The following is a 48270-nucleotide window of genomic DNA, read 5'->3' as shown; positions in this document are numbered from 1 at the left end:
AAAGACTACTTGGGAAATCAAGATTGCTTCTGATGGTACGGTAACCATTGATGGAAAAACAGTCACTACTTCCGATGATACGATCCAGTTGACCATTGAAAATCCTTTTGTTGAAATTCCTATAGCAGTACGTAAGTATACGATGCAAAGGACGGGCAAAGAGATGAATCTTAAAGGTGCAGCTTTTTCCCTACAGAAAAAAGAAGCAAACGGTGCTTATCAGCCAATGGACAGCCAAACAACGAATGAAAAAGGCCTTGCCATTTTTGATTCACTCACACCTGGAGAATACCGAGTCGTTGAAACAGCTGGTCCTGTCGGATATGATACTTCGCCGGGAAATTATGAATTCCAAATCGACAAATATGGAAAGATTATTTACACGGGGAAAAACACCGAGACAACGAATGGCATGTGGACGCTCACTCATCAAAATCGATTAAAAGCGTTTGACCTGACAGTACACAAAAAGGAAGACAACGGACAGGCATTAAAAGGAGCCAAATTCAGACTGCAAGGACCAGAAATGGACTTAGAATTGCCAAAAGATGGACAAGAAACGGACACCTTTCTATTCGAAAATTTAAAACCTGGAACTTATAAGCTGACCGAAACCTTTACACCAGAAGGATACCAAGGACTAAAAGATCCAGTTACTATCATCATAAAAGAAGATGGATCGATTCAAGTGGATGGACAAGAGTATGAGTCTGTTCTTTCACCAGGAGCCAAAAACAACCAGATTTCTTTAGACATCACGAATCAGGCAAAAGTACCATTACCTGATACGGGAGGAATTGGCCGCTTAGGAATCTATCTAGTAGGGATGATTGGTTGTACATTTTCTATTTGGTATCTTTTTTTCAAAAAAGAAAGAGGGGGCAGCTAATATGAAAAAACTTGGTTGGCTTAGTATGTGTCTCTTCTTATTACTGTTTAAACCTGCTTTTACTCAGGCAGTAACAGCAACAGAACCAGATATGGTCCAGATCACTTTGCACAAATTACTGTTTCCAAATGGCCAACTACCGGAAAACCAGCCAAGTGACGGACAAGAAAAAGAGTTATTGCAAACGTATCGGGGATTGAATGGAGTCACATTTCAAGTTTACGATGTCACAGAATCTTTTTACCATTTACGAGAAAAGGGGAAAACAGTAGAGGAAGCACAAACAGAGATTGCAAAAAACGGTAAGTCTTCTGGCACGTTTATCGCAGAAGCAACAACCGCAACTCTGAACAACGAAGATGGTATTGCTTCTTTTTCTCTACCTGCCAAAGATCATAAAAAAAGAGAGAAAGCGTATCTTTTTATTGAATCCAAAGCACCAGAAGTCGTCAAAGAAAAAGCAGAGAACATGGTAGTTGTTCTACCTGTATATGGACAAAACGATCAAGAACTTTCATCTATCCATTTGTATCCTAAAAATGAAGAAAATAACTACCCTGATCCTCCTTTTGAAAAGGTATTAGAAGAAACGAGGAATAATTTTACGATTGGTGACAAAGTCACTTATTCCTTGCACACGACGATCCCTATGAATATCTTAGACTATCAAAAATTCGTATTATCAGATAGTGCGGATGGAGCATTAACGTTTTTACCTAATAGTCTAACGATGTCATCGAATGGACAAAAGCTATCCGAAGGATTTGTCATACACACGAAACCACACGGATTTGAAATTGCATTTTCGATTCCTTCGCTAGAAAAATATGCTGGAAAAAACCTGACCATTTCTTATCAGATGCAGCTAAACAGTACAGCTCAGGCGAACAAGGAAATCAATAACAACGGAACACTAGATTTTGGTTTTGGTATCAGCACAAAGAAAGTCTCTGTATATACAGGGAGTAAGCAATTTGTCAAAATCGAGACAAATAAACCAAACAAACGATTAGCTGGCGCAGTATTCCTTATTAAAAACAAAGCAGGAAATTATCTCCAGCGAACAGCCAACGGATACAAGTGGACAAGTAATGAATCAGATGCGCTTCACCTGACCTCCGATAAAAATGGCGCTTTTTCAATTATCGGGTTGAAAACAGGAGATTACTGGTTAAAAGAGATCAAAGCACCATCTGGTTATATTTTAAGTGAAACAGAAATTCCGTTTACCATTTCAACTAGCCTCTCTGAGGAGAAAGAGACTGTCGGTAGATTGAAAGTAGTCAACAAAAAAGAAAATAGTCGTCCATTTCTTCCTAAAACAAACGAAACGAAAAACATCCTTCTAGTCGTTGTTGGCATGGTGTTCGCAAGCCTTGCAATATGGTTGTTTATTAAAAAAAGAACAGGAGTGACAAAATGAAAAATCATAAAAAAATAAGCATTATATTAGGTGCACTTTTTCTTATTTTACCATTAATCACAAGTAGCTTCGGCGCAAAAAGAGTGTTTGCGGAGGAGACAGCAGCTCAAGTCATCCTTCATAAAAAGAAAATGACTGATTTACCCGATCCTTTAATCCAAAACAGCAGGAAAGAAATGAGCGAATTCGATCAATACCAAGGATTAGCCGATATTTCATTTTCCGTTTATAACGTCACTACAGAATTTTATGCGCAACGGAAGAAAGGAGCGTCGGTGGATGCAGCAAAACAAGCAGTCCAATCTTTGACTCCTGGTACACCAATTGCATCAGGAACGACAGATGCGGATGGAAATGTGACTTTATCTTTACCTAAAAAAACAAAATGGGAAAGATGCAGTCTACACAATCAAAGAGGAACCAAAAGACGGAGTGACAGCTGCCACAAACATGGTGCTCGCTTTTCCTGTATACGAGATGATCAAACAAGCAGATGGCTCTTATAAATACGGGACAGAAGAATTGGACACTATCCATCTCTATCCTAAAAATATAGTTGGTAATGATGGAACATTGAAAGTGACCAAAGTCGGTACTGCCGAAAACGAAGCACTAAACGGTGCAGCATTCATTATTTCTAAAGAAGAAGGAACACCAAGCGTCAAAAAATACATCCAAAGTGTCACAGATGGATTGTACACTTGGACAACTGATCAAACCAAAGCCAAACATTTCATTACTGGTCATTCTTATGACATCGGCAACAATGACTTTGCCGAGGCAACGATTGAAAAAGGCCAGTTGATCGTCAATCATTTAGAGGTTGGAAAATATAATTTAGAAGAAGTAAAAGCTCCTGATAATGCAGAAATGATTGACAATCAAACAAACACGCCGTTTGAGATCTTGGCAAATAGTCAAACTCCTGTAGAAAAGACAATCAAAAATGATACGTCCAAAGTTGATAAGACAACTCCACAATTGAATGGAAAAGATGTCGCAATCGGAGAAAAAATCCAATATGAGATCTCTGTCAATATTCCTTTAGGTATCGCTGATAAAGAAGGAACACAAAACAAGTACACGACATTCAAACTCATTGATACTCATGACGCTGCTTTGACATTTGATCATGAAACTTCAGGAACGTATGCGTATGTCTTGTATGATGGGGATAAAGAAATCGATCCAACAAATTATTCTGTCACTGAACAAACAAACGGATTCACGGTTTCAGTTGACTCGAATTATATTCCTTCACTCACTCCTGGTGGTACGCTGAAATTTGTTTACTATATGCATTTGAACGAAAAAGCAGATCCAACAAAAGGGTTTTCTAACCAAGCAAATGTCGATAACGGACATACAAATGATCAAACGCCACCGTCAGTCGATGTCGTTACTGGCGGCAAACGATTTGTCAAAGTAGATGGTGATGTTGCATCAGATCAAACACTTGCTGGAGCAGAATTCGTCGTTCGTGATCAAGAGAGTGACACAGCCAACTATTTGTCGATCGACCCATCTACAAAAGCCGTCAACTGGGTTTCGACGAAAGAATCAGCAACAGTTTTTACAACCACAAACAACGGTTTAGTTGATGTGACAGGTCTCAAATACGGCACGTACTATCTGGAAGAAACGAAAGCACCAGAAAATTATGTTCCATTAACAAACCGTGTAGCATTTACTGTCGATGAACAATCTTACGCAACAGCAGGACAGTTGATTTCTCCTGAAAAAATACCAAATAAACACAAAGGTACACTTCCTTCAACAGGTGGTAAGGGAATCTATCTTTATATTGGTGCAGGTGTGATCCTTCTATTGATTGCTGGATTGTACTTTGCTAGACGCAAGCATAGTCAGATTTAATCTTTGTACATGAATTGGAAAGAGGAGCAGCGGATTACGCAAATGCTCCTTTTTCTTTTATTATCAAACAGTCATCACAAGGAGAACACAAATGAAACCAAAGAAAGGGAAACTTCTAGATCTGCTGATGCTTTTCTTGCTTCTCTCAGGAATAGGGATACTAGCTTATCCATTTGTTAGCGACGCGCTGAATAATTATCTGGATCAGCAGATCATCTCTCATTATCAGCAACAAGCGGTCAAAGAAAATGAAGCAGTCATGGCCAAAATCCAAAAAGACATGACAAAGAAAAACCAGCAATTAGCAAAAAAAGGAGGAAATCCCGGTGTTGATCCCTTTACTAAGAAAAAGGAACCAGTGAAAACAGACAAAACCTATTTTGAAAAACATACGATCGGCGTTCTGACGATTCCTGAAATCAATGTCCATTTACCGATTTTTGACGAAACAAATACCGTGCTGCTAGAAAAAGGCGCTTCGTTATTGGAAGGGACATCTTATCCTACTGGGGGAGAAAGTACGCATGCCGTTATTTCCAGTCATCGGGGACTGCCTCAAGCAAAGTTGTTCACTGACTTGCCAAAACTGACTTTAGGTGATTCTTTCTATATCGAGATCAACGGACAGACACTTGCTTATCAAGTCGATCAGATAAAGACGGTAGAACCAACTGATACAAAAGACCTGAGAATCGAAAAAGGGAAGGATTTCGTGACACTACTGACTTGTACACCTTATATGATCAACAGTCATCGCTTACTTGTCAGAGGGCATCGCGTTCCTTATCATGCAAAAAAAGTACAGAAAGAAGTACAGAAAGTATCTGAGAACAAACGTTTCTTCCTGTATGGATTGATAGCTATAAGTATACTGATTTTTCTGTTTCTTATTTATCTTTTTCGGCAAACATTTAAAATAAGAAACAGAAGGTAACTGTGTCTCTTTTCTATGATAGATGTATTCAAAGCAATGCGTAAACAAATAAACTGGCTGAAGTTTGAAAAAGAAAACTTCAGCCAGTCTATATTTATAACGATATCAAAGAAAGCTTGTCTCAATTTTTCCGATATTCTTTAAGAAGGCCTTTTTGCATCAATTCTTGTTTGTTTTTCAAATTGCGGATATTCTCTTCAAAATTTTGAGAATATATCACTGAGAATAACGTATTTAATACGTAATCGAAGGCAATTTGAGAGGAGAAAGTCGCTACTTTAGCAAAATCATATTCCTCCTGCGATATAACAAGACACATATCAGCCTGTTTGGCCATTTCTGAATGCTGATTTCCGGTAATCAATAATGTTGGAGCTCCTACATGCTTTAGATAGGTCATTATCCGTTCATAATGATGGATACGACCGCTGTAGCTAATAAAAACTGCGCAATCTTCGCTAGTCAAATTGGCTGCATTCCAAGAAGAATCGCTATATTCTTCGGCCAAGATCAAAAATTTATTCAACTTGACCATTTTATTCTGGAACTTCCTTGCCGTGATTTGGGAATCGCCTTTTGCAAAAAGAAAAATTCGCTGTGCGTTGTTCAATACTTTACTGATGTGATCCAAATCTTGATGCTCGATCTGCAATTGCGCTTTTTTTATTGACTGGATTGACAAATCTGCCATTTTCTTTGCAATTTGCTGTGTGTTATCTTCACTTGAAAAAGGAAAATTAGGATCGACCGTTTGATTAAACTGGGCAATCAATTGATGAACTTCCCGTCCTAGTTCGAAACGAAATTCTTTAAATCCGCTGAAGCCCATTTTTTTGCATAAACGAATGATAGCTGAATGGGAAGTATACGTAGCTTTTGCTAATTCTTCAATCGTCATGTAGACTGCGGCTTCGATATTCCTCCGAATATAATCAGCGATCCGTTTCTCTGTCGTGGTAAACAACTCTTGTTTGGTTAATTTTTCTTCAATAAGCATGATCTGACCTCCAAATTCTATCTTACTGATAAATGCTTGGTTCCGCCACTCTCTTTTTGATTTTTTACCTTACTTTGAACATAAATTTCACCAAACCAAATGATAACAAATGTTTTTCTGAACTTTTTTGCCAGAATGGCTATTATAGACACTTTCTATATTTTTCTAAGATATACTGAAAACAACAATAAAAGGAGGCACAAATCATGCTTACAATCGCTTATCTCGGCAATGGAAAGAGTACAAATCGCTATCATTTGCCATTTTCAAGAAAACTTACGGACAAAATCAATATCAAAAAAATTTTTTCCCCATCTAAACCAGTGTGGGAAACATTTGAAGACATCGAATATACCGATCAGCTGTCTGATCTTTGGAATGATCCTGAGATCCAATTAGTTGTCATTACTACGCCAAGTCAATTTCATTATGAATATGGAAAAATGGCACTCGAACATGGAAAGAATGTATTGGTAGAAAAACCTTTTGCAGAAACGTCAAAGGAAGCAGAAGAGTTATTTGCATTAGCAAAAGAAAAAGGGCTATTTATCCAATGTTACCAAAACAGACGGTTCGATTCTGACTTCTTGACAGTCCAAAAAGTAATCGAAAGCGGAAAATTAGGGGATATTTTAGAAGTAGAAATGCATTACGATTATTTCAGACCGGAAGTACCAGAAAATACGCATGAATTTTCTACTGCAAACAGCTATTTATATGGACATGCTTGTCATACAGTAGACCAAGTTCTTTCTTATTTCGGCGAACCAGATGATATCCGTTATGATGTTCGTCAACTATTAGGGAAAGGACGAATGAATGATTACTTCGATTTGGACTTTTTCTACGGAAACATGAAAATTTCGATAAAATCCAGCTATTTCCGTATCAAAGAACGTCCAAGTTTCGTCGTTTATGGAAAAAAAGGGATGTTCGTGAAACAAACGAAAGATCGGCAAGAAGAACATCTTAAAATGTTTTATATGCCTGATCATGAAGACTTTGGGATCGACTTGCCCGAACACTACGGTGTATTGACTTATATAGATGAACAAGGGGATTATCATGAAGAAAAAGTGATTTCCGAGGTCGGTGATTATAGTCGCGTCTACAAAGGCATTTACGAGACATTAGTCAATGGCGCTGAAAAAGTCATTAAAGATGAAGAAACAATCTTACAGATGAAAATTTTGGAAGAAGGAATCAAAGGCATTCAAGAATCAGAAAATAAAAGATGAAAACATGACATATTTGTAAGAATCGGGTTTGTTTTTTGACGCACAAACTGTCTTATTGTACGATGAAAAAGTATAGAATTACTAGGAGGAACCAATATGACAAATTATGATGGTGAAAAACACAAACGATTAAGAGGTTCAATGGCCCCTAAAACGGAAGATGAAGTAGCTTTAGCAGGTACTAATTCTGGTGAAACAGAAGATAAAGAAGAATCATTAGCTGGTACAAACTCCGGTGAAACAGAAAACAAAGAAACAGCTTTATCCGGTTCAAATTCTGTAGAAGAAGAATCAGAGCCTAACGAACCTAATCACTTTGAAAAAGATATCGAAAAAGCGGTTGAAGAGGTCAAAGAAAAATTTGAAGAACTGACTTCAAAAAAGAAACACGATCATCATTAATTCATAAAAGCAGGGAGCCATTTGGTCACCTGCTTTTTTTATGTATCCCGATAGAGGTCGTTTGGTACAGTCGTAAAAAAATCTAACTGTAAGTTGTACCAAACAACTCTCGATTTAAAAGCGGTATCATACTAGAATACAAATAGGAGGTGAACAGCGCTGTGAACTACAAAATTAGTTATCTCCTGAAAACACCCAGAGAAATCAGTCTAGAAAGAGCAGCCGAGATCATCGAAGTAAATATAGACGAGGCAATCAACCAACTAACTCCCTTTGCCGAATATATGGATGAGACCCATATCCATCTGAAAAAATTTCGAGCGATCGACTGGGCAGAAAAATACGTGAATATCACTCGCTTTGAAGCGGTGTACACCGAACAAGAGCGTAGAGATCTTCTTTATTTGATGGTCTATTCGAATAGCATACCTATTTCTGTATTTCATTTTCAAGATTTTCTTCAGGTTTCTAAAGGAACAGTCCTATCGGATATCAAAAAAGTAAGAAAGGAATTAGAAGGGGAAGAATGTCAGCTGACATATACTAGAAAAGCAGGCTTTAGGCTACTGGGGGCAGAAGTAATATTGAGAAAGGAAGCAAAAAATCGCACCGCTCGTTTAATGCAATCGCTCGCTGGAAGATTTGGTCTCACGTATTTAACCGCAATGCTTTCTCTTGATTGTTATGCAAAAGCTAGAGATTTGTTAGATAACACAATCTCTCTATCAGATCTACGCTTTGCACCCAATCGAATGGATGAGTTAGCGTATTATTTAAGTTTGACCACTAATCGAATGGGGAAAATATCTGTAGAAAAGGTAAAAGATGCTGAACTTTTAGCTTCTCTTGCGATCAATGACATCAGCCGACAAATATTGACTGGCTTAGGCTATTCCGAACATCTAGAGTCAGAGATTCTATTTCTCTCTCTTTGCTTAGCCTCCATTGTTGAAGGAGATATCCAGGAGCCTGCACTTGATTTTTTGCTGGAATGTTCTTCAGAAGTCATCCATCGCATGGAATTCCTGATGGCCGTAGAATTTGATTCATTTCGTGAATTATTGATGAATGTCTTTTATCACTTGGTACCTGCCTATTTTCGTATCTCTTATTCTTTTTACTTGCCAAATGTGATGATTGATCAAATCAAACATCAATATGCTTCCATCTATGAAATGACAAGAAAAGCATTGCGTCCGTTAGAAAAACGGATAGGGAAGAGCATCCCTGAAGAAGAGGTTGGTTTTTTCACTATACTATTCGGCGGAGAAATAAGAAAAGTAGATGAAGAAGAAAGAAACAGAAAAATAAGAGCCGTGATCGTCTGTCCAAGTGGCATTAGCTCTTCATTGATCTTGAAAAGCGAACTTCAGCAATTATTCCCGATGATCCTTTTTACAGAGACCAATTCAGCTGATCGCTTGCACGAGGTTGATGAAACTTCTTACGATATCGTTTTTTCTACTGTGCCTCTCACGCTTACGAATAAGAAAAAGTCGCTGTATGTCCTACAACCAATCATGACTGACTTGGAAAAAAACCAGCTGATCAATCAAGTACAAAGAGATTGGCTGATACCAGGATTCTCCATGCCTTCTGCTCAAGAATTGCTAGCTGCGCTACTTCCATATATCGAATTAAAAGAAGGTGTAGATGAAGAAAAGCTCTATCAAGTCTTAAATCGTAAAATGAACAAACTTTTAGAAAAGAAGGAGGATCAACGTCCTATGCTATCTGAATTATTAACAGAAGAAATGATCCAATTATCCGATCAACCAAAAAACTGGCAAGAAGCAATCACACTTGCCGCACAACCACTATTATTAAAGAATAAAATAGAGGAGAGTTATATCAAAGCGATGATTGAACGTGTGGAGCAGTATGGTGCGTTTATCCACATCGGCGACCACATCGCACTGCCGCATGCTCGTCCGGAAGACGGTGTAAACGAAGTAGGGATGTCTTTGCTGAAACTTCAACAACCAGTTGATCTAATCGATGATCCTGCTCATCCCATCAGCTTATTTATCTGTTTAGCCGCTATCGATAACGAGGCACATCTTCGGGCGTTGGCAAATTTAACCAAGCTACTTTCTAATAAACAAAATCTTCAAGAACTATTACAAGCCTCAACAAAAGAAGAAATACTAGCAATCATAAAAAAGGGAGACGAATAACATGAAAATTTTTGCAGTGTGTCAAAGTGGATTAGGAACAAGTTTTATGGTAGAGATGAACATCAAACAAGCTCTTGCAGATCTTGGAGCAGATGTGGACGATTTCGAAGTAAGTCATACGGATGTTGGGAGTGTATCTAGCGATATGGCGGATTATTTCTTCATTGAACATTCTTTGAAAGATACACTTACTTCTATACCGGATGAAAAACTCGTGCCGTTGCAATCGATCATCGATAGTGATGAAGTAAAAGAAAAAGTAGGACAGATCTTGTCAAAAGAATAAAAATGATTCAAGGGAGGAAATATCAATGGATAAATTGTTGAATTTGTTTGTTTCAATCGTCAGTCAGCCCTCCATCCTCGTTTCTCTGATTGCACTGCTTGGGCTTGTTCTGCAAAAAAAGAAATTTTCAGAAGTGATCCAAGGAACCATCAAAACATTTGTCGGATTCTTAGTATTGATTGGCGGCGCTGGACTGATCAGTAATTCATTAACCCCTTTCGCTTCGATGTTCCAAACGGCTCTGCATACCCAAGGTGTAGTTCCAAGTAATGAAGCAGTAGTGGCGATTGCTTTACAACAATTCGGGACACCTACTGCCTTGATCATGCTAGTAGGGATGATCGTGAATATTCTACTTGCTCGATTCACAAGATATAAATTTATTTTTCTTACAGGTCAAGCGATGCTTTATGTTTCTTGTCTGACAGCAGTCATTTTAGTAAGCGCTGGATTTACTGCAAACGTGTGGATGATCTTATTAGGAGGGATTTTTGAAGGAACACTATTAACTATTACGCCCGCTCTTTGTCAACCATTCATGAAGAACATTACTGGGAACAACCAAGTTGCGCTGGGGCATACCGGCAATATCGGTTATGCGTCTAGCGGGTGGATCGGTAAGTTCTTTGGAAATAAAGACCGCTCTACAGAGGACATAAAGATTCCTAAAAGTTTCAGTTTTTTGCGAGATTCTACTGTATCGATCATGCTCTTGATGTCAATCGTATATGTCGCACTTGCCTTATTAGCAGGTCCTGGATTTGTTGAAAGAGAATTAAGCAATGGAGATAATGCTGTAATCTTTGCATTGATCCAAGCTGGAACATTTACAGCAGGGTTTGTTATCGTCCTTCAAGGGGTTCGGATGGTGTTGGCAGAAATCGTTCCAGCATTCCAAGGAATCGCTAAAAAGCTTGTACCTGATTCTAAACCAGCGTTAGATGTCCCTATCGTTTTTCCATATGCACCTAATGCTGTATTGATTGGCTTTTTTGTCAGCTTCTTTGTAGGAACGCTATCGATGTTTGCCATGATAGGCTTGCAGACTACAGTCATCATCCCTGGAGTAGTTGGCCATTTCTTTTGCGGAGCTGCTTCTGGTGTTTTCGGCAACTCGACTGGCGGTAGAAGAGGGGCGGTATTAGGTTCTGCTTTCAATAGCTTATTGATTAGTTGGTTGCCATTATTTATCCTTCCGGTATTAGGAGATCTTAAAATCGCTTCTTCTACATTTGCCGATACTGATTATCTAGTACCAGGACTTGTACTTGGGAAACTAGGAGAATACGGTCAAATGGCATTGACAGTCGGAATCATCGCTTTCTTTTTACTTGTCGTATTATCTAGCTTTCTTTTTGCCGGAAAAAGAACAAACATTGTTTCTAAAGAACAGAATTAAGCAAGCTTCAAAATAAAAACTGCTTGGACAATATCAGAAGACGATCGAATGTTTTCTGATAGGTCGCAAGCAGTTTTTTGTTTTATGCATTTATTTTTGAATGGCTTGTTAAGGCAAGTGGCTGTTTTGCTAGAAGAGGATAACTTTTACCATTCATTTTCACTGTTCCGCCTGTTCTATCAGAAGTAATCACGATCTTATCTTCTTTTTTTTCCAGCGAAATCATTCCATCTTTGATAGGTAGCGTACAATTCAGTGTTTCAAATGAATCTAGATTAGGTTGTATCATAAATTCCTCATAACCTGGCTTTGTTGGATACAAACCGATAAAATAGCGTCCTAAAAGATAGATTGGGCTTGCTCCCCATGCATGGCATAAGCTTTTTCCATAAGGATCTCCATACATACTGTACTTTTCATTTCCTGTTTGAGTAGGGTCGTATTCTTCCCAGAAAGTTACCGCATCATGTGATAACATCCCTCCCCAATAATCAAGAATCGTTTGGTAGACGATTTCCGTCTGTCCTAGTTTGCATAAGGCATCTTGTTCATAGAATTTAAAATAGGGGGTAGTGATCTGTGTGATCGAGTCATTCAACAAGACATTCTTTAAAATCGATTGCTGTTGTTCTTTGTTAGCAAAATCGAATAAAACAGCGAAAATATTCGCATGACGCGTCACATTTCTTCTCCCAGATTCATAGCAATCGATAAAAGCGCCAAGTTCTTCATCCCAAAAGTAGTCAAATAGGTTTTGTTTCAATACCTGATATTTTTCTTGATAGAGATCAGTAGGATAAATTTCAGCCTCTCCATATGTTTCAGCTAAGATATTTCCGCAAGTGATCATAGAGTGGTAGGCTTTCAGTAATAGGACTTGTTCTGCAGCAAGCGTTCCTTCTTTATCCATTTCAGACCAATCAATAAAGATCCAATCTTTTGCTCTTCCATAAATAAACCCTAATTCATTCGTTTGTTCCATCAAGTACCTCATCAATGATTGCATCTTAGGATAGACAATACGTAAAAATTCGCAGTCTTTCGTCATCATATAGTGGTTTTCGATGCCAATCAGCCATAAGATCGAATAGTCGACAATCGTATTCATATGTTGCTTGATTTCATTTTGTCCTCTTAATGCGAATATCGTTCGCTTATTGATTTCCTCGTCAAAGAAAAGATATTGATTGATCATAAATGATTGATACGCATCTCCAGACCAAATCCAGCGGTCTCGTTTGATACCGTCGATAAAAAACAAATCACTACATAACTTGAAAGTTTCTTCTGATACTAACCAGATCTGATTCAATAAAGAAGAATCGCTTAAAAAAGTAGCTTGTTTCGAAAGAGATAAAAATTCATGAAAAACTTGAAGTTGAACCATTCCAGTAGAAACCTCCGGTATAAACAAATAGCGAAAAGCGCGTTTACGAGCTTTCATTTTTCTTGTCATTCCAATTTGTTTATAGTAACAATACTCGATATCCATAGCTTCTACATCGGACTCTCCATAACATAGAGTGATGGATTCGATAGGATCGTCCAGAGATATTAGTTCTACACAGCCATTCACTGCTCGTCCAAAATCGAATAAGACTCCTCCATTAACCTCCGTTTCAGTAACTGGATGGACACATTCTTTTTGATAATAGATTTGATTTGGATCTTTAGCGATATCGACATAGAGTGGACTCCAGCCAGCTGGGTATTCTTCAATAAAGTTGCTTGCTGTCCAGCCGATATCTGATTTTATTTCATCTCCCTCGATAAACATCGCTGGTAGCCCAGATGTATGTCCAACGAAGATCCGGATTTTTACTTTACCAGCCGGACAAGTCAGCCATTTTCCACATGGATGCTTTTGCCCATTAATTTCTACGTACCCAACTCCTTGGATCGTCACTTTGAACATGGAAGGATGATCAAGAAAGTAATATCTCTTAAACTTGACATTCCGATGACAATCATCCATGTACCAGTACGCCGGCCAGTCGAAACCTCGTTCTTCTCGTTGGAAATTTTGTAGCAGTCCATGGCGGATCTCAAAGTCTCCAGGATACCAAAGCCATCTATTTTGTGATTTTTCATTTGTCATTTTGCGCGACCTCCATCAAAATTATTTTGTTGTCAATTGTTCTTTTATTTCTTCATCTACTCTTATCACTGTCTTTCTATTCGTCCTGTATACCACTAGAACGCTAACAAGCGCGCTAATCAACAGCAAGATACTGCCATTAACGAAAACAGCAAGTGTCTTACTTCCAAGAGAAACAAAAGAGAGAAAAAGCAAACCATATGGTGCAATGAAAGTGCCTAAATTAGCGCCAACTAGTAAGATCGAAGTATTGAAACTCTCCGCATGCTTAGGCGCTTGGATGCTCACTTGGTTGAATAAATAAGGAATGAATAACGAAAAAGAAATCCCAGTTAAAATCGCGCCAAATCCAATCACATACAGATTCATGGCACTGGCAATCAATACAAAGCCAATACCCATCAGTAGTAAAGAAAGAGTAAGCATATAACGATGTGCTTTTGCCTGAAGCCAGCCAAAACAAACTCCGGCGGCCATACTTGCCAACTGCATGATGGTCAAGATATTCGCTGCATTGGTTTCGTCTCCTAGAGAATAGGTCGTCAAGACTGTGGCTAATTTGATTGAGACAGCATTATATACCACGATGATCAGTAAGAGAAAAATACCATAATTAATCATTTTGGGATTTGTTTTGATTACTTGTCTTGCTGAAGCTGTGCCTTGTACTTGAATCTCAGTTGTTTCAGGTCTAGGAACAAACAAAACAAACAAGATTAAAATAGGCAAGCTGATGGCGTAGACTAAAAAAGTATATTGCCAGCCGAACTGTACTAGTTGTCCTGCAACAAATGTCATTAGAGCTGCACCAAATCCCTGAAATGCACTTTGAAAACCAATCATAGATGCACGTTCATCTCCGTGATAAAAGGCAGCAATCATGCTGACTGCCAAAGAATTGATCAATCCGAAGCCAATGCCTAGCCCAGCTCGTGAAGCTAAGACGATACTGTAACTTTGCGAGAAGAGGGGGAGACACCACAAATCGATGCAATCACTAACCCGATGATCACAGTCTGTTTTTGTCCGATTCTCCTAGCAATAAAACTACTAAACAAAACGAAAATAGTGACCATAAAAGATGGAGCAGTCGTTAATAATTCAACAGCAGATAAAGAACGCGAGGCATAAGTAGCTGACATACTGGGAATCGCTGATGTGACCGCACCAGCAGAAGTCAAAATAAGAGAGACTGACAGTAGAGAAAATTTCATCATTTTTTTATTCATACACATATTCCTTTCACTTTTTTGTAAGCGCTTATCAAAAATATAGTATGAAGTAGCTCTTCACTCAATAGCGGAACCACAGGAAATTCATGTCCCAACCATAGAAAGTCTTTGTGAAAACCAAAATAGCTTTGCATATAATTGCAGTACAGCGTAAACTAATAAGCGAAAGAAACTGCTTACAAGAAGGAGGAAGTCAATTGGAACTAGCTGAATTAGACACTTTTTTGCGTAATGAAGAATCAATCGAAACTCTGCAGCGTGAACAAGGAAAGAATGTCAATGACTTAAACTTAGCTTATCATCTTCAGACACCACCAAAAATCCACCGAGGAGATTTATTTCAAAACGGAAATATTCATATCAGTAAACACCGTCGATATGCGGAAGTTCCTGAGCATACACATGATTTTGTTGAAATCAATTATATGTATAGCGGAAGATGTTCACAGGTCATCAATGGAGAAAGAGTGGATATGGAAGAAAGTGACGTGGTAATCATTGATAAAGAAGCTACTCAAAGAATTGAATACACAGGTCAAGAGGATATTTTAATCAACATCTTATTAAAGGAAGAGACCTTATCTACAGAAATATTGAACCATTTGGCAAGCACCAATAATCTGCTTTCTTCTTTTTTAATCAATGCGGCAAAAGAAAAGGGAGAACATACGCAATTCATTCATTTTCATGGCGGAAAAGCGAGTCGTTTGACGCATTTGATTGAAAATATGCTGTTGATTTATTTTGATACACACAGTCATAAAATCCGTTCACTAAACCTATATATATCACTACTACTAATCGAATTGACTCATTTATTAGAACAGCAAACCTTTTCGTCAGCAGATGGATACGCAGAAAACGAGATGCTTGGTATATTGGATTATATCGATAAGCATTTTACTTCTTGTACGTTAAAAGAAACAGCGGCTCATTTTGGCTACAATCCGGTCTACCTTAGTAATAAATTGAAAATGTATTTTGATGCTTCTTTTCAAGAATTGGTTCTACAAAAAAAATTTGACTTTGCATTGGAATTGATTCAAGAAACGAGTTTTTCGTTGGAAGAGATTGCTAATCGCATCGGATATAAACAAACCACTTCTTTATTCAAATTATTCAAAAAGTATTCAACATGTACACCCAATGAATGGAGAAACACCCGATAAGAAGAACAGTCTGACATGCAAAAAACAGGTAAGACTATTCAAAGTCTTAACCGCGTATTAACTAAACTCAATCAAGAGAAGAAGGAAAAAGTTGATGGCACCATATAGGAGATAAGTTGCTATAAATAGATGTTTTAGTAGTGGCTGTTTCCACTTTTGCCTTCTCTTCATTTGATAAATACTCACTAGTAAGCATACAGTGATGATAGATACGCTGATCTTTCTAACTTGGAAGATTAGCGTCCATAGATGGGAATCCATTGTTAATTGGACACGTGGCAGAAAAAAATAGAGGACACTCAAAAAGACATACTTTATCTAAGATGAACCATTGGACTTATTCTTCATAATATTCACTCATTTCAATAGGTTAGTCAGACAGATAGACTTTTGTTTGGTACATATCTTAAGGTATATCCGATACTAGTGTACTCATTTCTTATCTTCCAATAAACATATAGAAGGAACAGTTTTTTCATAAACAAGAAAAAGCAGTTCCTTTTTTAAACTTCTTTTATTGTATCCTTTAGATAATGTGATTGAAGAAGGGAGGAGGAGATGAAAATGGTAAAGGCTTGGTTAAGTGGTTTAGCTGCTTACAGCGTTGTTGGACAAACTGATTTATTTTCTGCGTTCGCTATGTACTTGTCTAAGTATCGTTTTGTGTTATTAGGTGCTCTTTTTTTCGTGATTCTATTAACTGTTCTGTTGAGCAAAAAGATGTCCGCAAGTTCAAGTACGAAGAGTAACGCACCTGGTAATAAGGGTTTTCAGAAGCAGCAGCAATATAAAAACTATCGTAAGTGATGTTTTCTATCTCTTTAAAGAAATCAAAGGATGATACGGCAACTATTTACTATTTACAATGAGGTGAAGCATGGGAAATTTTGCATTTATCATAACTTTTTTAAGCGAATTTGCTGTCTTAGCACAAAATGAAGGAACTGGTATTTTTGCCACCTTCGTTGCTATGTATCTCATCCGATACGGATTGTCCCCGTTTTTTGCCGTCTATCTGTTCATTTTTATCGTCAAACAGTTCTATGAATATCTAAAAGGCACCAGTATACGAAAAAACAAACGCCGATTTAAAAGACAGTTAGCTGCATCCTATAAAATACAAAAGAAAACGATCCAAGAAAATTACGAAAAAGGATTGACTGATACGGACAAAGTAAAGAAAAACGTTTATAACAAAACAAAACTTTAGATGGGACAATGAGGGAGCAGAGCAAATGGATATAGGAATTTCAATCGTAAATGAAGGGATATTGATTTTAGGTGCGATTGGCTTTTTATTATGGTTAATTATTTTTGGCTTGGTTTTATTTTCAGTTCTAAAGCGTACAAGGAAAAAGTATAGCTTTGATGAAGGTGGAGCTAAAGTAGCTCCATTAGTGATAGCGTTAGTACTTTTAGTTGTGTTGGCAGGGTACATGGGTGTAATCGTTTATCAGTTATCTGTTGTACGTATTTAGGAATTCGTTTCCATCAAAAATTATAATAACAGCTATTATAATTAACATATTGATAAAATGAATAAACAAGACTATAATTTCCATGAAAGTAACAAATAGTTATGAAAAAGGAGCTGTTTATTCATGAAAAAAACAAGTCGTAAAGTAGTAATCGTCGGTACAGGTTTTGTTGGAACAAGTATCGCTTATGCAATGATCAACCAAGGAATCTCTAATGAATTAGTCTTGATCGATGTGAACCAAGAAAAAGCAGAAGGGGAAGCACTGGATCTTTTAGATGGTATGGCTTGGGGCGATGAAAACGTTGCTGTATGGTCAGGCGGTTATGAAGAATGTAAAGATTCAGATATCGTTGTTATCACAGCTGGTATCAACCAAAAACCTGGCCAATCTCGTTTAGATTTAGTTAAGACAAATGCGTCAATCATGCGCCAAATCGTCAAAGAAATCATGGGATCAGGATTCGACGGAATTATCGTTGTTGCTTCAAATCCAGTGGATATTTTGACATATATCGCTTGGAACGAGTCAGGCCTGCCAACATCACGTGTTATCGGTACTGGTACAACATTGGATACAACTCGTTTCCGTAAAGAAATCGCATTGAAATTAAAAGTAGACCCACGTAGCGTTCACGGCTATATCTTAGGTGAACATGGTGATTCAGAAGTTGCTGCATGGTCACATACAACTGTTGGTGGTAAACCAGTTTTTGAAATTGTAGAAAAAGATCATCGTATCGCAAAAGACGAATTAGATGTAATTGCTGATAAAGTTCGTAATGCTGCTTATGAGATCATTGATCGTAAAAAAGCAACTTATTATGGTATTGGTATGAGTACTGCACGTATCGTAAAAGCTATCTTGAATAACGAACAAGCTGTATTGCCTGTATCTGCTTACTTAACTGGTGAATACAACGAAAAAGATATCTTTACAGGTGTGCCATCAATCGTTGACGAAAATGGTGTTCGTGAAGTTGTTGAATTGTCCATCAACGAAGAAGAAAAAGCAATGTTCAGCAAATCAACAAGTGCTTTAAGAGAAGTATTGAACACTGTATTATAAGAAATAATGAGTAAGAACTAAAAAATCAAAACCTGCTTAACAGCTGAAATATCTGTTAAGCAGGTTTTTTATTGATATCTATAGGTAAGCAAATAAACGGAATGATTATAATCGATTCGGTCGAAAATGATCCATACGTATGAAATGTAATTTGCTGATTAAATAATCGAATCGATATCAATGACAACTAAAACTTAAGTAAATGATTTATCTATGTGATTAAAAATCCTTCAGTGATGGCAAACATAAATACAGTGAGTCGTAATCTGATTAACTGTATAAAGAAAATGGTTTTTATCATTTAATTAAACGCTGAAAAAGTAAGAAAAACTGCAAAATTTTTTTATAATTTTGCACAAGTAGATTTTGATGGAAAAATGACGATTTTTGATAAAAAACCGTTCGAGAGAGGCTTATTATTTTTTAAATCTACTTTGTATAATATATATTATGTAAACTAAAATATATAAAAAATCAATCCACTAGTTCTAAACCACTATTTCCTACTATTCACTCTTTTGTATTCCTTTTAAATCAATTATTTCAAAATTAATCCATATATTTATGAAAAAACTTTTTTGTATGAACAACCATACAAAAAATCAGCATATTTTTTAATGACATGCTGATCTAATTGAGAAATAAAGTTTTTAATTTGTTCATTTTATTGCGGTTTGTCGTAAATAATTGGTTATCTTGGACTTCAGTGAATCGAAATCCAACGAACTAGTGGTAATCATTATGATAAAATCAACAGCTTCTTGACGAGAAAAAGCAACTGAACAATTATTCAATTGAAGAAACAACAGCATGGCAACAAGAGCAGTTCGTTTATTACCATTATGAAAAGGATGTTTTTTAGCTAAATTAATTGCTAGAATTGCCGCTTTTTCATAGACTTCGGGATAGAGTTCTTGATTAAATACTGCTTGTGAAGGCTGTTTAACAGCCATATCTAATGCATTGGCATCTTTTACACCAATCATTTCGCCTGGTGAGTAACGTAAAATAACTTTTGCGTTGATTTTGATAATTTCTTTAGTCGAAAGATACCTCATAAATCAACCAAATCTTTTAACGCGTCTTCATATTGATTCATGATCGAATCAACTAATGAATCAATATCAGGTTCTTCTTGTGCTTTGATCATTCGTACAGAACCATCAGATTGAAAAACATAACTGATTGCGTCACCTGTCTGCACACCCATGAATTCTTTTACTTCTGGTGGGATAGTTGTTACATCGCTATTGCCGGATTTTCTAATTTTATACTTTTTCATTTTTTTCATATTTCGCCACCCTCTATACCATTCTATAGTAAGTACATTATATCTAAGTATATACATTTAATCAATGTATATACTATTGATTTGCTTTTTCTTACGAAAAAACGACAAAGAAAAAGTAAAAAAAGTTTGTGACATGACTTTTGTCACAAACTCTCGTATTCTTAACCAAAATATTGATGGAATACTTGCGTAATAACTGGTAGGAAATAAATAATGATCATAGCCCCTACCACCATCAATAATTGTTTACGCTGTTTCTTTCGCTTCAGCATGCTTGTCGTTTTATGAAAAAAATAAGTAGCGCTTTTAGCTCCTGCAGTCAAAGTCGATAAAATCAACGTTGGTGAATATGCTGTTTGATTGTGCGTCAATGACAACAACTTCGTCCCGTAATCAGGATACTTTAGAAATGCTTGGTACACAGCCACAATCGTGATTGCTCCCATAAGATAATTTAAAAATGAATGCACTTTTTTCAAATAAAAAAACTCCTTGCTATCTATATAAAATCAGCCTACCCCAACATTTTTGCTTGATTGACTGATATTTTTTGGTTTTATTGGTATTTATATTCTCACTTTTCGGAATAAATATTCTGCTATTTCATTGTTTTCATTTACTCTACTTCGTTTTCATTATTTTTTCTTGATGTTTCTTTGTTTCCATCAACTGCTTTTGTTCCGCTGTTTTCGATCCATGGAAAAGAAAAACCGATCGTCATATCTTCTTTTAATACTAAAACTGCATCGAATTTCCCTTTTTTACCAGTAAAACCTTTGACAACTTTACTTGTCTTTCCTTTTGAAAGCAAATCTCTGAGATTTGTTTTAGTCAGCTTCTTTTTAGCTACTGTTGGCCACAATTTGAAGTCACATTCTGGGTTCAAGCATGTAGCGATTTTAGGATAAAGCATGACTATCCCTTTTTTACATTTTGGACATCTTCCTAATTGATCGTTTTTCTTCTCCATCGCTTTTATCTGGCGTGTTCCGCTGATCTCATCTGAGAAATCTACCTTATCGATTTGATTAGGTACTTCTGCCAATAAATGTAAGATGAATTTTTTGATGTTTTCTAAAAAAACAGATGGCGTCCCTTCTTGGTTACCAATTTTTCTCAAGTATCCTTCCCAGCGTGCAGTCATTTCTGCACTTGTCAGCAATGGTTCATTAGCTACTGCCTTACAAAGAGTGATTCCTTTTGGCGTAACGATTATTTCGTTTTTATTGACTTCGATGTAATGTTTCTGCTTAAGATTTTCAATGATATTGGCCCGCGTAGCTTCGGTCCCTATTCCTTCTACTTCTTTGAGGATTTCTTGCGCTTCATCATTATCCAGCGTTTTTCCCGCAGTTTTCATTGCTGTGATTAAGGTTCCTTCGGTATAGGGTTTCGGAGGTTGTGTTTCTTTCTCCATACTTTTCAGCTCTACTTCTGCTTCTTCATTTTCTACGATAGGAGGAAGAGTCTGAGCTTCTTTCTTTTTTGACTTGATGCGCAAGATTTCCTGCCACCCTTGTTGTAATGGGATCTTTCCGATACTTTTTAGCTTTAATTGCTGTACACCGGTCATTACAGTCGTCTCTTCATAAATATAATCTGCGGCAAACATAGCCACAGTGGTACGTAAGACTTGCAAATAGATTGCTTGCTGTAATTTAGATAGCTTCGCAAAGCGTGCAGGAGTCGGAATCGTCTTTGTCGGAATGATTGCGTGATGTTCTTGAACTTTTTTCGCATCGACATACCGTTTCTTTGCTCTGATCTCAGTTGTCTGTACTTCTTCTATTCCTAAAAACTTTTTATAGTTTTGCAGATGTTTAACCAGATACTGATGCTCGTTTTCTGTGATGTAAAAGGAATCCGTTCTTGGATAGCTTAGAAATTTGCTTTCATACAATCCTTGAGCAGCATCAAGTGTGGCTTTAGCACTTGCTTTCATTAGCTGATTCATCTTTGTCTGCAAACTAGATAGCGAAAATAAACGTGGGCTATGCAACCTCTTTTCCTTTTTCGTAACTTCAAGAATCCTTCCGTTTTGCTTACCTAAATGTGCTCCGAATTTCTCTATTTCCTTCGTTAACTCTTCTTGTGTTTTAAATGCTTTTTTTGGTACGATTTTTCCTGAAAACTGTCCTTTGTTTGTCGTAATTAAACCTTCTCCTTCAAAGTACGTTTCTTTTTTGAAGTGTTTGATTTCTTCTTGCAGCTGATAAATCATGTAGAGTGTCGGCGTTTGTACACGACCAAGAGAAAAACTGCCATCAATCCCTTTTCGTTGAAGCAGTAAGCTATATAATGGGCTTCCGTTCATTCCAATCAGCCAATCAGCATTCTGCCTTGCTTGCGCTTCTTTATATTTTGGAAAATAGTTCTTTCCAGGTTGGAGATTCTTAAAACCTTCATATATTGCTTCTTTTTCAAGAGAATTGATCCATAAACGTAAATAGTTCTTTTCCTTAGAAAATGCGTTTGCTTGTCGAATAATCGACCACGCGATGGCTTCACCTTCTCGATCACCATCTGTTGCAATAATAATGGTATCGGCTGACTGTAACTCTCGCTTTACGATCGAAAATTGCGCACGTTTGTCCCTTGGAACTTCGTAACGGAAGGTTTCTGGGAAAATAGGCAAATTTTCTAACGACCATTTTGCCCAACGCTCTTCATAAGCTCCTGGAGCAACCATATCTACCAAATGTCCAAAACCATAAGTGATGGTTACTTCACCAGCAAACAATGGATCGCTGATTTCATAATACCCTTCATGCCGCTTTCGCTGTTGGAAGGTTTCGGCATAGGCTTTTGCTTGTGAAGTTTTTTCAGCTAGTATCACCGTCTTCATCTTCTGACCTCCGTTACTTGATTTTTTGCGGACTTCTCTATTATGGAACATATTTTCGCATCTGGCAATAAAAAAAAGATACCGTATAGTCGAAACAGGCACAAAAAACATCAAGCAAACAAACGATGTTCCGTTTGCTGCTTGATGTTTCTAGAAAATATTCATCTTTAGCTGTCACTCTTGGTTAATCTGCCAGTTGATGCCAAATCGATCAGTTACCATCCCATACAATTGAGCCCACGGAACACTATCCAGCGGCATCTCAATCTTACCACCCTCAGCTAAGCTTTCAAATAGACGCTTCGTTTCTTCTTCATTTCTTGTTTGGATGACTAAAGAAACATTATTTCCAACAATCAATTCAGGACCGATTCCTTCTGGCGTATCTGCAAACATAACTAATGTATCATAAATGTTCAACCGTGCATTCGTGATTAGATTTTTTGCTTCTTCTGGCAAGTTCATTTGTTCTATTCCAGGCATTTCACCGTATGTGGTGATACCTGATGCTTCAGTCTCAAAAACTTTTTCATAAAAAGCGATGGCTTCACGAGACTCATTTTTGAAGTTCAGATAGATATCCAATGAAAACAGCTCCTTTCTTGGTTATAATCTACCATAAGAAAGCGTTTTTTACGAGTGAATCGTTTGATTGATTCATGACAAAAGCCTTGTCTTCTTGATCTTTTTTATGATCATTTATTCAAAAAATCTGTAATAGCAGCTTGATTCATTTGATTATCAATTTCAAGAATACTGCCAGCATAATCACTTTGCCCATAATTCCACGAACCGTCTACTGGCACACTTATTCGATCAATGCCACCAGCTCCTCGTGCAATCGAAAAGAGATTTTTCGTCAAGAACCAAGCAGTGACATCTGTGGATGTATACCCTAAAGCTTTACCAGCTGCATAAGGTGCACGGATCAGATTCAATGGATTCTTCAATTGGCTGAAAATAGCGTTCATTACTTGCTGTTGGCGTCTGACACGGCCAAAGTCTCCTTCTTCATCCATTCGGAAACGTGCATATTGCAAAAGAACATGTCCATCCATCTTCTGGACCCCTTTTTTAATATCTACACCATCCAGATTCAGATCTTTTTCTGCATCGATCTTCACTCCGTTCATGAACAAGGCATCGATCACTTTTTCAAACGACTTGAAATCGACTTTCGCATAGTATTGACAATTGATTCCAAAATTTTCTACTAAAGTCTGACGCACTAAATCGGCTCCTCCGTATGCATAAGCTGAATTGATCTTATTTTGTCCTACCCCTGGGATCGTAACGAAGCTGTCGCGCATAAAAGAAATCAGTTTCGGCTTATGGGAAGGACCATCCAACTGTAAGACCATGATCGTATCGGCTCGCCCGGCATCTTCTCCGCGTGTATCACTCCCAAGGATCAAAATATTATGCGCACCATTCGTCGCTTTTTGCCCATGAAAGGTTTCTGAAGTCGCTGCCTCTAAGCTTGTGTCATGTTCAGCTACATATTTACCAATAAAAAATGAGATACCTGAATAAAGGATCAAAACAAGCAAAATCGATAGAATGATTTTTTTCCACGATCGCTTTCTTCGAGGTTTCAACGGTTTGTTCTTCTTTTGCCGATTGAAAAATTTTTTAATTTTTTGTTGTTCTTCTGCTCTTGGTACATCTATATATATCTGTTGTTCGTGTTGGTTCAAATCTTCAAATGAATGCTGCTCTCTTTCATAAATACGGGTAGCATCTTCCTCATTTTCCACACGCGTTCGTTTTCGTTCTCTTCTAGCAAAAATACTCCCCGTATCCCGCTTCAGAGGTTTCGCCTTCTTATGGATGTCCTTATAGCGATCCATCCGACTCATTGTGGTTCCTCCTCGTTTCTTACTGATAAATAAAGGATACGATAACCAATCGACAAAAGCCTATCATTTTTTGATAATTTAATAAAAAATAACGAAATAAATGCTTCGATACATAAAGAATTACTTTTCTTGAGACCGTTTATGCGAGAATAAAAAATCTTTATCTATTATCCTTTTTTAATCAAACAGCTTTTCAATCACATGGATCGGTATCTTTTCCTTTGTCCATAATTCAAATGCGATTGCTCCTTGGTAGATCAACATGCCAAGTCCATTGTATCCTTTTGCTCCTACTTTTTTTGCTTCTTTTAATAAACGTGTTTCTCTAGGTGCATAAATCAAATCAAAAACCGCTAGATTCTCATGCATCATGCTTATATCTAAGAGCGGTGACTGATCGATTTTCTTGCCCATCCCGATATCTGTTGCATTGACTAGAAGGCAGCTTTCTTTCAAGTCTTTTCTTAATTGATCTGTATCGGCAAAATCACGAACTTTTATCTCACAAGAAGTTCGATAGCTGAGTTGTTCGAATGTTTCTTTTACTTGAGCGAATGTTTGGTTGTTTCGTTTATAAACTACGATTTCCTTAGCGCCGTCTAACGCCGCTTGAACAGTGACTGCCTTTGCTGCACCTCCAGCGCCCAGTAGAGTCATTTTTTTCTTTTTGACCGAAATCCCAGCTTCTTGCACAGATTGCATGAAGCCCGCACCATCAGTATTATAGCCAATCAAACGACCCTTTTCGTGCACGATCGTATTTACTGCTCCGATCAATTGTGCTTCCTGGCTTACCTCATCCAGATAAGGAATAACCGCTGTTTTATTCGGCATTGAAAGGTTTACACCTAACATATCAAAAGTTCGAATACTTTCGACTGCTTGCTTTAAATTCATTGGGTTTACTTTGAAAGCTAAATATACCGCATCGATGTTGTTTGCTTCAAAAGCAGTATTGTGCATCAATGGAGATAAACTGTGAGAAGCCGGATCAGCAAAGAGCCCAGCTAATTTGGTTTTTCCAGAAATCATCTTATTCCTCCTTTGTTCTTGCTTCAATAAAAAAAGCCACTTAGCGTTTGATACGAAAAAGTACGAAACGTCTAGGTGGAAAGTAGCAAATTCTTTTCTCATCGTTTACTTGTCAGAGCAAAGAATATTCTATTTAATTGTTAAAATCATTGACTACGTGATCCTACAAAACACCCAAATATGTTCAATTGCTTATTGTTTTAAGTATAGGATGAATCAAAGGAAGATGTCAATGAGTTTTCAAGTTCTTCTACTGAAAGGGATTTTTCTGTCGAGATCAATCCACTACTTCTTCAAAGAATTGCAAAAGGTCGCCCATTGTCAAATGTTGCTTTTCTTTTTCAGAAAGATCCTGAACGATTTTTCCTTTTTGGAGTACGATCAGACGATTTCCGTATTTCAAGGCGTCTTCCATTCGATGCGTGATCATGAGACAAGTCAATTTTTGTTCATTGATCCGCTGATTTGTTAACTGCATTAATGCTTTAGCTGTTTTAGGATCTAAAGCGGCAGTATGTTCATCTAATAACAGTAGTTCAGGAGCCGTGATCGTCGCCATCAGCAAACTTAATGCTTGCCGTTGACCGCCAGATAATTCCCCTGCTGGAGTATCCAAATGTTGTTCTAGGCCATTACCGACTTCTTGACATAGTCTGAAAAAATCTTCTTTTTGATTTTTCAAGTTACGTAAACGGAATTTCCGCTTTTGTCCTCTTTTTTGTGCAAGCAGCAGATTTTCTGCTACAGTCATTCGGGGAGCCGTTCCCATCTTAGGGTCTTGGAAAACCCGAGAAAGAAATCGTGCTCTTTTTTCTTCTGAATCTTTTGTGATCAGCTGATCTTTAAAAGAGATCGATCCTTGACTGAGTTGAAGCGTACCAGCAATCGTATTGAACAATGTGCTTTTTCCAGCACCATTCCCTCCAAGGACAGTGATGAAGTCCCCTTCTCTGATTGTAAGGTTGATTTCATCCAATAGCACTTTCTCTTCATTCATTCCATTGTTTACGACTTTTCTGCCGTTTTTGATTGTCAATATATCTGTCATTACTAGGCCTCCTTCTCAAAACCCGTTTTTAAGTTCAGTGCTTTCTTCAATTGCGGGATCATCAGACAAATAGCTAAGATGATAGCGGAGAACAACTTCAGATAAGTCGTGTCAAACCCTAGTTTGATTACTACTAAGATCAATAGCTGATAAATGATACTGCCGACAACAATAGCAATCAATCTTTCTGCTAGCGTCAATTCTTGGAAAATCACTTCACCGATGATGATGGAAGCAAGACCGATGACGATCACGCCAATCCCTTTATTTACATCTGCATATCCGTCATTCTGGGCAATCAGCGCACCGGATAACGCAATGACACCGTTAGACAAAGTCAAACCTAAAATTTTCATACGATCGGTTTTTATCCCTAACGACCGAGCCATCGTTTCGTTGTCTCCTGTCGCAATATAGCCTTGACCTAAATCTGTATTGAAGAAGAATAGCAGTACAGCAATCAAGATGCCCAAAGAGATGAAGCCAAGAAGGACTGTGTCAAAGTAATCCGGTAACCCAAAGCGATGGAAGCTGTCTTGTAGAATCGGATGATTCAATAAAGAAAGATTTGGTGTTCGCATCACAAACAAAATAACTGAGTTCAATCCTGACATCACTAAAATCCCTGCTAGAATAACCGGTATCTTTCCTTTTGTATAAAGTAACCCTGTAATGAGTCCTGCTACCATACCAGCGCCTACGCCCAATAACGTAGCTAAAATCGGCGCTACCCCATGAGTAATAGCTGTCACACAGACAGCAGCACCTAATGGGAAGGACCCTTCTGTCGTCATATCAGGAAAATCTAAGATCCGATAGGTCATGAAAATCCCTAATCCTAATATTGCCCAAAGCATGCCCTGTGAAATAGCTGATACGATCATTTGTCATCCTCCTTAGATGTTTCTTGTTGCGAGTCATCTGTAATGATTTTGGCTTTTTCTTTCATCGATTGGGGAATCGTGATTCCTAAGCGATCAGCCTGAGATTGATTGATCACTGTATCCCCTTGATCAAACGTATAAACAGGCGTCGTTTCCGGTTTTTCTTTTCCGCTCGCAAGTTCTGCCGCCATCTTACCGCTTTGAAGCCCTAATTGATATTGATTGATCCCGATTGTTGCTAGTCCGCCTTGTTCTACCATTGTATCAACAGAAGGAATGACGGGGATATTTGCTTTATTCGCTTCTTTCACCACTGTCTGCATAGCATTGGCAATCGTATTGTCTAATGGAACATAGATAAAATCGACTTGTCGGCTCATCACTTGAACCGTTTGTGCAATCTCATTAGTGGAAGGCACCGCATATTTTACTGCTTCTAACCCTTCTTTTTTTGCAGCTTCTTCCGCTTGTGCTACTTGGTACTTTGAATTATCTTCCGAAGAAGCATACAAGATTCCGGCTTTTTTTGCATTTGGCAGCAAATCAGAAGCAAGCTTGATTTGTGAAGCAACAGGCGGCTGATCAGAAACACCTGTCACATTTCCACCAGGTTTCTCTAAAGAAGCAACTAATCCAGCCCCCACAGGATCCGTTACAGCACCTAATACAACGGGGATGGACGAAGTCGTGTTTGCTAATGATTGAGCAGCAGGCGTTGCGATTCCGATCAAAACATCAGGATCGGATTGTACTAGTTGTTGACTCATTGTGGCTAGCTTGCTCTGATCGGCTTGTCCATTTTGAAATTTGATTTCAAGATTTTCTCCTTCTTTTAATCCTTCTTCTTTCAGGCCATCTTTGATCCCTCGATAAATCTCATCTAATGCCGGATGGCTCACATATTGCAATACCCCGACAACTGTTGTTTTTTTTGTCTGGTTCGTCGAAGTACTTTCTTTTTCGCCTGAGGCTTTTCCATAAATAAATGCGCCTGCTAAATAAACTAAAATAATTACTACAACTGTTATTAAACGTTTGTTTTTCATTTTTTTCCTCCTGCAAAGTCAATCTTTTTATTTATTATAATCAGGCAAGTATCCAGTCTACAAAAAAAGACAATGGCCAAAACGGTCATTGTCTTTACACAAAAAACCGCATAGATAGGATCTATGCGGCAGTCAATGTTCATGTCTAGCATAGATACAAGCTTTAGAAATGCACTCTAAAAAGTTGTATCTATGGGAAAGTTTCACCATTAATACAACTTATCTACGCCAGCTGCGCCAATTTTTTTTGTTCTCTGCTGAAATACGTTTTGATAAGTTCATTACAGGTCACCCTTTCCTTAAGAATTGATTTAAGTCTAATCGAATTTTTGAATTTCGTCAACTATATTTTTCATTTTTTTCATTTGTTATTTTGAAGATCAAACATCACTTGTTCTGATAATTAAAAATAGCACTATATAGAGCCACCATTTCATCACGCTAACGACTCAATTAGCAGTCTCGGCATTTGGGGAAGCTGTTCCTGTTCTATCCATTTCTTCTTCTAATTGTTTGATATTGGCTAACGGTAGTCGATTCAGCTCAGGGATCAACTCCTTATCAAAATCAGTTATTCCTCCCTTACCCGCAGTTATCCGATTTGCTTCTTTTCCTCCATCAAAGAAAATAAATGTCACTTCATCCGTTCGTATGTTATATTTTTGTTCCAGTTCATGTACATCATAAACGATCGGATAATAAAAGATCGGTCGATTCAATTCTTCCATAAGCTCAGGATCATTAAAGACATCCAGCACATCCTGATAGGTTTTCCCGTTCGGTTTGCTGAACATCACCGATATCGCTCGGCTTTGTTTGATTTTCTGATCCGCTTGGCTGTAAGCAAAAGGTTTTAATTTACTGGTTGGTATGGATGAATAAACGAGACTATTTACTTGCTCTTCTCGGATTTTTTCCGGCAACAAAAACATCGCAATTGTTAGCAGCAATGATAAGATGAGCAGAAACACAAGACGTCGAAAATACTTACTTGGATTTTCTGCGAATGACACTGAGAAATGATCATTCATTTCTTGTACTCTCGATTTAACTGCTTCCCAAATAACAAACACCTTCTTTTCTACTTTTTCTCCTATTTTTTATTATACCTAAAAATTTGGATTTCAACGATAGAAACACTGTTTTTTATGTAATTAGTCCAAGTTTTTTCTAGACTTTTGCTTCACTATTCGGACAAATTGGTTTTTCTTCTTTTTTTCGTTATAATGAACATACTTATGAAAAGAAATGAGGAATGAGCCATGTCCTTTGATGGTGTATTTACCCATGCGATGGTCAACGAATTGCGTGAAACGTTACTATCTGGTCGGATCTCGAAAATCCATCAGCCTTATGAAAATGAAATCGTGCTGGTGATTCGTTCACGCGGCAAAAACCATCGATTATTATTATCTGCGCACCCTAGTTATGCTCGTGTACAGATTACCCAAATCGATTATCAGAATCCTGATAATCCGCCTAACTTCGTGATGATGCTTCGAAAGTATTTGGATGGTGCTATTTTAGAAAACATCGAACAAATCGAAAACGATCGAGTGATCCATTTTCACTTTGCTAAGCGCAACGAGTTGGGCGATCTACAGAATATCATATTGATCGTTGAATTAATGGGACGTCATAGCACGATCGTCTTAGTTAATCAAGAAACTGGGAAAATATTGGACGCGATCAAACACATCGGAAGCTCTCAAAACACTTATCGTTCTTTGCTTCCCGGCGTAGAATACATTGCTCCGCCAAAACAAGAGGTCTTGAATCCATTTAGCTCCGATAAAGAAAAAATCTTTCAGCGACTTTCTCAAACTGAACTAGAACCAAAAGCAATCCAACATCAGTTTCAGGGAATCGGTTTCGATACTGCTCAAGAGCTGACCAAGAGATTGCTTGAACGTCCTAATGAAAAAATGGTTGTTTGGGAAGAATTTTTCTCGTCGATCATCAATCACCCTATTCCTACTTTTTACGAAACGACAAATAAAGATTTTTTTACGCCGATTGTTTATCAGGTATTTTCCGAACAAGCATCTGCTGTGACAACTTATCCAACACTCAGTCAATTATTAGATAGCTATTATCACGAAAAAGCGGAGAAAGATTGGGCAAAACAACAAGGCGGAGAACTGATCCGAAAAATCGAAAATGAACTAAAACGAAATAAAAATAAATTGAAAAAACGTGAACAAACACTCAAAGAATCCGAAAACGCTGAGAATTACCGTAGAGATGGCGAACTACTTACTACCTTTCTGACACAAGTACCACGTGGCGCAAAAGAAGTTGTTTTACCTAATTATTATGAAGAAGATCGGCCAATCAAAATAGCATTAGATCCGGCGCTGACGCCAAATCAAAATGCACAGAAATATTTCCATCGATACCAAAAGCTGAAGAACGCCGTTAAGTTGATCGGCGAACAAATCCAAGAAGCCAAAGATGAAATCCAATATCTTGAATCTGTCTTATCTCAACTGGAAATTGCCGGTCCGATGGATATCGAAGCAATCAAAGAAGAATTGACTGCTGAGGGCTATTTGAAAAAGAAGACACAGAAAAAACAAAAGAAAAAGAAACCATCTCAGCCTGATCAATACTTTTCTTCTGACGGAACGCTCATTCTTGTCGGTAAAAACAATCTTCAAAATGACCAGCTGACAATGAAAACAGCTAAGAAAACCGACTATTGGCTTCATGCAAAAAATATCCCTGGTTCGCACGTCATCATCAAAAGTGATCAGCCTTCAGATGAAACAATTACCGAAGCTGCCGAGTTAGCTGCCTATTTTTCAAAATACCGATACTCTGCCCAAGTACCAGTTGATCTTGTACAAGTGAAGCATATCCGCAAGCCAAATGGTGCCAAACCTGGTTACGTCATTTATGAAAATCAGAAAACAGTCATCGTGACACCAGAAGAAGAGAAAATTACAGCTATGAAACAAAACGGGTAATGAATGTATTTTCTTAGAATCATATTTTCGTACTTTTTCATAAAAGCAATCAGTTATAGATTGCTTTCTATAAAAAGAGGGGTTGTGACAAAATTCGTGTCACAACCCCTTATTTCGAATAAACTGTTTTGTTTGGCTGTTCTTTCTACTTAATATCAGTCAGATGTTCCGTCTACTTTTCTTAATTCTGTTGGTCCAGTAACCGAGTAAGCTCTTTGATAAATCTTTGAGCGATTTCACTGAGTGGGCGCTTTGCCGAATAAATGATATAAAATTCATTTAGTTCGCCTTCTGCTAAAGGGATTAACCGCAAGTGCTCACGAATTCCTCCAATCACAATACCAGACCCTGAAGCGTACGCATCAGTTTCAAGAACGATATTCATCAAAGTCCCTCGATCACTGGTATAGACCACTGTTTCTTGATCAGGAATCTCGATAAGGTCTTCATAAAAATACGGAAAATTATTTCCATCCTGTGTAAAACGAACTTGAGGATAAGATAACAATTCTTCTTTTGTGATCTCTGCGTGTGTAGCTAGCGGATGTCCATGCCTTAAAAAAATGTGTGTTTTAAATTTTCCAATGCTGCGGCCACTTAGTTCTCCTTGTTGCAAATATCTTCTGATACCAGCTTGATTATGCTCGTTCATATAAATAATGCCGATTTCACTATGCTGCTCTTTGACTTCTTCGATCACTCTCGCCGTCGTCGTCTCCATGATCCGAAATTGTTTGATTTCATCTTTGAATTCCTCGAGTAGCTGTGCGGTCAAAGGACCTAAGAAATCATAATGCTGGGCAGCGATTGAAAAATCGTCTCTCTTTTCACTCGTTAGATAGTGACTTTCTAATGTATCAAGCTGAACCAAGATTTTTTCGGCACGATTTAAGAAGTCTTGTCCTTCTTCTGTTAAATATGCACCTCGATTCGTTCGAGTAAACAGCGTAATTCCTAACTCAGTCTCTAATTCTTTGATACCAGCTGAAAGACTTGGCTGCGAAACAAACATTTTCTTTGCTGCTTCTCTGAAACTACCATTGTTTGCCACAGCGACCACATATTTCATTTGTTGAATATTCATTCCTCAAACTCCTCGAAATAATAAATTTCTCTTCCATTCAAGGGTTGAATTGGTCGGTTGTTCGGCTGTGCATACTGCCCTTTGAAGGGTAGAAGAAACTCTTGGTTCAATTTTCCTACATGATCCATCACAAACCATTGGATTGGCCCGCTGGTAGGTGGAGTTGTCAATGAACCTACATAATGAAAATGGCTTTTTTTCTCTGGAAAGAAGACATCCGGATTTACCCAGTGTTCATGTTTTTCTAAATTCCATCTCTCTCCGTTTTCTTGATCATAAAACCAACCTTCCTGTTCCATTAACTGATACATGACTCCCACGACAAGATTCTCTTTTTTGCTGTTCATATGAACAAAATGAAATTCAATATCTTCCTGGTTCCCGTCGATGATATGTTCAGATGGTAAGTGGAAATGAATATCTGTCAAATAATAGCGTTCTTTCTTGAACTCTACATAACTGAGTTGATCAAAAGGTACTAAATGAATCGTATTTTTGAATTCCTTGTCAGTAAAGCGTTGCTTTTGATAATGAAACGAAAGTGTATCTCCTTTCATTTTTATTTCTTCACCTTTTGTTAAATGAATAGGTGACTGCAACGGAAATTCTGCACCTCTCGCAAACCAATCACATAAATTCGCCCAATTTTCCGGACCTCTGTCTCCAGAATAGCCCCATTCGACATCCATATTCTTTTTCAACTATACTTCCCCCTGCATCTCATATCGTTTTTATTTTTCTTCTTTCTTTACAATCGTTGAGACGGTTTCTAAAAACGCCTCTTTTCCATAAAATTCCTGGTTCAATAGTTCCGGAAATATTTCTTTAAAGAAATACTGAACAGAAGGCCGATGTTCAAAGCTTTTGATAGTAGTCACTGCCTCAATGAACATCTCCTTGTAAACTTTTTCTGGATTATTTTTGATGATTTCATCAAAAGACTCATAAAGAAGGTCAACCTTATCTGAAATGGCTAATAGTTCTCCTTCTACGGTTTCATCTTTTCCTTCGAACAACCGACGGCGATAAACTTCTTGGAACTCAGCTGGAATCTCTTGGTTGATGAATTCGTCCGTCATCTTTTCTTCAACTGTTTGCAGCATCCCTCTTAATTCTTTGCTTGCATATTTCACTGGTGTTTTGATATCACCAATAAAACGTTCTGTGTAGTCATGATTCAGTGATTTTTCATAGAGCAGTTTCCAATCGATTGGCTGCCCATTTGCTTCTTCAATATCTCCCAGAACTTGCGCAATGGACGCGACACGATACGAATGTGCTGCAACTGTATGCTCCGTATATTTAAAAAAACCAGGTGCCCTTGTGATCGTCTCTAAATTGTTCAATCCTAAAATAAATTCATTCAATCCCATAAAAGTTACCTCCCTTTGAGATTTCTTTTTCCGAATATCATATCATTAAATAACTGACATTCGCAACATTTCCGCTCTTTTCCATTTTCGCAACAGCTCGCTTACCAAAAAATAGAGAAAATCTCGATAGAATAGAGTGCAGAGAAGAGATTATTCTCTTCTCTCTGCTAACCAGTCTTAGCAAAATAAATTTTGCAAAAATCAAAAACTGATTACGATAGAAATTTCTTTTCATACCTGATGAAAAGATGCTTCCCGCAATCAGTTTTTGGATTGTTTTTATATCGATTGATAGCCATTTTTTCTCACAATCAATTAATTATATGCTTAAGATTCTTGTTCAAAAATTTCACGAAATTTCGGAGCATTTAAATCTTTTTCGGAGAGTTGAATCAATCTATATCGTAAGTTTCGATTATTTGGATGATATCATTCAACTCATCAATCACGATATCTGCTTGTGCCTGATCAAGGGGCAGATCTTGCTTTAATGCAATCGTATATAAATTAGCTGCTTTTGCTGATGCAATACCAACAGGAGAATCTTCTACTGCGATGCAATGTCTACCATCCAATGCATTTACTGCGATTTGATAAATTTCTGGATGTGGTTTGCTTTTAGATAGCTTTTCCCCTGAAATGACAAAATCGAAGTATGGTGCTAAAGCATTCTGTGTCAGCATTTTGTCGATTTCTCTTTGCGGAGAAGAAGAAGCAAGAGCAATTTTGATACTTTTCTTTTTTAAATAATCCAAGATGTCTTCCGCACCCTTTCGCAATGCTATTTTAAAGTCAATAGGATGTTTTTCCCGGTATGCAAGGTATTCTTTTTTAAGATTAGCTCGTTGGTCTTTTTCTGAGACCAATACTTCCCAAATCCCATTTTCTGTCAGTCCAACGAAATCCAACTTATTCGTCGAACCTGGTAGGATGTTTTTTTCTTTGAAAAATTGCATACGTCGATCAAAATAAAAGTTTTCTGAGTCAATTAAGACACCATCCATATCAAAAATCATGCCTAAATTCACAAACCTTCCTCCTATCCATAAATAATTTCATGAATCAATCGTAACTCCAACGTGGAAATCTTGATAGTATACTCACTCTCTATCTCGAAAAAGGCACGATGAATCTGTTCCATTTCTGCCCCTGCTTGAGTCGTATATTCCTCTATATCTTCTTGTTCATCCACACTTTCTTTCCTTAAAATTCGTTCAATCATACAGCAGCAATGTAGGTATAGTAAAAACAACTTACTATTAGATAGAGTGATCTCTAAGGTTTCCTCAGCTACGGATACAGCACTTTGCACTAAACGCAACAGTTTGGTTGCGTCCAAAATCGTTAAATTCTCGATGATTTTATTAATTGAAAAACTGAACATCAGCTGTTCTTTTAAATCTTTATCACGTATGTCAAAATAATCTTGTAGAATTGAAATGAACTTCTCAACATCTTCACCGTTAATTAAATGATCAAGACCAATATAAGGAACCTGTTCGATTTTGGGATCTTCTGTTCCTACAATCATCAATACTTCATATATCTGGAAAGGATCCTCATACATTTTATTTTTTTGCAATTTTTTGTAATCATACGGAATAATCGTCAATTCTTTGCAATGATTTTCTAAACAAGATTCCAAAATCTCTTGTATTTGAGTAGCTGAACCTATTCCGGTGTAACAGCAAGTTAAGATTGCCTGTGTTTTTTCTTTTTTTGGTAGTATTAGTTGTTTTTTTACTTTGTTTTCTATATCGATTTTTTGGCTGATTTCTGCGATAGACATTTGTCTTTGAATCAACTGCCCAATCTCCAATATAAGAGGCGTAGAGACATAATCGATAATCAGCAGTGGACCACGTATTTTATCTGCTAGCTTTTTTCCGATTTCGTTCAACGACCCCATATCTACTAATAAAATCAACCCGGCGTCCGTTTGATGATCATTGATAAAGCGAATGACTTGTTCTTCGACTTTAGCTAACGTGATATTGATTGGCATATCATAAGCTTGAAAGATATTCTGCTTCAGCATCCGATTGCCTACGTTCGCCATACTGCTAGCAGTAGAATAACCATGAGCTAAAATGATACTCTTGATTTTCTTTTCTCCTAGCGTGATCTGCAGCCCATGAAAATAAAAGGAAATAAAAATCAAATCTTCCTCTTTAAAATCTTGATCTAATTGTCGAGAAATATGTCCTAGTACTTTTTTAGCATACCAATAAGAAGTATCTATGGAACTCGAAACCAATTCTAACAACTTGTCTTTGACACTTTGCCATTCATGGTTTTCTGCAATCATATCTGTGTTGTTTTTATGGTAGAGATACTGTGCCAGGGCAATCACACGATTACCATCTTGTTCCAATCCGTAGTTTTCATGCATCCAATCAAAAGTTTCTCGTATCTGATAGGTTAGTACAGAATAAAATGATTCTTCTTTCGAATAACTATCTTTAAAAATAAACTCGTCCATCAAATGATTGATTCGATTTACCGTATGATCAATAAAATCTTTAATCATTAATTCTTGCTTTTCAACTTTTTGATACATTTGCACTATTTTTTCAAATAACTGCCTGATTTGCCTGACTTCTGAAGATTCTAAAAAGACTTGATTAGCTGTATGCGGCAAATATTGGCGGTCTGGTAAAGCTTTAATCGTTTTTTTCAGCTGCTCTTTTAGCTGCATGGTATTTTCAGTTGGAAGATCCTTCAAACGAACTCGAATAGACAGACTATTTTGATTTTTGGCGTACGCACTACCGCAGACATATTTCACGATGTTCTTTATCTTCCCTACATTGCCTTCTAGGTCACTATTAAGCAAAAAGTCCACTAGTTGATAACTTACATCGATGCGTTTTGACAAAATATTCGCTTCATTAATAAAAAATGTGTCTATCAGTTGCATACGCTCTGATTGCGGACGACGTTCATAATTCGGTAACATGACAATCACTGGCAAACGGCGAATAAATGTCGGCAAAAATGTTTGATAGACATTCTCAGTTGTTGCAAATATCATACGGACGTTTGCTTTATGTCTGATTGCATTGTCCCCCATCGGTGAAATTTCTCCTGTATCCATAAATGTAAAAAGCTTTTCTTGCCCTTCATCACTTAAGCGGTGTACCTCATCCAAAAATAATACGCCATTATCAGCTTTTTCTATCAATCCAATATGTTCTTTTTCCGCTCCAGTAAATGCTCCTTTGACATGTCCAAACAAAGCAGAAGACAAGAGTTCAGGGTTGTTGAAATATTGGGCACAATTATAAGAGATAAACGGAGCATCTTTTGGGATGACCTTTTCTGCTACAGCATATTCATAGATTTTTTCTGCTAAAAATGTTTTCCCTGAACCGCTATTGCCTGATAAAAGAATAGGCAACCCATTCCCAGGATAAAGTACTGCTGTCTTTATTTGATCAACTACTTCTCTTAAGCTGCCATTTGCTCCAATCACCGTTTCTAATGCATTGGCTTTTTCTGCTGCAAATAAGTCTTCCCAAGTTTCATATTCAGATTCTCTGTGGAAAATGCCAAGTTCAGCTAAAGTTTCAACATGTAAAAAAGAGACGGGGTAACTCTTGACCTTGACCAATATTCCTTCTTTCATTCCTTGATTTAAGTAGAAGCTTGTTGTACTTCGATTTAAACCGACATTTTCGCTAATTGATAAAGCTGAAAAATCTTCTGCATGATGCTCACTGTAATTTTTTGTCAGCTCTTTTAAATATTTTTCTACTTTTTTGTTCATGATCAACACCACCCAATTTACTCTTGCTCAATCAATTGTACGAGAATAAGAAACCCTTTTCAATGCATGGGAAGAAAAGCCGAGGCACTTGGCCTCAGCTCTAGTTTAATACTCTAATTTCCACATATAACGACGCTTTGTCAGCGGATGCTGGCGTACTTCAGCTAATTCTTCTGCATAGACGCGGAATACTGCTGTGATGACGAATGGATTGAAGTAATCAAGAACCTCTTTCGCAATGTGGGCAGACAGTCCCCAATCCAGTGCATCTACGATTTCTATTTTTGCATCGAAACGATTCAAAAAGGTCAGTGCTCGGGCATCCATTTGACGCGTACGACCATCATTCATCAATAAGATAAATGGTACGTCTTTGTCCGTGATTTCAAATGGACCATGGAAAAATTCACCAGAATGGAAAGTACCAGAGTGAATCCATTGCATCTCCATCATTAAACAAATAGAAGTGGAATACGCAACTTCATGAGTCGCTCCTGAACTCATAACATATATCACCTTTTCATTTTTGAAACGTTCGGCGAATTTTTTTGCTTGTAGACGTGCTCCCTTTGCACTTTCTTGCGACAAATCATAAATTTTGTCGAAACCATCCATCATCTTATCGTAGTCTTTATACCCTTCGATCTGATTTAGTAGTTCAACTGCAAGTTCTAAGCAGTAACCTGTTTTTTCTAGTTTTGCTGCGTAATCTTCTGTGAAACGATGATAAATCACATAGTCTGCGTCTTTCGTTAACGGAGAATCTACGCTATGTGTTAAACTAACAACTGTGGCACCTTGTTCTTTCGCTACTGCGTTAGCTTGAACAGTTTCAGGAGTCGTACCTCCCAATGAAGCTGAAATAACTACAGTATGATCGTTGATCGAGCGAGGTGTCGCATAATTGAATTCATTTGCCGTAAAGTGGCTGATACGTAATTTGTTTGCGTTTTGTTCTAAAAAATATTTTGCTGGATATAGATCTGCTTTCGATGCACCACAGCCGACAAATACGATGGACTCCACCTCTTTGTTCGCGATGATTTCTTTGACGATATCTTTTGGACTTAATGTTGAATTCATGTTTGAATTCCTCCTCATACTATTTATTTTTAACCTAAATTAGGTTGGTCCCTTAATTAAAAATCCCGCATAAACTTAGTAAAACACCACCAGCGATACAAATAGTGAGCATCAAACCGGTCCGAACTTTCTTTTGCAACAACCAATACATAAAAAATGTCAGCCCTAAAGGAATCAACTGGGGCATGATATTATCTAAAACATCCTGTAAAACAAACGCCTTGCCGAATCTTAGCGGCGTGGTGATTCCAATCATGCTAGCAATCATAGCTCCAATGACCATCAAACCGATAATCGTACAAACATACATCACTTTATCCATCAGCCCTTCTTGATACAGTTTCGCTAAATATTTATTCCCAGTATTATAACCAATTTTTCCGCCATAATATGTAACGAAAAAGGACGGAATGAAGGAGATGATAATGGCCAAGATAGGGCCTAAGATACTACCTTGCTGAGCGAGATTGATTCCAAAGCCAAAGGCTAAAACACGTATGGTTCCTTGGAAGAAAGAGTCTCCGATTCCTGACAAAGGGCCCATAAGCGAAGTCTTCAAAGCACTGATGGTTTCCGGATTAAAATTCTCTTGATCTTCGGCATATTGTTCTTCCATAGATGCCGCTAGTCCTAAAACGAATGAACTTGTTTGCGGCGTACAATTGTAGTAAGCCATGTGCCGCTCATAAGCATCGATTTTCTTTTGTTTGTCTTCTGGCTTGTCATAGATTTTATCAATGATTGGTGCGATCCCATACATAAACCCCATATTCATTTGTCGTTCGTAATTCCATGAAGCTTGTATTGCCCACGAACGCCAGAAAAATTGCCAATACTTCCAACTATTTTGATCTTTCTTAGTCATAAAAAAACTCCTTTCTATAAATCATCTAAAGGATCAGGTTCGCTTACAGCTGTCCTATTATCTTTACCATTGAATTTGACTTGTGCCATCACAAAGGCCACAATGCAAGCAAAAGCTGCGATACCTGTGATGCTTAATCCGGAGTAAGCTGTGATTAGAAAACCAAGTAATAAAAACGGGATCATTTTTTTCGTCAACATCGTTTGTAACAACAAAGCAAAACCATATGCTGGTAAAATTTTGCTTGCTAAAGTCAGACCATTTGTCAACCATACTGGGATACTGCTCACGATATTTTTCACTAAATCTGTTCCAAAGTAAACAGCTAAAAAGATAGGGATAAAATACATCAGTGAATATAAGACCGTACCATAGATTATGTGGATCCGTCGTGCTCTGCTGAACTTTCCTTCATTGATTAAATTATCTGCCCAATGTGTCAGATTTGAGAGTACCGTCCGCATCAATATTCCAAGCATTTGTCCTAACACAGAGATTGGAATGGCAATAGTCAGAGCAGTTTCAGCATTGGAGCCAGATAGAATAGCAAAAGCTGTAGCAATAATGGACGCCATATTCATATCCGGTGGCGCTGCTGCTCCGATATTTACCAGACCAAGCGACATCAATTCCAGAGAAGCACCAACCAATAAACCTTTTTCCAAGTCACCTAATACTAACCCAACTAACGTACTCACGATTAAAGGCCGTTCAAAATTCATCCTCCCTAGTAGTCTAGAGTCCAAGATGCACATGATTCCGACCAGACCTAAGGCAATCGATTGAAACAACATAACGTAAACTCCTTTCTTTTTAAATCATTGTATTCAAATCCTCTTTTTTTGAGGTTGGAACCTGTTGCATGAACTGTTTGATGCCCATTGATTTTAGTACTTTCGCATCTTCTATCTCATTTTCAGTCAAGAAGATAGCATTACTGAATTGTTTTGATCCTTCTTTTTTTATGATGCCTCCGTAATTGATTTCCTTAACGTTTGAGTAACTTTCGCAAAACTGACGAACATCCTTGGTATTTCCAAAGATCATCATGATGTTTTCGCTCAATGTTTCTATTTTAGATATTTTTGTCAATGTATTTTCAACGGTAAATATATTGAGTTTGATTCCTTGAGGTTTTGATAGTTCTAAAGACATTTTTTTAAATTCATCATTGGCTGCTTCATCATTCACCACCAGAATTCGGTTGATTTGCAAAGATTTACTCCAAGAAAACACCACTTGTCCATGCAACAATCGGTGATCGATACGAATGAACTTGATCATAGATCATCTCCTCCTTCGTTTGATTTTTTTAGTAATCGATTGCAATCAATCAATGACTGCCGACTTTCTTCGATAATCAGTTCTAAATCTGCAGCAGCAATTGGGTTAACTTGCGTGGCGATTGAAATCACTAAGGGTAGATTCATTCCTGTGATCAAGCGTATTGCTGGCTCTTTCTTTAACAGTCCTATCATTTCATTATTGACACTTCCTCCTAAGATATCTGTGAGAATAAATAGATTTTCTTTTCCTAATTTTGAAACTATACTTTGTATTTGTTGTTCTATCGGCTCATCTTCATCTCGATAAGCTGATAATGCATAAATATTAGTGGCAGGCCCCAAGATCATTTCAGCTGTTTGTTTTAGACCTTGAGATAATGCGCCGTGACTAGCTAGAATAATCGTATTCATTTTTATTTCCTCCTCGCTGACAGTTTTATATAAAGCAAATATCGTGCCAACTTCTGTTAAGCCTGTAAAATCAATAGTTACAACTATTTCCCAACACTTTTATCATTTACTGATAAGTGTTCAATCGATTTTGTAAAAGTGTTGAACTGCTTTTCTACATATATAAAACAAAAACAGCCCCTCGACTGTGTTTCTATCACACAGTCAAGGGGCTGTTTTTGACTCGTTGAAGTCGTTCATACTTTGTGTAATCAATGCTATTGAAGATAAGGCATATGTATCTTATGGATATATTTCCTCATCCAAATCATCCATGCAGGATTATGAAAAAAAATGAGCGTGAGACAAAAGTAAAGAACACTTTTGTCTCACGCTCTATACACGTATAAACGGCGGAAGCAGAAGCAACTCCTCGAAAATAAGCTGAAATTCACAAAAATTTGAAAAGCAATTTTCCTGAATTCCTTCTTATTTCTTGGAGTTAAACGCTTCTGTCCCAGCCTCTAAAAATATAACGGTGTAGAGAAATGGTAATTTAGAAATATTCAAAATAACATAGCTTTATTTTTTCAATTATCTAAGTGTTTTTGTACTTAAGACTGCCAATTTTCAGGATCTTTTTTCCATTCTTTTAGCAGAGTTAATTCTTGCTCATCGATATAACGATCTTCTAAAGCTGCTTCGATCAATACAGAGTAATTGGTCAACGTCATAAGAGGGATTTCGGCTTTTTCGAAATTTGCTTTTCCTTTTGGCAACTCATACGTAAAGATAGCTGCAACACCAAGGATATCTGCACCTTCTCTTTTCGCTGCTTCAGCTGCTTCCAAGACGCTGCCTCCTGTAGAAATCAGATCCTCGATCACAACCATCTTCTGGCCTTCAACTATACGCCCTTCGATTTGATTGCCTTTCCCATGATCTTTCGCCTTACTTCGAATATAGACCATTGGCAAGTCTAATATTTCCGCTACCCATGCAGCATGAGGGATTCCTGCCGTTGCAGTTCCAGCAATTACTTGTACTTCAGGGAAAGCTTCTTTGATTTTGCTTGCTAAGCCTTTTGCGATCTCTTTTCGGACTTTTGGATAGCTCATCGTGATTCGGTTATCGCAGTAAATGGGGCTTTTGATTCCACTTGCCCAAGTAAAAGGATCACTTGGATTTAAAAATACTGCTTCAATCTCTAATAGATCTTTTGCGATACTTTGTTCTACATTCATTTTAGGTTGACTCCATTCTGTTTGAATCGTTCGGTATGCTTCATAAGGATCAGTTGCTTGTGTGATTGGTCGTCCCACAACGATGAAAGTTGAGCCAATCTCTCTTGCTTGAGAAGGTGTGACTACTCTTGTCTGATCTCCTGCGACTGTTCCTTCTGGTCTTATCCCTGGAGTTAAGCAAACAAATTCATCTCCCGCCGTTTCTTTGATCGCTTCTACTTCCCAAGCAGAAGAAACCACACCATCTAATCCTGCTTTTTTGGCACAGTTAGCGTAATGGATCACACTTTTTTCTAAAGGAACTTCGATTAGTTGATCTGCATGCATCTCCTCTTCACTTGTAGAGGTAAGTTGAGTGATAGCTAGAAGTAGCGGACGTTTCCCACCTTCTGGCGTTCCTTCTTCTAATCCACGCATTGCCGCCTCCATCATGCGAATACCGCCAGCTGCATGAACACATGTGACATCAACACCAAGCTTTGCCAGTCCCCGCATTGCTTTTTCGACCGTATTCGGAATATCGTGAAGTTTCAGATCTAAAAACACATCGTGACCAGCATCTTTTAGATAACGTACGATTTCAGGTCCTTCTTGGTAGAACAATTCCATTCCGATTTTCACAAACAATTTTTCTTCTTCTGGGAAAAAACGAAGAAAGTCTTCTACTTCTTGCCAAGTTGAAAAATCTAATGCAATGATTGGTCGTTGGTTTAGTTGGTTCATCGTTCACGTTCCTCTCTCACTTCTTTGATTAATCTTTCCAGTGACTCAATACCTAGTTCGCTCATTCGCACTGGGAGCTCTTTGATTAGTTTAGGACAGATATAGGGATCGGTGAAATTCGCAGTCCCTATAGCTACAGCGCTTGCTCCAGCCATAAACATCTCAAGAACATCGTCCACTGTCTGCACGCCGCCCATCCCAATGATTGGAAGATTGGATATACTTGCCACTTGATGAATCAAACGGATAGCGACAGGCTTGATTGCTGGTCCGGATAGTCCACCTGTTTGATTGGCTAAAATCGGTTTTCTTGTCTTAAGGTCAATCCGCATACCAAGTAGTGTATTGATCATTGTAAATCCATCTGCCCCTCCAGCTTCGATTGCCTGAGCGATTGGAACGATGTCTGTCACATTGGGGGATAGTTTGACATAGACAGGAACAGAAGCAACTTTCTTTACTGCTTGTGTTAATTGAAAAGCAACATCAGGATCTGTTCCAAAAGCGATACCGCCATGCTTGACATTTGGACAGGAAATATTCAGCTCGATTGCTTTCACATTTGGCGCTTCGCCGATTTTGCTACAAACTTCTACATAGTCTTCTTCGCAAGCACCAGCGACATTTGCGATGATGGGTAACTCATTGTACTCCTCTAATTCTGGAAGAAGTTTATGCATAACAACGTCTAGACCAGGATTTTGTAACCCAATCGCATTCAACATGCCCGATGGTGTTTCCGCCACTCTCGGTGTAGGATTGCCAAAGCGAGCATTTGGAGTCGTTGCCTTGACCATGATCGAACCAAGCTGATTCAAATCATAGTATTTTCCGTATTCTTTGCCAAAACCGAAACAGCCGCTTGCCGGCATGATAGGATTTTTTAATTCTAGGCCAGGAAGTTTGACCGCTAAAGGATTCTCATTCATATAATTACCTCTCCTATTTTAAAAATCGGTCCTTCGTCACAAACTTTCACACTTTTTGTTCCTGTTTCATCTTCCGGCGTATGACAAATGCAAGCATAGCAAGCCCCTATCCCACATGCCATGCGGGATTCTAATGATAACTGGACATTTTGATGCGAAGAAAACAGCTGTTCCACTGTCTTCAATAACCCGTTGGAACCACATGCAAAAACAGCTGTAGGTTTCGTCTTCGTTCCTAACAATAAATTACCGACATTTCCGTGCATACCGTATGTTCCATCGTCAGTAGCGATTCTTGTTTCTCCTAGACGATTAAATTCTTTTTCATAATAAACGACTTCATGTGTGGCAAAACCTAAAAAGTGCGTTGGTTTGATCCCTTTTTTGACTAACTGCTTTGATAACTCATACAGGGGAGGGACACCGATTCCTCCACCGATTATAAATACTTCGTCTCCTGTATGAAGACCAGATAAATCAAAACCATTACCTAAAGGACCCATGACATCTAAATGGTCTCCGGCAGAAAGAGTAGAGAAGACGCTAGTCCCCTCACCTTCCACCCGATAGATAATACGGCAAGTATTTGTCTCGTGATCGATATGATTCAAGCTAATCGGTCGGCGTAGCAGCAAGTCTGCACGCGGCACGAGGATATGCAAGAACTGTCCTGGTTGCTGCATTTCTTTTACTAGATCACCTTTTAATGTCATTTCAAAAATCTTTGGTGCCAGCTGTTTTTGCTGAACGATTTCCATCATTTCTTGTTTCATCTGTCCCCTCCTGTAACGGATTTTCTTCTTTCGGTCTTAACATGTGTACACCGTTAAATAGGGTTGGTTGAAAATGCACGAGATTCCATCACTCGAACGATTGCATCTGCTGTGTCTAAAGAAGTAAACAACGGAATACCATGCTCAACTGCTTCTCTTCGGATAATGAAGCCGTCTTTAGAAGCATTTCCCCGATCTTTATCAATCGTATTGACAACCACTTGTGTTTTACCATCTCGTATCAAGTCAACTACATTTTTTTCTGCTGCTTCCTCAGAAATTTTCGCAACTGTTTCAACGACCAAACCATGTTTTTCGAAATAGGCAGCTGTATGTTTCGTTCCTATCAGACTATAGCCGATTTCTGTAAAACGTTTAGCTAACTCTAGTGCTTCTTCTTTTGTTTCATCCGCAATCGTAAACAATACGGCTCCATATTCAGGCAAGTGTAATCCAGAAGCTTCAAATGCCTTGTACAAAGCTTTGTCTAATTGTCTGTCAGACCCCATTACTTCTCCAGTCGATTTCATTTCAGGCCCTAAGTAAGTATCGACTTTCTGCAATTTAGTAAAAGAAAAGACGGGCGCTTTAACATGGACTTCTTTTGTTTCCTTATAAAGTCCGTTTTCATAACCAAGTGTCTTTAATTTCTCTCCCAAAATAGCTTTCGTCGCAATTTGTGCCATTGGAATTCCTGTCACCTTACTTAAGAATGGAACAGTCCGACTTGCTCGAGGATTGACTTCGATCACATAAACCTCATTTTCATGGATGACGAACTGGATATTCATCATCCCGACACAGTTCAAACCTAATGCTAAACGGATCGTGTAGTCTTCAATCGTTTTCTTGATCGATTCAGATAATGTTTGAGGTGGATACACAGCCATTGAATCCCCTGAATGGACACCGGCACGCTCAATATGCTCCATGATCCCTGGGATGAGTACTGTTTCACCGTCACAAATCGCATCCACTTCGCATTCACCACCAAGCAAATAGCGGTCCACTAGTACTGGATGTTCTGGAGAAGCTTTCACAGCATGCTCCATGTAGTCTTCTAAATCTCGCTGATTTTCAACGATTTCCATCGCACGCCCGCCTAATACATAGCTTGGACGAACAAGAACTGGATAACCAATTCTCGAAGCGATAACCACGGCTTCTTCTTTACTTGTAGCAGTATCCCCTAAAGGTTGAGGAATACCCAACTCTTTCAGCGCTTGCTCGAATAAATCACGATTTTCCGCACGATCCAAGTCTTCGATCGTTGTCCCTAAGATTTTTACACCAGCAGCAGTCAAAGGTTCGGCTAAGTTGATTGCTGTCTGACCACCGAATTGAACGATTACTCCTATCGGCTGTTCTAGCTCGATCACATTCATCACATCTTCGAAGGTCAATGGCTCAAAATATAATTTATCCGAAATAGAAAAGTCAGTAGAAACTGTTTCCGGATTGCTGTTCATGATGATTGCCTCGTATCCTGCCTGCTGGATTGCTTTGACAGAATGCACAGTCGCATAGTCAAATTCAACTCCTTGTCCGATACGGATAGGACCAGATCCCAGTACTAGAACTGAGGGCTTTTCTGATCGTGAACTTTCATTTTCATATTCATAGGAACTATAAAAATAAGGCGTTTTTGATTCGAATTCCGCTGCACAAGTGTCAACCATCTTATATACAGGAATCAAATCATTTTCTTTTCTCATCTGGCGAACGGCTTCTTCGTTTATTTCCCACAGCTCCGCCACTTTTTTGTCTGTAAAACCATTTTGTTTCGCTGTTTTCAATATCCTGTCATCCAACGGCTGCTGTTTCAACTGCTGTTCGATTTCTACGATATGCAACAGTTTATCTAAAAAGAATAAATCGATTTTTGTCAAATCTGCCAATTCTTCTATGGTGTACCCTCTTCTAATAGCTTCAGCTACATAAAACAGGCGATCATCTTGTGCTCGAACCACTTTTTGGATTAGGTCATCGTCCGTGATGTCTGCCAACTCAGGAAGTTCGATATGGTGTGTACCGATTTCTAAAGAACGCACAGCTTTCAATAAAGACTCTTCGATATTTCGACCGATAGCCATCACTTCACCAGTTGCTTTCATCTGTGTGCCTAAAAGCCGTTCTCCGTTTTCAAACTTATCAAATGGCCAGCGAGGAATTTTAGCTACAACATAATCTAATGCAGGTTCAAATTCTGCAAAAGTCGTTCCTGTGACAGGATTTTTCATTTCGTCTAGTGTTAATCCAAGCGCTATTTTAGCAGCTAGCTTAGCGATCGGATAACCAGTCGCCTTACTTGCTAACGCCGATGAACGAGAAACACGCGGATTGACTTCAATCACATAATAATTAAAGCTATGTGGATCAAGAGCAAGTTGGACGTTACAGCCTCCTTCGATCTTAAGTGCTCGAATAATCGAAAGAGAAGCATCACGAAGCATTTGATATTCATGGTCAGACAATGTCTGGCTAGGAGCAAATACGATAGAATCACCTGTATGGATACCCACTGGGTCAAAATTTTCCATATTGCAGACAACGATTGCATTATCAGCCGAATCTCTCATCACTTCATATTCAATTTCTTTAAAACCCGCAATACTTCGTTCAATCAAACATTGGGTAGCTGGGGAAAGACTTAATCCATTTTCTGAGACTGTTCGTAATTCTTCTTCATTTTCACACATGCCTCCACCAGTCCCGCCTAAAGTAAAGGCTGGACGAACGATGACGGGATAGCCGATTTTATTTGCAAACGCTACAGCTTCTTCTACTGTATTGACGATTTCAGATTCGGGGATCGGCTGATTCAATTCTTTCATCAACTGTTTGAATAGATCACGGTCTTCTGCTTGATCGATCGCAGAAAGCTTCGTTCCTAGAAGTTCTATGTTCAATTCTTCTAAAATACCATATGCTGCCAGCTCCATTGCCATATTGAGGCCTGTCTGTCCGCCTAAAGTTGGAAGGAGAGCATCTGGACGCTCTTTTCGAAGAATCCTTGATACAAATTCAAGTGTGATCGGTTCGATATATACTTGATCTGCCACTTCTTTGTCCGTCATGATCGTCGCAGGATTAGAATTTACTAAAACCACTT

At 38.1% G+C, this 48270-nt stretch carries 42 protein-coding genes and 3 pseudogenes (1 of these 45 cut by a window edge); 15 read left to right on the top strand and 30 right to left on the bottom strand.

Translation table 11 applies throughout. The features are described from left to right. The 4 genes and pseudogenes from KFO35_RS07135 to KFO35_RS07120 form a co-directional block, all read left to right on the top strand. The coding region (locus KFO35_RS07135; RefSeq protein ID WP_244653255.1) for an MSCRAMM family protein at window positions 1-889 on the top strand (889 nt) is incomplete at its 5' end. Between the two features lies 1 nt (window position 890). Then, the gene (locus KFO35_RS07130; RefSeq protein WP_025477252.1) at window positions 891-2312 is read left to right on the top strand and encodes a SpaH/EbpB family LPXTG-anchored major pilin; all 1422 of its coding nucleotides are present in this window, start codon (window positions 891-893) and stop codon (window positions 2310-2312) included. Next, window positions 2309-4187, top strand: a pseudogene (locus tag KFO35_RS07125) (SpaH/EbpB family LPXTG-anchored major pilin). The gene KFO35_RS07130 and the pseudogene KFO35_RS07125 overlap by 4 nt, the downstream one beginning before the upstream one ends. 91 nt (window positions 4188-4278) lie before the next feature. Next, the gene (locus KFO35_RS07120; RefSeq protein WP_156271869.1) at window positions 4279-5121 is read left to right on the top strand and encodes a class C sortase; all 843 of its coding nucleotides are present in this window, start codon (window positions 4279-4281) and stop codon (window positions 5119-5121) included. A 121-nt stretch (window positions 5122-5242) separates the two neighbouring features. On the opposite strand, the gene KFO35_RS07115 is transcribed toward KFO35_RS07120, so the two are convergent. After that, on the bottom strand, window positions 5243-6118 hold the full coding sequence (locus KFO35_RS07115) for a MurR/RpiR family transcriptional regulator (protein ID WP_002315027.1): 876 nt from the start codon (window positions 6116-6118) through the stop codon (window positions 5243-5245). A gap of 206 nt (window positions 6119-6324) precedes the next feature. Between KFO35_RS07115 and KFO35_RS07110 the strand changes: the two genes are divergently transcribed. The 5 genes from KFO35_RS07110 (at window position 6325) to ulaA (ending at window position 11620) form a co-directional block, all read left to right on the top strand. Continuing rightward, complete coding sequence (locus KFO35_RS07110; protein WP_002315028.1) at window positions 6325-7356, top strand: Gfo/Idh/MocA family oxidoreductase; 1032 nt, start codon at window positions 6325-6327, stop codon at window positions 7354-7356. A gap of 96 nt (window positions 7357-7452) precedes the next feature. Continuing rightward, complete coding sequence (locus KFO35_RS07105) at window positions 7453-7758, top strand: hypothetical protein (RefSeq protein WP_002329195.1); 306 nt, start codon at window positions 7453-7455, stop codon at window positions 7756-7758. Between the two features lie 161 nt (window positions 7759-7919). Continuing rightward, window positions 7920-9935, top strand: a complete 2016-nt coding sequence (locus KFO35_RS07100) for a BglG family transcription antiterminator (RefSeq protein WP_002315030.1) — start codon at window positions 7920-7922, stop codon at window positions 9933-9935. Window position 9936: 1 nt separating this feature from the next. Then, on the top strand, window positions 9937-10221 hold the full coding sequence (locus KFO35_RS07095) for a PTS sugar transporter subunit IIB (protein ID WP_002315031.1): 285 nt from the start codon (window positions 9937-9939) through the stop codon (window positions 10219-10221). Window positions 10222-10246: 25 nt separating this feature from the next. Then, window positions 10247-11620: a PTS ascorbate transporter subunit IIC gene (ulaA, locus tag KFO35_RS07090; RefSeq protein ID WP_002313768.1), complete on the top strand. Its 1374-nt coding sequence runs from the start codon at window positions 10247-10249 to the stop codon at window positions 11618-11620. A gap of 82 nt (window positions 11621-11702) precedes the next feature. On the opposite strand, the gene KFO35_RS07085 is transcribed toward ulaA, so the two are convergent. Then, window positions 11703-13718, bottom strand: a complete 2016-nt coding sequence (locus KFO35_RS07085) for an alpha-L-rhamnosidase-related protein (RefSeq protein WP_002315032.1) — start codon at window positions 13716-13718, stop codon at window positions 11703-11705. A 21-nt stretch (window positions 13719-13739) separates the two neighbouring features. Further along, window positions 13740-14953, bottom strand: a pseudogene (locus KFO35_RS07080) (MFS transporter). A 221-nt stretch (window positions 14954-15174) separates the two neighbouring features. Between KFO35_RS07080 and KFO35_RS07075 the strand changes: the two are divergent. From KFO35_RS07075 to KFO35_RS07055, 5 genes are all read left to right on the top strand, one after another. Then, a complete protein-coding gene (locus tag KFO35_RS07075; RefSeq protein ID WP_156271906.1) occupies window positions 15175-16119 on the top strand; it encodes an AraC family transcriptional regulator in 945 nt (314 codons plus the stop codon). A 564-nt stretch (window positions 16120-16683) separates the two neighbouring features. Then, window positions 16684-16926, top strand: a complete 243-nt coding sequence (locus KFO35_RS07070) for a hypothetical protein (RefSeq protein ID WP_002339290.1) — start codon at window positions 16684-16686, stop codon at window positions 16924-16926. Between the two features lie 70 nt (window positions 16927-16996). After that, entirely contained in the window at window positions 16997-17329 is a 333-nt protein-coding gene (locus tag KFO35_RS07065; RefSeq protein ID WP_002315036.1) for a hypothetical protein, read from the top strand. 25 nt (window positions 17330-17354) lie between these two features. Continuing rightward, a complete protein-coding gene (locus KFO35_RS07060; RefSeq protein WP_002315037.1) occupies window positions 17355-17597 on the top strand; it encodes a hypothetical protein in 243 nt (80 codons plus the stop codon). Window positions 17598-17720: 123 nt separating this feature from the next. Continuing rightward, complete coding sequence (locus tag KFO35_RS07055) at window positions 17721-18665, top strand: L-lactate dehydrogenase (protein WP_002315038.1); 945 nt, start codon at window positions 17721-17723, stop codon at window positions 18663-18665. A 659-nt stretch (window positions 18666-19324) separates the two neighbouring features. Here the strand turns inward: KFO35_RS07055 and KFO35_RS07050 are convergent. From KFO35_RS07050 to KFO35_RS07000, 11 genes are all read right to left on the bottom strand, one after another. Continuing rightward, window positions 19325-19723, bottom strand: a complete 399-nt coding sequence (locus KFO35_RS07050) for a type II toxin-antitoxin system death-on-curing family toxin (RefSeq protein ID WP_002315039.1) — start codon at window positions 19721-19723, stop codon at window positions 19325-19327. Next, window positions 19720-19956 (bottom strand): AbrB/MazE/SpoVT family DNA-binding domain-containing protein, encoded by a 237-nt coding sequence (locus tag KFO35_RS07045; protein ID WP_002289715.1) that lies wholly within the window; start codon window positions 19954-19956, stop codon window positions 19720-19722. The genes KFO35_RS07050 and KFO35_RS07045 overlap by 4 nt, the downstream gene beginning before the upstream one ends. A 161-nt stretch (window positions 19957-20117) precedes the next feature. Then, complete coding sequence (locus KFO35_RS07040; RefSeq protein WP_002313773.1) at window positions 20118-20402, bottom strand: hypothetical protein; 285 nt, start codon at window positions 20400-20402, stop codon at window positions 20118-20120. Between the two features lie 170 nt (window positions 20403-20572). Further along, a complete protein-coding gene (locus tag KFO35_RS07035; RefSeq protein ID WP_156271867.1) occupies window positions 20573-22801 on the bottom strand; it encodes a type IA DNA topoisomerase in 2229 nt (742 codons plus the stop codon). 174 nt (window positions 22802-22975) lie between these two features. Continuing rightward, window positions 22976-23386 carry a VOC family protein gene (locus tag KFO35_RS07030; protein WP_002315041.1) on the bottom strand — a complete coding sequence of 137 codons (411 nt, stop codon included), beginning with the start codon at window positions 23384-23386 and terminating at the stop codon, window positions 22976-22978. A gap of 110 nt (window positions 23387-23496) precedes the next feature. Further along, on the bottom strand, window positions 23497-24660 hold the full coding sequence (locus KFO35_RS07025; RefSeq protein WP_156271864.1) for an LCP family protein: 1164 nt from the start codon (window positions 24658-24660) through the stop codon (window positions 23497-23499). Between the two features lie 177 nt (window positions 24661-24837). Next, on the bottom strand, window positions 24838-25692 hold the full coding sequence (gene aroE, locus KFO35_RS07020; RefSeq protein ID WP_156271862.1) for a shikimate dehydrogenase: 855 nt from the start codon (window positions 25690-25692) through the stop codon (window positions 24838-24840). Between the two features lie 277 nt (window positions 25693-25969). After that, the gene (locus KFO35_RS07015; RefSeq protein WP_002309294.1) at window positions 25970-26740 is read right to left on the bottom strand and encodes an ABC transporter ATP-binding protein; all 771 of its coding nucleotides are present in this window, start codon (window positions 26738-26740) and stop codon (window positions 25970-25972) included. A gap of 2 nt (window positions 26741-26742) precedes the next feature. Further along, entirely contained in the window at window positions 26743-27624 is an 882-nt protein-coding gene (locus KFO35_RS07010; RefSeq protein WP_002309295.1) for an ABC transporter permease, read from the bottom strand. Continuing rightward, on the bottom strand, window positions 27621-28670 hold the full coding sequence (gene trpX, locus KFO35_RS07005; RefSeq protein WP_156271860.1) for a tryptophan ABC transporter substrate-binding protein: 1050 nt from the start codon (window positions 28668-28670) through the stop codon (window positions 27621-27623). Before trpX ends, KFO35_RS07010 begins: the two co-directional genes overlap by 4 nt. A 449-nt stretch (window positions 28671-29119) precedes the next feature. Next, window positions 29120-29743, bottom strand: a complete 624-nt coding sequence (locus tag KFO35_RS07000; RefSeq protein WP_002315045.1) for a hypothetical protein — start codon at window positions 29741-29743, stop codon at window positions 29120-29122. Between the two features lie 189 nt (window positions 29744-29932). Here KFO35_RS07000 and efbA point away from each other — a divergent pair, with 189 nt between their 5' ends. Beyond that, window positions 29933-31639, top strand: coding sequence for a fibronectin-binding protein EfbA (gene efbA / locus KFO35_RS06995; protein ID WP_002315046.1), 1707 nt, complete (start codon window positions 29933-29935; stop codon window positions 31637-31639). A gap of 181 nt (window positions 31640-31820) precedes the next feature. Here the strand turns inward: efbA and KFO35_RS06990 are convergent, their stop codons facing one another. The 16 genes and pseudogenes from KFO35_RS06990 to carB all read right to left on the bottom strand — a co-directional run. Next, entirely contained in the window at window positions 31821-32723 is a 903-nt protein-coding gene (locus KFO35_RS06990) for a LysR family transcriptional regulator (RefSeq protein ID WP_156271858.1), read from the bottom strand. After that, window positions 32720-33412 carry a carbonic anhydrase family protein gene (locus tag KFO35_RS06985; protein ID WP_029743305.1) on the bottom strand — a complete coding sequence of 231 codons (693 nt, stop codon included), beginning with the start codon at window positions 33410-33412 and terminating at the stop codon, window positions 32720-32722. The genes KFO35_RS06990 and KFO35_RS06985 overlap by 4 nt, the downstream gene beginning before the upstream one ends. 42 nt (window positions 33413-33454) lie before the next feature. After that, entirely contained in the window at window positions 33455-34096 is a 642-nt protein-coding gene (locus tag KFO35_RS06980) for a YfbR-like 5'-deoxynucleotidase (protein ID WP_002288886.1), read from the bottom strand. 37 nt (window positions 34097-34133) lie between these two features. Beyond that, a complete protein-coding gene (locus KFO35_RS14395; protein ID WP_073441419.1) occupies window positions 34134-34412 on the bottom strand; it encodes a hypothetical protein in 279 nt (92 codons plus the stop codon). 76 nt (window positions 34413-34488) lie between these two features. Beyond that, the gene (locus KFO35_RS06975) at window positions 34489-35124 is read right to left on the bottom strand and encodes an HAD family hydrolase (RefSeq protein WP_002315050.1); all 636 of its coding nucleotides are present in this window, start codon (window positions 35122-35124) and stop codon (window positions 34489-34491) included. A gap of 11 nt (window positions 35125-35135) precedes the next feature. Continuing rightward, entirely contained in the window at window positions 35136-37865 is a 2730-nt protein-coding gene (locus KFO35_RS06970; RefSeq protein ID WP_156271856.1) for a sigma 54-interacting transcriptional regulator, read from the bottom strand. Window positions 37866-37970: 105 nt separating this feature from the next. After that, window positions 37971-38948 (bottom strand): SIS domain-containing protein, encoded by a 978-nt coding sequence (locus KFO35_RS06965; protein WP_070704394.1) that lies wholly within the window; start codon window positions 38946-38948, stop codon window positions 37971-37973. Between the two features lie 52 nt (window positions 38949-39000). Next, window positions 39001-39813, bottom strand: coding sequence for a PTS system mannose/fructose/sorbose family transporter subunit IID (locus KFO35_RS06960; RefSeq protein ID WP_002335700.1), 813 nt, complete (start codon window positions 39811-39813; stop codon window positions 39001-39003). A gap of 14 nt (window positions 39814-39827) precedes the next feature. Next, window positions 39828-40607, bottom strand: a complete 780-nt coding sequence (locus tag KFO35_RS06955) for a PTS mannose/fructose/sorbose/N-acetylgalactosamine transporter subunit IIC (RefSeq protein WP_002313784.1) — start codon at window positions 40605-40607, stop codon at window positions 39828-39830. Between the two features lie 19 nt (window positions 40608-40626). Then, the gene (locus KFO35_RS06950; protein WP_002315055.1) at window positions 40627-41097 is read right to left on the bottom strand and encodes a PTS sugar transporter subunit IIB; all 471 of its coding nucleotides are present in this window, start codon (window positions 41095-41097) and stop codon (window positions 40627-40629) included. After that, window positions 41094-41510, bottom strand: a complete 417-nt coding sequence (locus KFO35_RS06945; RefSeq protein ID WP_002309312.1) for a PTS sugar transporter subunit IIA — start codon at window positions 41508-41510, stop codon at window positions 41094-41096. The genes KFO35_RS06950 and KFO35_RS06945 overlap by 4 nt, the downstream gene beginning before the upstream one ends. Before the next feature lie 593 nt (window positions 41511-42103). Continuing rightward, window positions 42104-42733: an orotate phosphoribosyltransferase gene (pyrE, locus tag KFO35_RS14160; RefSeq protein WP_029744090.1), complete on the bottom strand. Its 630-nt coding sequence runs from the start codon at window positions 42731-42733 to the stop codon at window positions 42104-42106. Window positions 42734-42742: 9 nt separating this feature from the next. Beyond that, window positions 42743-43456 (bottom strand): annotated as a pseudogene (gene pyrF / locus KFO35_RS14155) (orotidine-5'-phosphate decarboxylase); the annotation flags it as partial. Beyond that, complete coding sequence (locus tag KFO35_RS06935; protein WP_002315057.1) at window positions 43453-44385, bottom strand: dihydroorotate dehydrogenase; 933 nt, start codon at window positions 44383-44385, stop codon at window positions 43453-43455. The pseudogene pyrF and the gene KFO35_RS06935, both read right to left, overlap by 4 nt. Next, the gene (locus tag KFO35_RS06930) at window positions 44382-45158 is read right to left on the bottom strand and encodes a dihydroorotate dehydrogenase electron transfer subunit (protein WP_156271854.1); all 777 of its coding nucleotides are present in this window, start codon (window positions 45156-45158) and stop codon (window positions 44382-44384) included. Before KFO35_RS06930 ends, KFO35_RS06935 begins: the two co-directional genes overlap by 4 nt. Window positions 45159-45211: 53 nt before the next feature. Continuing rightward, window positions 45212-48270: the 3' portion of a carbamoyl-phosphate synthase large subunit gene (gene carB / locus KFO35_RS06925; protein WP_156271852.1), read on the bottom strand. 127 nt of this gene lie beyond the right edge of the window; 3059 of the gene's 3186 nt are visible here — the last part of the coding sequence; the start codon falls outside the window, past its right edge — the gene reads right to left on this strand; it ends in the stop codon at window positions 45212-45214.

The sequence above is a fragment of the Enterococcus lactis genome, from assembly GCF_015751045.1.
In the GTDB taxonomy this organism is placed as follows: domain Bacteria; phylum Bacillota; class Bacilli; order Lactobacillales; family Enterococcaceae; genus Enterococcus_B; species Enterococcus_B lactis.
The sequence above is the reverse complement of the archived record's forward strand: the minus strand, read 5'-3'. Positions and strand labels throughout refer to the sequence as shown.

Excerpts from the sequence above, each read along its gene's own strand:
- KFO35_RS07130 (WP_025477252.1), top strand. The coding sequence starts at position 891 with ATGAAAAAACTTGGTTGGCTTAGTATGTGTCTCTTCTTATTACTGTTT.
- KFO35_RS07120 (WP_156271869.1), top strand. The coding sequence starts at position 4,279 with ATGAAACCAAAGAAAGGGAAACTTCTAGATCTGCTGATGCTTTTCTTG.
- KFO35_RS07115 (WP_002315027.1), bottom strand. The coding sequence starts at position 6,118 with ATGCTTATTGAAGAAAAATTAACCAAACAAGAGTTGTTTACCACGACA.
- KFO35_RS07110 (WP_002315028.1), top strand. The coding sequence starts at position 6,325 with ATGCTTACAATCGCTTATCTCGGCAATGGAAAGAGTACAAATCGCTAT.
- KFO35_RS07105 (WP_002329195.1), top strand. The coding sequence starts at position 7,453 with ATGACAAATTATGATGGTGAAAAACACAAACGATTAAGAGGTTCAATG.
- KFO35_RS07095 (WP_002315031.1), top strand. The coding sequence starts at position 9,937 with ATGAAAATTTTTGCAGTGTGTCAAAGTGGATTAGGAACAAGTTTTATG.
- ulaA (WP_002313768.1), top strand. The coding sequence starts at position 10,247 with ATGGATAAATTGTTGAATTTGTTTGTTTCAATCGTCAGTCAGCCCTCC.
- KFO35_RS07085 (WP_002315032.1), bottom strand. The coding sequence starts at position 13,718 with ATGACAAATGAAAAATCACAAAATAGATGGCTTTGGTATCCTGGAGAC.
- KFO35_RS07070 (WP_002339290.1), top strand. The coding sequence starts at position 16,684 with ATGGTAAAGGCTTGGTTAAGTGGTTTAGCTGCTTACAGCGTTGTTGGA.
- KFO35_RS07065 (WP_002315036.1), top strand. The coding sequence starts at position 16,997 with ATGGGAAATTTTGCATTTATCATAACTTTTTTAAGCGAATTTGCTGTC.
- KFO35_RS07060 (WP_002315037.1), top strand. The coding sequence starts at position 17,355 with ATGGATATAGGAATTTCAATCGTAAATGAAGGGATATTGATTTTAGGT.
- KFO35_RS07055 (WP_002315038.1), top strand. The coding sequence starts at position 17,721 with ATGAAAAAAACAAGTCGTAAAGTAGTAATCGTCGGTACAGGTTTTGTT.
- KFO35_RS07050 (WP_002315039.1), bottom strand. The coding sequence starts at position 19,723 with ATGAGGTATCTTTCGACTAAAGAAATTATCAAAATCAACGCAAAAGTT.
- KFO35_RS07045 (WP_002289715.1), bottom strand. The coding sequence starts at position 19,956 with ATGAAAAAAATGAAAAAGTATAAAATTAGAAAATCCGGCAATAGCGAT.
- KFO35_RS07040 (WP_002313773.1), bottom strand. The coding sequence starts at position 20,402 with ATGGGAGCAATCACGATTGTGGCTGTGTACCAAGCATTTCTAAAGTAT.
- KFO35_RS07035 (WP_156271867.1), bottom strand. The coding sequence starts at position 22,801 with ATGAAGACGGTGATACTAGCTGAAAAAACTTCACAAGCAAAAGCCTAT.
- KFO35_RS07025 (WP_156271864.1), bottom strand. The coding sequence starts at position 24,660 with ATGAGTCGGATGGATCGCTATAAGGACATCCATAAGAAGGCGAAACCT.
- aroE (WP_156271862.1), bottom strand. The coding sequence starts at position 25,692 with ATGATTTCTGGAAAAACCAAATTAGCTGGGCTCTTTGCTGATCCGGCT.
- KFO35_RS07015 (WP_002309294.1), bottom strand. The coding sequence starts at position 26,740 with ATGACAGATATATTGACAATCAAAAACGGCAGAAAAGTCGTAAACAAT.
- KFO35_RS07010 (WP_002309295.1), bottom strand. The coding sequence starts at position 27,624 with ATGATCGTATCAGCTATTTCACAGGGCATGCTTTGGGCAATATTAGGA.
- trpX (WP_156271860.1), bottom strand. The coding sequence starts at position 28,670 with ATGAAAAACAAACGTTTAATAACAGTTGTAGTAATTATTTTAGTTTAT.
- efbA (WP_002315046.1), top strand. The coding sequence starts at position 29,933 with ATGTCCTTTGATGGTGTATTTACCCATGCGATGGTCAACGAATTGCGT.
- KFO35_RS06990 (WP_156271858.1), bottom strand. The coding sequence starts at position 32,723 with ATGAATATTCAACAAATGAAATATGTGGTCGCTGTGGCAAACAATGGT.
- KFO35_RS06985 (WP_029743305.1), bottom strand. The coding sequence starts at position 33,412 with ATGGATGTCGAATGGGGCTATTCTGGAGACAGAGGTCCGGAAAATTGG.
- KFO35_RS06980 (WP_002288886.1), bottom strand. The coding sequence starts at position 34,096 with ATGGGATTGAATGAATTTATTTTAGGATTGAACAATTTAGAGACGATC.
- KFO35_RS06970 (WP_156271856.1), bottom strand. The coding sequence starts at position 37,865 with ATGAACAAAAAAGTAGAAAAATATTTAAAAGAGCTGACAAAAAATTAC.
- KFO35_RS06965 (WP_070704394.1), bottom strand. The coding sequence starts at position 38,948 with ATGAATTCAACATTAAGTCCAAAAGATATCGTCAAAGAAATCATCGCG.
- KFO35_RS06960 (WP_002335700.1), bottom strand. The coding sequence starts at position 39,813 with ATGACTAAGAAAGATCAAAATAGTTGGAAGTATTGGCAATTTTTCTGG.
- KFO35_RS06955 (WP_002313784.1), bottom strand. The coding sequence starts at position 40,607 with ATGTTGTTTCAATCGATTGCCTTAGGTCTGGTCGGAATCATGTGCATC.
- KFO35_RS06950 (WP_002315055.1), bottom strand. The coding sequence starts at position 41,097 with ATGATCAAGTTCATTCGTATCGATCACCGATTGTTGCATGGACAAGTG.
- KFO35_RS06945 (WP_002309312.1), bottom strand. The coding sequence starts at position 41,510 with ATGAATACGATTATTCTAGCTAGTCACGGCGCATTATCTCAAGGTCTA.
- pyrE (WP_029744090.1), bottom strand. The coding sequence starts at position 42,733 with ATGAATGTAGAACAAAGTATCGCAAAAGATCTATTAGAGATTGAAGCA.
- KFO35_RS06935 (WP_002315057.1), bottom strand. The coding sequence starts at position 44,385 with ATGAATGAGAATCCTTTAGCGGTCAAACTTCCTGGCCTAGAATTAAAA.
- KFO35_RS06930 (WP_156271854.1), bottom strand. The coding sequence starts at position 45,158 with ATGAAACAAGAAATGATGGAAATCGTTCAGCAAAAACAGCTGGCACCA.